Annotated in this window: 56 protein-coding genes and 1 tRNA gene; 29 read left to right on the top strand and 28 right to left on the bottom strand. The window is 64.2% G+C overall.

From position 1 onward, the window contains the following. Positions 1–72 precede the first annotated feature (72 nt). The 3 genes from DYZ14_RS20135 to DYZ14_RS20125 are packed head-to-tail and all read left to right on the top strand — an operon-like array spanning position 73 to position 1,338. Complete coding sequence (locus tag DYZ14_RS20135) at positions 73–852, top strand: potassium channel family protein (protein ID WP_154722351.1); 780 nt, start codon at positions 73–75, stop codon at positions 850–852. A 14-nt stretch (positions 853–866) separates the two neighbouring features. After that, complete coding sequence (locus DYZ14_RS20130; protein ID WP_154722350.1) at positions 867–1,112, top strand: DUF4160 domain-containing protein; 246 nt, start codon at positions 867–869, stop codon at positions 1,110–1,112. After that, positions 1,093–1,338 carry a DUF2442 domain-containing protein gene (locus DYZ14_RS20125; protein WP_154722349.1) on the top strand — a complete coding sequence of 82 codons (246 nt, stop codon included), beginning with the start codon at positions 1,093–1,095 and terminating at the stop codon, positions 1,336–1,338. Before DYZ14_RS20130 ends, DYZ14_RS20125 begins: the two co-directional genes overlap by 20 nt. A 3-nt stretch (positions 1,339–1,341) precedes the next feature. Here the strand turns inward: DYZ14_RS20125 and bglA are convergent, their stop codons facing one another. Next, positions 1,342–3,006: a beta-galactosidase BglA gene (gene bglA / locus DYZ14_RS20120; protein ID WP_154722348.1), complete on the bottom strand. Its 1,665-nt coding sequence runs from the start codon at positions 3,004–3,006 to the stop codon at positions 1,342–1,344. Between the two features lie 301 nt (positions 3,007–3,307). Between bglA and DYZ14_RS20115 the strand changes: the two genes are divergently transcribed. Beyond that, positions 3,308–4,375, top strand: a complete 1,068-nt coding sequence (locus DYZ14_RS20115; protein ID WP_154722347.1) for a glycosyltransferase family 4 protein — start codon at positions 3,308–3,310, stop codon at positions 4,373–4,375. Between the two features lie 18 nt (positions 4,376–4,393). On the opposite strand, the gene der is transcribed toward DYZ14_RS20115, so the two are convergent. The 3 genes from der to DYZ14_RS20100 form a co-directional block, all read right to left on the bottom strand. Further along, positions 4,394–5,821 carry a ribosome biogenesis GTPase Der gene (gene der, locus DYZ14_RS20110; protein ID WP_154722346.1) on the bottom strand — a complete coding sequence of 476 codons (1,428 nt, stop codon included), beginning with the start codon at positions 5,819–5,821 and terminating at the stop codon, positions 4,394–4,396. A 38-nt stretch (positions 5,822–5,859) separates the two neighbouring features. Then, positions 5,860–6,531: a tetratricopeptide repeat protein gene (locus tag DYZ14_RS20105; RefSeq protein ID WP_154722345.1), complete on the bottom strand. Its 672-nt coding sequence runs from the start codon at positions 6,529–6,531 to the stop codon at positions 5,860–5,862. A 119-nt stretch (positions 6,532–6,650) separates the two neighbouring features. Then, positions 6,651–7,229, bottom strand: coding sequence for an NnrU family protein (locus DYZ14_RS20100; protein ID WP_154722344.1), 579 nt, complete (start codon positions 7,227–7,229; stop codon positions 6,651–6,653). 129 nt (positions 7,230–7,358) lie between these two features. Here DYZ14_RS20100 and DYZ14_RS20095 point away from each other — a divergent pair, with 129 nt between their 5' ends. Further along, on the top strand, positions 7,359–8,354 hold the full coding sequence (locus DYZ14_RS20095) for a polysaccharide deacetylase family protein (RefSeq protein WP_154722343.1): 996 nt from the start codon (positions 7,359–7,361) through the stop codon (positions 8,352–8,354). A gap of 382 nt (positions 8,355–8,736) precedes the next feature. Here the strand turns inward: DYZ14_RS20095 and sbmA are convergent, their stop codons facing one another. Together sbmA and DYZ14_RS20085 are read right to left on the bottom strand one after the other, a co-directional pair. Beyond that, entirely contained in the window at positions 8,737–9,999 is a 1,263-nt protein-coding gene (gene sbmA / locus DYZ14_RS20090) for a peptide antibiotic transporter SbmA (RefSeq protein ID WP_154722342.1), read from the bottom strand. Positions 10,000–10,164: 165 nt separating this feature from the next. Then, a complete protein-coding gene (locus tag DYZ14_RS20085; RefSeq protein ID WP_154722341.1) occupies positions 10,165–11,334 on the bottom strand; it encodes a YbfB/YjiJ family MFS transporter in 1,170 nt (389 codons plus the stop codon). A gap of 179 nt (positions 11,335–11,513) precedes the next feature. Between DYZ14_RS20085 and DYZ14_RS20080 the strand changes: the two genes are divergently transcribed. Then, on the top strand, positions 11,514–11,744 hold the full coding sequence (locus tag DYZ14_RS20080; protein WP_154722340.1) for a hypothetical protein: 231 nt from the start codon (positions 11,514–11,516) through the stop codon (positions 11,742–11,744). Between the two features lie 37 nt (positions 11,745–11,781). On the opposite strand, the gene map is transcribed toward DYZ14_RS20080, so the two are convergent. Both map and DYZ14_RS20070 read right to left on the bottom strand, forming a co-directional pair. Beyond that, entirely contained in the window at positions 11,782–12,531 is a 750-nt protein-coding gene (gene map / locus DYZ14_RS20075; RefSeq protein WP_154722339.1) for a type I methionyl aminopeptidase, read from the bottom strand. A 54-nt stretch (positions 12,532–12,585) separates the two neighbouring features. Then, positions 12,586–13,632: an LLM class flavin-dependent oxidoreductase gene (locus DYZ14_RS20070; protein ID WP_154722338.1), complete on the bottom strand. Its 1,047-nt coding sequence runs from the start codon at positions 13,630–13,632 to the stop codon at positions 12,586–12,588. Between the two features lie 214 nt (positions 13,633–13,846). Between DYZ14_RS20070 and DYZ14_RS20065 the strand changes: the two genes are divergently transcribed. The 5 genes from DYZ14_RS20065 to xdhC all read left to right on the top strand — a co-directional run bounded on the left by DYZ14_RS20065 (position 13,847) and on the right by xdhC (position 20,522). Next, positions 13,847–14,620, top strand: a complete 774-nt coding sequence (locus DYZ14_RS20065; protein ID WP_154722337.1) for a 3-hydroxybutyrate dehydrogenase — start codon at positions 13,847–13,849, stop codon at positions 14,618–14,620. Between the two features lie 32 nt (positions 14,621–14,652). Continuing rightward, entirely contained in the window at positions 14,653–16,122 is a 1,470-nt protein-coding gene (gene xdhA, locus DYZ14_RS20060; RefSeq protein ID WP_154722336.1) for a xanthine dehydrogenase small subunit, read from the top strand. Between the two features lie 587 nt (positions 16,123–16,709). After that, a complete protein-coding gene (gene xdhB, locus DYZ14_RS20055) occupies positions 16,710–19,046 on the top strand; it encodes a xanthine dehydrogenase molybdopterin binding subunit (RefSeq protein ID WP_154722335.1) in 2,337 nt (778 codons plus the stop codon). A 16-nt stretch (positions 19,047–19,062) separates the two neighbouring features. After that, the gene (locus tag DYZ14_RS20050; RefSeq protein WP_154722334.1) at positions 19,063–19,677 is read left to right on the top strand and encodes a class I SAM-dependent methyltransferase; all 615 of its coding nucleotides are present in this window, start codon (positions 19,063–19,065) and stop codon (positions 19,675–19,677) included. A gap of 53 nt (positions 19,678–19,730) precedes the next feature. After that, a complete protein-coding gene (gene xdhC, locus DYZ14_RS20045; RefSeq protein ID WP_154722333.1) occupies positions 19,731–20,522 on the top strand; it encodes a xanthine dehydrogenase accessory protein XdhC in 792 nt (263 codons plus the stop codon). Positions 20,523–20,627: 105 nt separating this feature from the next. Here xdhC and DYZ14_RS20040 read toward each other — a convergent pair whose 3' ends face one another. After that, positions 20,628–20,870 (bottom strand): hypothetical protein, encoded by a 243-nt coding sequence (locus tag DYZ14_RS20040; protein ID WP_154722332.1) that lies wholly within the window; start codon positions 20,868–20,870, stop codon positions 20,628–20,630. A gap of 109 nt (positions 20,871–20,979) precedes the next feature. Here DYZ14_RS20040 and DYZ14_RS20035 point away from each other — a divergent pair, with 109 nt between their 5' ends. The 5 genes from DYZ14_RS20035 (at position 20,980) to DYZ14_RS20015 (ending at position 26,219) form a co-directional block, all read left to right on the top strand. Continuing rightward, the gene (locus DYZ14_RS20035; RefSeq protein ID WP_154722331.1) at positions 20,980–21,897 is read left to right on the top strand and encodes a LysR substrate-binding domain-containing protein; all 918 of its coding nucleotides are present in this window, start codon (positions 20,980–20,982) and stop codon (positions 21,895–21,897) included. A gap of 120 nt (positions 21,898–22,017) precedes the next feature. Continuing rightward, a complete protein-coding gene (puuD, locus tag DYZ14_RS20030) occupies positions 22,018–23,253 on the top strand; it encodes a urate hydroxylase PuuD (protein ID WP_154722330.1) in 1,236 nt (411 codons plus the stop codon). Next, positions 23,250–24,557: a guanine deaminase gene (guaD, locus tag DYZ14_RS20025; protein ID WP_154722329.1), complete on the top strand. Its 1,308-nt coding sequence runs from the start codon at positions 23,250–23,252 to the stop codon at positions 24,555–24,557. The genes puuD and guaD overlap by 4 nt, the downstream gene beginning before the upstream one ends. A gap of 29 nt (positions 24,558–24,586) precedes the next feature. Beyond that, the gene (locus DYZ14_RS20020; protein WP_232365617.1) at positions 24,587–25,027 is read left to right on the top strand and encodes a potassium channel family protein; all 441 of its coding nucleotides are present in this window, start codon (positions 24,587–24,589) and stop codon (positions 25,025–25,027) included. A gap of 40 nt (positions 25,028–25,067) precedes the next feature. Continuing rightward, entirely contained in the window at positions 25,068–26,219 is a 1,152-nt protein-coding gene (locus DYZ14_RS20015; protein ID WP_154722328.1) for an alpha-hydroxy acid oxidase, read from the top strand. A gap of 240 nt (positions 26,220–26,459) precedes the next feature. On the opposite strand, the gene DYZ14_RS20010 is transcribed toward DYZ14_RS20015, so the two are convergent. The 6 genes from DYZ14_RS20010 to DYZ14_RS19985 form a co-directional block, all read right to left on the bottom strand. Further along, the gene (locus DYZ14_RS20010) at positions 26,460–27,200 is read right to left on the bottom strand and encodes a metallophosphoesterase family protein (RefSeq protein ID WP_154722327.1); all 741 of its coding nucleotides are present in this window, start codon (positions 27,198–27,200) and stop codon (positions 26,460–26,462) included. After that, positions 27,200–27,556 carry a hydroxyisourate hydrolase gene (uraH, locus tag DYZ14_RS20005; protein WP_115672361.1) on the bottom strand — a complete coding sequence of 119 codons (357 nt, stop codon included), beginning with the start codon at positions 27,554–27,556 and terminating at the stop codon, positions 27,200–27,202. Before uraH ends, DYZ14_RS20010 begins: the two co-directional genes overlap by 1 nt. Further along, complete coding sequence (locus DYZ14_RS20000) at positions 27,553–28,053, bottom strand: ureidoglycolate lyase (protein ID WP_154722326.1); 501 nt, start codon at positions 28,051–28,053, stop codon at positions 27,553–27,555. Before DYZ14_RS20000 ends, uraH begins: the two co-directional genes overlap by 4 nt. Before the next feature lie 6 nt (positions 28,054–28,059). Then, positions 28,060–28,425, bottom strand: a complete 366-nt coding sequence (locus DYZ14_RS19995; RefSeq protein ID WP_154722325.1) for a HepT-like ribonuclease domain-containing protein — start codon at positions 28,423–28,425, stop codon at positions 28,060–28,062. Beyond that, on the bottom strand, positions 28,422–28,712 hold the full coding sequence (locus tag DYZ14_RS19990; protein WP_154722324.1) for a nucleotidyltransferase family protein: 291 nt from the start codon (positions 28,710–28,712) through the stop codon (positions 28,422–28,424). Before DYZ14_RS19990 ends, DYZ14_RS19995 begins: the two co-directional genes overlap by 4 nt. A gap of 140 nt (positions 28,713–28,852) precedes the next feature. After that, entirely contained in the window at positions 28,853–29,893 is a 1,041-nt protein-coding gene (locus tag DYZ14_RS19985) for a glutamine synthetase beta-grasp domain-containing protein (protein ID WP_154722323.1), read from the bottom strand. 428 nt (positions 29,894–30,321) lie between these two features. On the opposite strand from DYZ14_RS19985, the gene DYZ14_RS19980 reads away from it, so the two are divergent. Further along, on the top strand, positions 30,322–30,474 hold the full coding sequence (locus DYZ14_RS19980) for a DUF2735 domain-containing protein (RefSeq protein WP_232365616.1): 153 nt from the start codon (positions 30,322–30,324) through the stop codon (positions 30,472–30,474). A gap of 36 nt (positions 30,475–30,510) precedes the next feature. On the opposite strand, the gene alc is transcribed toward DYZ14_RS19980, so the two are convergent. The 6 genes from alc to DYZ14_RS19950 form a co-directional block, all read right to left on the bottom strand. After that, entirely contained in the window at positions 30,511–31,533 is a 1,023-nt protein-coding gene (gene alc, locus DYZ14_RS19975; RefSeq protein WP_154722321.1) for an allantoicase, read from the bottom strand. 1 nt (position 31,534) lies between these two features. Then, positions 31,535–32,032, bottom strand: a complete 498-nt coding sequence (gene uraD / locus DYZ14_RS19970) for a 2-oxo-4-hydroxy-4-carboxy-5-ureidoimidazoline decarboxylase (protein ID WP_154722320.1) — start codon at positions 32,030–32,032, stop codon at positions 31,535–31,537. 138 nt (positions 32,033–32,170) lie between these two features. Beyond that, complete coding sequence (locus DYZ14_RS19965; protein ID WP_115672352.1) at positions 32,171–32,449, bottom strand: helix-turn-helix domain-containing protein; 279 nt, start codon at positions 32,447–32,449, stop codon at positions 32,171–32,173. A 29-nt stretch (positions 32,450–32,478) separates the two neighbouring features. Continuing rightward, complete coding sequence (gene puuE, locus DYZ14_RS19960; RefSeq protein WP_154722319.1) at positions 32,479–33,396, bottom strand: allantoinase PuuE; 918 nt, start codon at positions 33,394–33,396, stop codon at positions 32,479–32,481. A 109-nt stretch (positions 33,397–33,505) separates the two neighbouring features. Continuing rightward, a complete protein-coding gene (locus DYZ14_RS19955) occupies positions 33,506–34,213 on the bottom strand; it encodes a DUF1045 domain-containing protein (RefSeq protein WP_154722318.1) in 708 nt (235 codons plus the stop codon). A 104-nt stretch (positions 34,214–34,317) separates the two neighbouring features. Continuing rightward, positions 34,318–35,496 carry an NAD(P)/FAD-dependent oxidoreductase gene (locus DYZ14_RS19950; RefSeq protein ID WP_154722317.1) on the bottom strand — a complete coding sequence of 393 codons (1,179 nt, stop codon included), beginning with the start codon at positions 35,494–35,496 and terminating at the stop codon, positions 34,318–34,320. Here DYZ14_RS19950 and mnmD point away from each other — a divergent pair. Continuing rightward, positions 35,495–36,241 carry a tRNA (5-methylaminomethyl-2-thiouridine)(34)-methyltransferase MnmD gene (gene mnmD, locus DYZ14_RS19945; RefSeq protein WP_154722316.1) on the top strand — a complete coding sequence of 249 codons (747 nt, stop codon included), beginning with the start codon at positions 35,495–35,497 and terminating at the stop codon, positions 36,239–36,241. The genes DYZ14_RS19950 and mnmD overlap by 2 nt on opposite strands. On the opposite strand, the gene DYZ14_RS19940 is transcribed toward mnmD, so the two are convergent. From DYZ14_RS19940 to DYZ14_RS19930, 3 genes are all read right to left on the bottom strand, one after another. Beyond that, a complete protein-coding gene (locus DYZ14_RS19940; protein ID WP_154722315.1) occupies positions 36,215–40,360 on the bottom strand; it encodes a PAS-domain containing protein in 4,146 nt (1,381 codons plus the stop codon). The two genes, mnmD and DYZ14_RS19940, sit on opposite strands and share 27 nt — an antisense overlap. Before the next feature lie 267 nt (positions 40,361–40,627). Continuing rightward, the gene (locus DYZ14_RS19935) at positions 40,628–41,179 is read right to left on the bottom strand and encodes a cytochrome b/b6 domain-containing protein (RefSeq protein WP_154722356.1); all 552 of its coding nucleotides are present in this window, start codon (positions 41,177–41,179) and stop codon (positions 40,628–40,630) included. Between the two features lie 20 nt (positions 41,180–41,199). Further along, entirely contained in the window at positions 41,200–41,475 is a 276-nt protein-coding gene (locus DYZ14_RS19930) for a PepSY domain-containing protein (protein ID WP_154722314.1), read from the bottom strand. A gap of 184 nt (positions 41,476–41,659) precedes the next feature. Here DYZ14_RS19930 and DYZ14_RS19925 point away from each other — a divergent pair, with 184 nt between their 5' ends. From DYZ14_RS19925 to DYZ14_RS19905, 5 genes are all read left to right on the top strand, one after another. After that, on the top strand, positions 41,660–41,977 hold the full coding sequence (locus DYZ14_RS19925; RefSeq protein WP_195950052.1) for a PepSY domain-containing protein: 318 nt from the start codon (positions 41,660–41,662) through the stop codon (positions 41,975–41,977). After that, complete coding sequence (locus DYZ14_RS19920; protein WP_154722355.1) at positions 41,977–42,642, top strand: response regulator transcription factor; 666 nt, start codon at positions 41,977–41,979, stop codon at positions 42,640–42,642. Before DYZ14_RS19925 ends, DYZ14_RS19920 begins: the two co-directional genes overlap by 1 nt. Beyond that, positions 42,642–43,985, top strand: coding sequence for a sensor histidine kinase (locus DYZ14_RS19915; RefSeq protein WP_232365615.1), 1,344 nt, complete (start codon positions 42,642–42,644; stop codon positions 43,983–43,985). Before DYZ14_RS19920 ends, DYZ14_RS19915 begins: the two co-directional genes overlap by 1 nt. A 66-nt stretch (positions 43,986–44,051) precedes the next feature. Then, entirely contained in the window at positions 44,052–44,972 is a 921-nt protein-coding gene (locus DYZ14_RS19910) for a purple acid phosphatase family protein (RefSeq protein WP_195950050.1), read from the top strand. Positions 44,973–45,296: 324 nt separating this feature from the next. Next, positions 45,297–46,679: a DEAD/DEAH box helicase gene (locus tag DYZ14_RS19905; RefSeq protein WP_154722310.1), complete on the top strand. Its 1,383-nt coding sequence runs from the start codon at positions 45,297–45,299 to the stop codon at positions 46,677–46,679. Between the two features lie 79 nt (positions 46,680–46,758). Here DYZ14_RS19905 and DYZ14_RS19900 read toward each other — a convergent pair whose 3' ends face one another. After that, entirely contained in the window at positions 46,759–47,643 is an 885-nt protein-coding gene (locus DYZ14_RS19900; protein WP_154722309.1) for a DMT family transporter, read from the bottom strand. Positions 47,644–48,029: 386 nt separating this feature from the next. Between DYZ14_RS19900 and DYZ14_RS19895 the strand changes: the two genes are divergently transcribed. The 4 genes from DYZ14_RS19895 (at position 48,030) to DYZ14_RS19880 (ending at position 51,810) form a co-directional block, all read left to right on the top strand. Next, positions 48,030–49,439 carry a circularly permuted type 2 ATP-grasp protein gene (locus DYZ14_RS19895; RefSeq protein WP_115672412.1) on the top strand — a complete coding sequence of 470 codons (1,410 nt, stop codon included), beginning with the start codon at positions 48,030–48,032 and terminating at the stop codon, positions 49,437–49,439. Between the two features lie 7 nt (positions 49,440–49,446). After that, positions 49,447–50,388 (top strand): alpha-E domain-containing protein, encoded by a 942-nt coding sequence (locus DYZ14_RS19890; protein ID WP_154722354.1) that lies wholly within the window; start codon positions 49,447–49,449, stop codon positions 50,386–50,388. Positions 50,389–50,415: 27 nt separating this feature from the next. After that, positions 50,416–51,240: a transglutaminase family protein gene (locus DYZ14_RS19885; protein ID WP_154722308.1), complete on the top strand. Its 825-nt coding sequence runs from the start codon at positions 50,416–50,418 to the stop codon at positions 51,238–51,240. 126 nt (positions 51,241–51,366) lie between these two features. After that, a complete protein-coding gene (locus DYZ14_RS19880; protein WP_154722307.1) occupies positions 51,367–51,810 on the top strand; it encodes a hypothetical protein in 444 nt (147 codons plus the stop codon). Between the two features lie 20 nt (positions 51,811–51,830). Here the strand turns inward: DYZ14_RS19880 and DYZ14_RS19875 are convergent, their stop codons facing one another. Then, complete coding sequence (locus DYZ14_RS19875) at positions 51,831–52,298, bottom strand: MarR family winged helix-turn-helix transcriptional regulator (RefSeq protein ID WP_154722306.1); 468 nt, start codon at positions 52,296–52,298, stop codon at positions 51,831–51,833. Between the two features lie 356 nt (positions 52,299–52,654). Here DYZ14_RS19875 and DYZ14_RS19870 point away from each other — a divergent pair. Continuing rightward, a tRNA-Arg gene (locus DYZ14_RS19870) sits at positions 52,655–52,731 on the top strand. A gap of 88 nt (positions 52,732–52,819) precedes the next feature. Here the strand turns inward: DYZ14_RS19870 and DYZ14_RS19865 are convergent. Both DYZ14_RS19865 and DYZ14_RS19860 read right to left on the bottom strand, forming a co-directional pair. Then, on the bottom strand, positions 52,820–53,275 hold the full coding sequence (locus DYZ14_RS19865; RefSeq protein ID WP_154722305.1) for a PaaI family thioesterase: 456 nt from the start codon (positions 53,273–53,275) through the stop codon (positions 52,820–52,822). A gap of 273 nt (positions 53,276–53,548) precedes the next feature. Next, positions 53,549–54,616, bottom strand: a complete 1,068-nt coding sequence (locus tag DYZ14_RS19860) for a hypothetical protein (protein ID WP_154722304.1) — start codon at positions 54,614–54,616, stop codon at positions 53,549–53,551. 263 nt (positions 54,617–54,879) lie between these two features. Here DYZ14_RS19860 and DYZ14_RS19855 point away from each other — a divergent pair. Further along, positions 54,880–55,058: phosphoadenosine phosphosulfate reductase domain-containing protein (locus DYZ14_RS19855; RefSeq protein WP_154722303.1), on the top strand; the 179-nt coding region annotated here is incomplete at its 3' end.

Genomic DNA, 55,058 nt, shown 5'->3' with positions numbered 1-55,058 from the left:
CAAATTTGTGTGACACTGCCGACTAGCCCTTTGGCTGTCGTCCTATGCCGCTACCACTATTAGGAAACCTCGATGCCCCCTGCCGAAATCGCTCTGAGCCTCCGACAGCGCCTCGCCCGCCTCTATTTCGGCCAGGACACGGCAGCGATCCGGTTCCAGTTCGCGCTGATGGTGATCGATCTTGCCATCATCGCCTTCTTCCTCGCCGGTCCCTACCTGCGCGACCGGCCGAGCTATCTGGTCATCGACTATCTGATCGCCTTCTGGATCGGCGCCGAGTTGTTCGCGCAGTGGACGATCTCATCCTCGACACGGCGCATGTTTGCAAAGCCGATCGTCTGGGTGGACCTCTTCGTCCTTTGCACCCTGCTTTTCCCGCAATGGCTTTTCAACTTCGGCTTCCTGCGCGTCGCCCGCATCTGGGCGGTCGCTCAGCGGCCGGTCTTCAAGCTGATGCTGCGGCGCCTCGGCCTGCGTGAACAGGTCGATGTCGTCACCGCCTTCATTAACCTGTTCGTCTTCCTCTTCCTGGTGACGGGCTTCGTCTACACCTTCTTCTTCTACCGCGAGGATGCCGGCACCGGCTTCATCGACGCCTTCTATTTCACCGTGGCCACCGTGACGACCACAGGATTCGGCGACATCACCCTGCCCGGCACGTTCGGCAAGCTGACCTCGATCGTCACCATGATCATCGGCATTTCGCTCTTCGTCCGCCTCGCCCAGGCGATCGTGCGGCCCTACAAGGTCACCTTCCCCTGCCCCGAATGCGGCCTGCAGCGGCACGATGCCGACGCCGTCCACTGCAAGGCCTGCGGCCATATCCTCAACATCCCCGACGAAGGGCTCTGAGAGAGGCGGATGCCATGCCTGTCATGCTTCGCCTCGACGGCTACATCTTCTTCTTTTATTCGAACGAGGGAGATCCCCGCGAACCGATCCACATCCATGTTCGCAAAGCCGGTTCCGAGGCGAAAATCTGGCTCGAACCGACGATCGGCGTGGCAGAGAGCAAAGGCTTCAACAGCAAGGACCAATCTGCTATCCTTCGCATTGTCTTCACTCACCGCGTTCTGATTGCAGAGGCTTGGCGTGATTATTTCGGCGACTGAGGTTCGGTTTGACAACGACACCATGTGGGTGTCGCTCGATGACGGTCGTGTGCTGGGCATACCACTTGCGTGGTTTCCCAAACTCTTGATGGCGACGACGGCGCAGCGACTCTCATATGAACTCAGCGCCGGCGGCATACACTGGGACTCCCTGGACGAAGACATATCGATTGCAGGCCTGATTGCGGGGCGGAGCGACCGGACAATCAATCGCCCGGCCGCCTGATCCTCAGATCCGCGCGCAAAAGCCGTCCAGCGCCTCGACCAGCACCACGCCATCGACCAGGCTGCCGGAAAGGCCGGGCATGCCGACCAGTTCCTTGATCGCGATTCGCGGCGGCAGCTTCACCTCCTGCGGACCGCGCCTCAGGTTGAAGACGAAGAGCAGCCGGTCCTCGCCTTTCTTGCGGGTGAAGGCGAGCACATCCTCGTCGAGATCGAGGAATTCCATGTCGCCGTCGGTGAGGGCTGCATGCGCCTTGCGGAAGGCGAGCGTCTGGCGGTAGTGCTCGAGCACCGAGCCTTCCCTGCCGTCCTGCGTGTCGACCGCAAGGACGGCATGGTCGGCCGGCACCCTGAGCCAGGCCTTGGCCGCCGTGGTGAAGCCGGCATGCGGCTTTGCCGAAGCCCAGGGCATCGGGGTGCGGCACCCGTCCCTCCCCTTGAAGGCCGGCCAGAAGCGGATACCGTAGGGGTCGGTCAGGTCCTCGAATTGGAGTTCCGCCTCCGGCAGTCCCAGTTCCTCGCCCTGGTAGAGGCAGATCGAACCGCGCAGCGTCGAAAGCACGCTGATGGCGATCTTGGCCACCGCTTCCCGCTCCTCGCCGTTCTGGGCAAACCGGCTGACATGGCGGTTGACGTCATGGTTGGAAAAGGCCCAGCACACCCAGCCGTCGGCGACGGAATTGTGAAAGGCGTCGACGCAATGGCGAATGTGGTTCGGCGTGAAGTCCGGACCAAGCAGATCGAATGTGTAGCACATGTGCAGCTTGTCGCCGCCGGCGGTATAGGCCGCCACCGTCTTCAGCGAGCGCGCCCCGTCGCCCACTTCGCCGACCGAGGTGCGGCCGTCATACTGGTCGAGAAGCGCGCGGAACCGCTTGAGGAAGCCGATATTCTCCGGCTGGGTCTTATCGTAGAGATGGCTCTGCATGCCGTAGGGATTGACGTCCGGCGCATCGAGCCCCGCCTCCTCGCTGTCGGGCACATGCGCCGGGTTGTCGCGCAGTTCCTTGTCGTGGACATAATAGTTCACAGTATCGAGGCGGAAGCCGTCGACGCCGCGCTCCAGCCAGAACCTGACCGTGTCGAGCAGCGCCTGCTGGACGTCTCGGTTGTGGAAGTTGAGGTCCGGCTGCGAGGCGAGGAAATTGTGCATGTAATATTGCTTGCGCACCCCGTCCCACTCCCAGGCGGGGCCGCCGAACACCGAGAGCCAGTTGTTCGGCGCTGTGCCGTCCGGCTTGGCGGCGGCCCAGACGTACCAGTCGGCCTTGGGATTGTCGCGGCTCGCCCGGCTCTCCTTGAACCATGGATGCTGGTCGGAGGTATGCGACAGCACCTGGTCGATGATGACTTTCAAGCCCAGACGATGGGCCTCGGCCATCATCGCGTCGAAATCGGCAAGCGTGCCGAACATCGGGTCGACGTCGCAATAATCGGAAACGTCATAGCCCATGTCGGCCATCGGCGAGGTGAAGAAGGGCGAAAGCCAGATGGCGTCGACGCCGAGGGAGGCGATGTAGGGCAGCCGTTCCGTCACGCCCTTGAGGTCGCCGATCCCGTCGCCGTCTGTGTCCTGGAAGGAGCGCGGATAGACCTGGTAGATGACGGCGCCGCGCCACCAGTCCGCATTGCTCTTCTGGGGCTTGGCCTTGGCCGGGCTCTTCGTCATGCGCGCTCCTTGGGGGATGGGAAAACGGTGGGTGCGCCTGCGAATATAGGCCAAGCCGCGCCGGAGGCGAGGGCAGAAATCGCGTCGCCGACAAGAGATGCAGCAAGCCCGGCCACCCCTCCTCCTGCGTCACGGGCCTGACATGCGGTTGTAACATTGCCCGCCCATAACGGCCCTGAACGATGAGGGCACCTTTTGAGTCCCGAGGCCCTCCCCGCGCTCGCGGGCTTCCAAGGGGACGCGACGCGGGCAAACGGCGATGCGCCGCCGGCCCGCAACCCGAGAGAACAGCGACCACGCCATGCCCAAGATCATGATCGTCACCGATGCCTGGCACCCGCAGGTTAACGGCGTCGTCCGCTCGATCGAGACCACCAACCGCGAACTGGCGGCCATGGGCTACGAGGTGGCGATGATCACGCCCCAGCCGTTTCGCAGCATCCCCATGCCGACCTATCCGGAAATCCGCCTGTCGCTCGCCACCTACGGCCAGATCGCCCGCCGGATCGAGGCGGAAAAGCCCGACTTCATGCACATCGCCACCGAGGGCCCGCTCGGGCTTATGGCGCGGCGTTGGTGCCTGAAGAAGCACATGCCGTTCTCGACGAGCTACCACACCCGCTTTCCCGAATATGTGCGCACCCGCGTGCCCGTGCCGCTCTCCTGGCTCTATGCCTATGTGCGCTGGTTCCACAATCGCGGCGGCGCCTGCATGGTGGCGACGGAGAGCCTCAGGCGGGAGCTCACGGCCAAGGGCATTGCCAATCTGTGCCTGTGGAGCCGCGGCATCGATCTTTCGCTTTTCCATCCGCGGCCGCAGAGCGAAAAACCGTTCGGCCTCACCCGTCCGATCTTCATGACGGTCGGCCGCGTCGCGGTGGAGAAGAACCTGCCCGCCTTCCTCGATCTCGACCTGCCGGGCTCCAAGGTCGTTGTCGGCGACGGCCCGGCCCGCGCCGATCTTCAGGCCCGCTATCCGGACGTGCATTTCACCGGCGTGAAATTCGGCGAGGAGCTGGCCAGGGCCTATGCCGAGGCGGATGTCTTCGTCTTCCCATCGAAGACCGATACCTTCGGCAACACCATCCTGGAGGCGCTCGCCTCCGGCATCCCGGTCGCCGCCTATCCGGTCACCGGCCCTGCCGACATCATCCCCGCGGCGAGCGGCGCCGGCGCGCTGGACGAGGATCTCGGCAAGGCCTGCCTTTCCGCGCTCAATCGATCGCGCGAAGAGGCACGCCACCTCGCCGAAGGCTATACCTGGCAGGCTGCGACGAAGCAGTTCCTCGACAACGTCATCGAGGCGAAGACGCAGGCCAAGCGGCGGCGCCTGTCGCGGCGACTGCCGGTCCGCCCGGCGGATGCCTGACGACGCGGCCCCTGCCCGTCAGCGCTTCTTCTTGCGGTTCTCGAACGGGTTCTCCGCCGCCTTGAAATGGATGCGGATCGGCACGCCCGGCATCTGGAAATCGGCGCGCAACCCGTTGGTCAGATAGCGCACATAGCTTTCCGGCAGCGCATCGGCGCGGGTGCAGGAAATCATGAAGGCCGGCGGGCGCGCCTTCACCTGGGTCATGTATTTCAGCTTGATGCGCCGGCCCGAAACGGCCGGTGGCGGATGCTGGACCTGCGTATGTTCGAGCCAGCGGTTGAGCTTGGCGGTCGAGATACGCTTGTTCCAGGTGCGGTCGGTATCGATGATCGACTGCATCAGCTTGTCGAGCCCGTAGCCCGTCTGGCCGGAGATCGGCACGGCGCGGATGCCGCGCGCCTGCGGCAGAAGCCGCTCGGTCTTTTCCCGCAGTTCGGCCAGCACCGCCTGCGGGTCCTCGACGAGGTCCCACTTGTTGAAGGCCAGTACCGCGGCGCGGCCTTCGCGCAGCACCAGGTCGACGATCTGCAGGTCCTGCTTCTCAAAGGGGATGGTCGCGTCGAAGACGATGACGACGGTTTCGGCAAAGCGGATGGCGCGCAGCGCATCGGCGACGGAGAGCTTTTCCAGCTTCTCCTGCACGCGAGCCTTGCGGCGCATGCCGGCGGTGTCGAACATTTTGATTGTGCGACCGCGCCAGTCCCATTCGACCGAAATGCTGTCGCGGGTAATGCCGGCCTCGGGCCCGGTCAGAAGACGGTCCTCGCCGAGGAAGCGGTTGATGAGCGTCGACTTGCCGGCATTCGGACGCCCGACGATGGCGACCCGCAGCGGCTTGGTCTCGTCATATTCCGGTTCGATGTCCTCGCCGGCCTCGTCGCCGACTTCGTCGGCCGAAACGCGAACATTGGTTTCCGCTTCGTCGACCTCTTCCGGGAAGGCCGTTTCCTCGCCGATCGCTGCCACGATCGCATCGCGCAGGTCGATCATGCCCTGGCCATGTTCGGCCGAAACCGGCACCGGCTCGCCAAGGCCGAGCGTGAAGGCGTCGTAGAAACCGCCGTCGGAGCCCTTGGCTTCGGACTTGTTGGCGACCAACACCACCGGCTTGCCGCTGCGGCGCAGCAGTTCGCCGAAGGTTTTGTCGAGCGGGGTCAAACCAGCCTTGGCATCGACGACGAACAAGGTCAGATCGGCCTCGTCGATCGCCGCCTCGGTCTGGGCGCGCATGCGGCCCTCGAGCGTGTCCGGCCCGGTCTCTTCGAGACCGGCGGTGTCGATGATGGTGAAGCGAAGGTCGATCAACTTGGCGTCGCCCGGGCGACGGTCGCGCGTGACGCCCGGCGTGTCGTCGACAAGCGCCAGCTTCTTGCCCACCAGACGGTTGAACAAGGTCGACTTGCCGACATTCGGGCGCCCGACGATGGCGACGGTAAAACTCATGACTGGTCGTGTCCTTCCGGCGTTTCCGCCTTGTCGGCTTACGGCGCCTTGCCGGAAGCCTTGATGGTGTCGAGCATCATCTGCGCCCGGCTGGCGACATTGCGCGGCGCTTCGGTGTCCTCGGTGATCTGCGTGAACCACTCGCGCGCCTTGGTCATGTCTCCGGCCTTGTAGGCCGCAAGACCAAGCGCTTCGCGCGCCGAATGACGCAGCGCGTCGCGCGGTGTCGCCATGGCCTCGACTTCCGCCGAGACCTGTTCATAAGTGCCGGCGTCGATCAGCAGCCAGGCCGCGCGCATGCGGGCGACGTCACGGATGACGACCGGAACGGAGCTGTCCTTGCCGATCTCGGAAAAAGCCTTGATGGCACCGGACGCATCGCCCTTTTCCGCCTCGACGGTGGCCGAGCGCATGCGCGCCAGCACCGCATAGGCGCCGTAACCATCGGTTTCCAGCGCCGCAAGTGCTGCCTGCGCCTCGTCTGCCTTGCCTTCATTGGCCAGTGTCAGGGCGGCCAGGAACTTGTCGCCGGCATCCGACGACTGGCTCTCGTGCCAGTATTCATAGCCGCGATAGCCGGCGGTGCCGACGACGATCAGCACGGCAAGGGCGATGACGAACCGGCCGTAATTCTTCCACGCGCTGCGGAACTGGTCGGAGCGCAGTTCCTCGTTCACTTCGCGGATAAAGCTGTCGTTGTTGTCAACCATGAATGCTTCCGGACCGGCCGGCCTTTCGATGCAATGGGATGCGTGAGCGGCCTTCTAACCGATTTTTCCGCTCTTGTAAGCGGAAAACGGCAGGAAGGCCGGTTGTCGGATGCGATGCCCTACATGGGCAAGGGCGCGACGCCGAACAGAAGCGCGTGCAGCTTCCAGACGAACAGGCCGTAAACCGCCAGGCCGACGACGACGGCCGCGAGGTCCCACTTGGCCGAAACGAACGGGCGAAGGGTCACTTCGCCGGCGCGCTGGCGGCGCTTCAGCGAGATGCGGGTAATCACGCCCCAGGCAAGGAAGGAACCGAACAGCAGAACGGAAGCCAGATCGCCGTTGGAGAGAAGATGGGCGAGCGCCCAGATCTTCACCGACAGCACCATCGGATGCTTGGCCTTGGTGGCGATATGGCCGGCCGGAAGCAGGCCCGCGACCAGACAGATCATGGCGAACAGCATCAGCGTCAGGGTCAGGTGGGTCATGCCCTTCGGTGGAAACCACATGTCGACGACCGGCGCCTGCTGCCAGCCGAGAACCAGCACGACGAGCGAAACGAGGCTGGCCAGGCCATGCACGGCCTTCCAGCCGTTTTCACCGAACTTCTGCACCATGGCGTAACGGAAACCGGGCGCCACGATACGGATCATGTGCGTGCCGATAAAGAGAATGATCCCGAGGATCAGGATGGTCATCGATGGAACCCCAAAATTGAACTTTCGTCTCCATGGCATAAAGGTCCCGGACGGGAAATTCCAGCCTGTTCAAAGCTTCGCCGCATTTGGCTGACAGGAACCCCTCTTGATTTTTTCCAGGTTTTTCCGATGTCGCGTTCCCTTGCCGCTCTTTGTCTCGCCCTTCTCCTCGCCCCGCCGGCGCTTGCCGAACCGTCAGCCATGCCGGAACCGGCCCGGCCGAAACAGCTGCTGCTGATCTCCTTCGACGGCGCACATGACAATGCGCTCTGGGCCAAGAGCCGCGACATCGCCCGCCGCACCGGCGCCCATTTCACCTATTTCCTCTCCTGCACCACGCTGATCCCGCGCGAAAAGGCCAAGGGATACAGGGCGCCGGGCATGAAGGCCGGCCGGTCGAATATCGGCTTTGCCCCGACGGTGGAGGATGTCGCCGTCCGCCTCGACCACATCTGGGCCGCACGCCAGGAAGGCCACGAGATCGCCAACCATGCTTGCGGCCATTTCGACGGCAAGGACTGGTCGAAGGCCGACTGGCTATCCGAATTCCAGACCTTCCGCGACATCGTCACCAATGCCTGGAAGGCGAACGGTCTGGCCGACCGCGAGCCTGACGGCTGGGCGACCTTTGCCCGCACCGGCATTCGCGGATTCCGCGCCCCCTATCTGTCGGCGCCGGACAGCCTCGCTGCGGCGGAGAAGGACTTCGGCTTTGCCTATGATGCGAGCCTCGTCACCAAGGGGGCGATGTTGCCGGACGAGGACGGAGCGCTCCTCCGCTTCGGTCTGCCGCTCATTCCCGAAGGCCCGCAGAACCGCAACATCATCGGCATGGACTACAATCTCTTCGTCCGCCATTCCGCCGGCATGGACAATCCCTCGCAATCACAGGAATTCGAGGCGCGCAGCTACGCGGCCTTCAAGGCGGCCTTCGACAAAGAGTACGAGGGCGAGCGCATTCCGCTGCAACTGGGCTTTCATTTCGTCGAGATGAACGCCGGCGCCTACTGGCGGGCGATGGAGCGGCTGGTGACCGACGTCTGCCACCGCGCCGACGTCGCCTGCGTCAGCTACTCCGAGGCGATCGACCTTCTGGCCGAACGACCGGTAAAGACACCCTCCTGATTCTTCCGGCGGGGAAGATTTTCCCACCCCCACCAGAAATTGACGCGTGCGATCAGCCACATGGGCAAAAACCGCCGCTGCGGTTTTCCCCGCGCGCCGCGATCCGCCTTATCCTGCAAGGGTCATCGGACGGGACACCGGGTCGCGAACCGGAATTCCCACCTCCTCGAGGCGCGGTGCCGATGACGGTCGTGGCGGCAGGGTTTTGGCGGAAACAACGATGATCCCCGCAAGACCCGAAGGCAGCCGGCGCGATCGGGGCAGGCGGAAAGCCTGATACCAATCCCCAATATCCACCCCGCCTGCCCTCCTCCCCAAATGCAAAACCGCGCCGGATCGCTCCGGCGCGGTCAAAGGCGCATGCCTTTTCTGGCGTCTCGGCTCAATCCGTACCGAGGACCTCGCCACGCTTGGCGAGATATTCCTGGTCGATCTCCGGCAGCGGCTCATTGTCGATCGCCGCCTCGAAGGCGCGCAGGCGCTTGTAGATCGACAGCAGTTCGACGATGGTCGTCCAGGAATTGACGAGGTACTGGAACGAACTGCGGACCTGGTCGAAGACGTTGTTGATCTGCGTCATCAGGCCGAGCGTCAGCTTGCCCGCCACAATGGAAGGTACCAGCACGATCAGGCTGAACAGGTTGTCGGCCTGGAGATAGAAGATGCGGGCGACATTGAAATACATGTAGTGGAAATAGAGGCGGAAATAATTGCGCCGGACATTGTCGAACAGTTCGGCGACGGTCAGCGGCTTGGCGCGGTTCGGGTCGTCCTCGCCATAGACCAATTCCTTGCGGTAGGACGCCTCGACGCGCTGGTTGCGAAATTCCAGCCCCGGCAGTTTGATGCCGACGGCAGCGAGAAAGACGGTACCGAACACCGACCAGAAGATCGCCGCCCAGACCAGCGCATGCGGAATGCTGCCGATCAGCGGCAGTTCGGTGATGTTCTCCCCGAGCTTGAACAGAACCGGCAGGAAGGCGATCAGCGTCATCACCGAACTGACCAGATTGACGCCGAGCGCCTCGACAGTGGAGGAAAACCGCATCGTGTCTTCCTGAACGCGCTGCGAGGCACCCTCGATGAAGCGCAGCTTCGGCCAGTAGCTCATGTAATATTCGTTCATCGCCCAGCGCCAGCGGAAGATCCAGTGGCTGACGAAGAAGCGGCTCAAGACACCGATGGTGATTGCCACGAAGGCGATCCCGGCAAAGCCCAGCATGCCCATATAGAGCTGAGCCGCTGTGACCGATCCGGGCGTCGACAGCGCCTTCTGGATCATGTCGTAGAACGGCCCGTACCAGGCATTGATGGCGACCGAGACCTGCACCGAGAAATAGGTGGTGAAGATGATGAGCGCGCTGCCCAGCACCGACCACATCTGCCAGCGATGCGGGCTGACGATGAACCAGACGGCACTGAATATGAGCACCACGATCGTATAATAGATGTAGAACCATAGGAAGGGCGCCGACCAGAAGGCCGAGACACCGATCGGCGGCTCCTGGCCCTCCGCCAGCGGCGGCAGGCCGATCAGCGCGCCCCAGCCGCTGGCATCGCCATACCATATGAGGATCGCGGCCAGCGACCAGAGGGCCGCGGAGGTGAAAAACAGGCGCGGTTGCGGAAAGAATGACTTGAACACGGGGACAGCTGCTTTCTCGGCGGGGGACGGAAGGGCCTTTGAAACCCGGTCTTTGGCGCGAAACTAGGGCAGAAAAAAGTGGCCAGCAATGCCATCAACCGAATGTGACGAATTTGGCCGCCGCCAATTCACAGTTTCGCACCGTCCCGCGATACCCATGTCATTTCAAGGCAGCCGCCGAAGCACCGGCAGGATAAGCCCTGCCGAGGCCAGAAGCACCAACGCCGCCACCAGGCTCGGTGCCGAAAAGCTTCCGGTACGCTCGGCCAGCCAGCCGGCGACCAGCGGCCCGAGGATCTGGCCGATGCCGAAGGCCGCCGTCATGAAGGCGAGCGCCCGGCGCTGGCTTTCTGGCGAAAGCGCCCGTCCGAGCCTCAAGCCATAGGCCGTGATGATCATGAAAGTTGCGCCCAAGAGCGCCCCGCCGACCAGAGGCGCGGCCGGCGACGGGAGCGCGACGGAGGCGAGCACCCCGATAGCCTCGATCAGCAGGCCGGCGAGATAGGCGCCGCCGAGCCCGATCCTGAGCATCACCGGCCGCCAGGCAAACAGCGAGGCTGCGGCCGCAAGTCCGGTGACCAACCAGGTGAGGAATTCCACCGTCGGACCCGCATTGCCCATCCGCGCCATGGTGACGATGAAGGTCGCGGTCACCACATAGCCGAAGCCAAACAGCCCGTAGGAGAGCGTCGTCAGCACCACGGCCGGGCTCCAGACGATCGGCGGCTCGCGCGGGACCGTGGCCGCATGGAAGGGCGAGCGCGGCAGGAGCCGCGCGACGACGACGAAGATGCCAAACGCGATCGCCGCGCCCACCAGCCAGTCGGCCCGCCAGCCGAAGCCGGAAAGCCCGACCAGCATCACCATCAATGACGAGGCAGCGATGCCAAGCCCGACGCCGGAAAAATGCGCCGACTGCACCACCTCGCTGCCGGCCCGCGCGGCATGTCCAAGCACGATCGAGGTGATGAAGATCATGGAAAAGGCGCTGGCGACGCCGGCGAGGAATCGCAGCACGACGAAGGCGGCGACCGATTGGGTCACGCCCATGCCGGCGAGAAGGACGGCGGTCGCAAGCAACGCCGAAAGTCCGATCAGCCGCTCGCGCCCGGCCGCCCAGCCATAGGCCCCGGCCACCGCCCCTGAGAGATAACCGGCAAAATTCGCCGCGGCGATCACCCCGGCCTCGGTCGAGGACAGGCCCAGATCGGCGATCATGCCGGGCAGGATCGGGGTGAAGGAAAAGCGCCCGAACCCCATGGCGGCCGCCATGGCAAGAGCCCCTGCAAGGGCGGTGGACACAAGATGGCGGCGGTCGGTCGAAGCTGTCGTCATGCGCGCTTTATTGCATCGCGCAAGACCGCCGACAAACCACAAATTCTGATCGCCGATGCAACGGCGAGCGATGGGTTTCCCTGCCCGGATAGGCATCGCCCGGAGCCGGTTCACAATCCCCCGCTTGAACGGGCCGCAAAAATCGCTAGTGGAAGGTCAACCAATCCAAGGAGTGCCCCATGAGCGACCTGACCCTCAGCCAAGCCATCGACAACATCTACACCTCGATCAACAACGACAACGAGGACATCGACAGCCACATCGCCGCGCTGAAGGCGGCCATGGCCCGCGAAGGCGTCAAGGAAGCGGTGTTCGAGCCGGCCAAGCTTGCCCAGTCTAACCGCCAGGGCCGCAAGATCATGCAGTCCTACTTCAAGAAAAAGGGCGTCGCCGTCGCCTTCTCCGTCTGAGACGGCAAGAGCGGGCGCCCGACGGGCGCCCCTCGCCTCAGTCGACGAGCGTCAGGATGATCGGGCCGTTCTTGGTGACGACGATGGTGTGCTCGAACTGCACGGTCGGCGCCTTCGGGTCGCTGTAGAGCGTCCAGGGATCGTCGCCGTCCTCGGCCCACAGGCCGCCGAGCGACAGGAAGGGTTCGATGGTGAAGACCAGGCCTTCCTCCATGATCCGCGTCTCGTCCGGATCCGGCCAGGTGGAGAGTTCCTTCGGCTCCTCGTGCAGCGAATGGCCGATGCCGTGACTCGCCAGATTCTGGATCAGCGTGTAGCGGTTCTTCCTGGCGAAGGTGCCGATGGCATTGCCGATATTGGCCATGGGTTGGCCGGTGCGCACCTGGTTCAGCCCGACCCACAACGCCCGCTTGCCGTCGCGCAGGAGCTTTTCAAGCTTCGGTTTGGCCGGCGGCACGATGAAGGACGAGCCGGTATCGCCGAACAGGCCGTTCTTGACCCCCGACACGTCGATGTTGACGAGGTCGCCGGCCAAAATCTTGCGGTCGCCGGGAATGCCGTGGGCGATTTCCTCGTTGACGCTGATGCAGGTGGCGCCGGGAAATTCATAGCAGAATTCCGGCGCCGACTGGGCGCCCGCATCCTCCAGCACCTTGCGGCCGATCTGGTCGAGTTCGCGGGTGGTGATGCCGGGCTCCAGCGCCGCCCCCATGATCTTCACCGCGCTTGCGCAGATCCGGCCGATATCCTTCAGGCCGTTGAGGTCGTCTTCGCTGGAAACAATCATCGTGCGTCTTTCGGGCCTGAGACCCGCTCTTTGTCATTCTGGGATGGCGGGTGCTTACGCCCGCGCTTCCGACGGGGTCAACGCCTTTCTGACCAGCGGCGCGACTTTTGTGCCGTAGAGCTCGATGCCGCGCATGATGTCGCGATGTGGCATCGGGCCGATCGCCATCTGCAAAAGAAAGCGGTCATTGCCGAAGATCCTGTGGTTGGCGACGATCTTTTCCGCCACCGTTTCCGGATCGCCGACGAAAAGCGCACCGCGCGGACCGCGCGACGCGTCGAAATGCGCCCGGTTGGTCGGTCCCCAGCCGCGCTCACGGCCGATGCGGTTCATCACGACCGCCTGCGGCTCGTAGAAGATGTCGGCGGCGCTCTCATTGGTATCGTGGATGAAGCCGTGCACATTGATCGAGGTCTTCAGCGCCTTTGGATCGACGCCGGCCTTGGCACCGCTCTCGCGGTAGAGATCAAACAGCGGGGCAAAGCGGTGCGGCTCGCCGCCGATGATGGCAAGCGCCAGCGGCAGGCCCAGATAGCCGGCGCGGGCCGCCGACTGCGGCGTGCCGCCGATGGCGATCCATAAGGGCAGCGGATCCTGCAGCGGGCGCGGATAGACGCCGCGCCCGGCGATCGGCTTGCGGGTCTCGCCTTCCCAGGTCACCACCTCGTTCTCGCGGATCTCCATCAGCAATTGCAGCTTTTCGGCAAACAGCAGGTCGTAGTCCTCGAGATCGTAGCCGAACAGCGGAAAGCTCTCGATGAACGAGCCGCGTCCGGCCATGATCTCGACCCGGCCGTCGGAGAGCAGGTCGACCGTCGCATATTGCTGGAAGACCCGCACCGGATCGTCGGATGAGAGCACGGTCACCGCGCTCGACAGCCGGATGTTCTTCGTCTTCACCGCGGCGGCGGCGAGGATGGTCGCCGGCGACGAGGCCATGTAGTCGGGCCGGTGATGTTCGCCGAGACCGAAGACATCGAGCCCCACTTCGTCGGCGAGCTGGATTTCCTCGAGCAGGTCGTCGAGGCGGCGCTTGGCCTCCGCGCCCTTGTTTGCCGCGTTCGGATCGACATCCGCGAATGTGTAAAGCCCGAGTTCCATCTGAGTGCGTCTCCTTGAATAGACGAAACAGATAGCGCCGGAACCCGTCCGGGCCAATGCCGCCGGCGAAGACGCACTGTTCGACTAGGAGCACGAACACAGGAATGCTTCTTCCGCATTTAAAAACGCAATTGCCAGCCCGCGCGATTCGGGCATAACCTTTCCTGTCTATTGCGGCGCAACAGAACGCCGAGCTGATCGGGAGAGGCTTTACATGAAGAGAACCGTCGTCATCACCGGATCGACCAGCGGTATCGGGCTGGCCATCGCGCGCGCGTTTGCCGCCCAGGGCGACAATATCGTCATCAACGGCTTTGGCGATGCCAGCGAGATCGAGGCGATCCGCCAGAGCCTCGAAGTGACGGGCAGCCGCGCGATCTACCACGGCGCCGACATGTCGAAGCCGGAGGAAATCGAGGACCTGATGGCGACGGCCGCCCGCGAATTCGGCATTGTCGACGTGCTGGTCAACAATGCCGGCATCCAGCATGTCTCCCCGGTCGAGGATTTTCCCACCGAGAAATGGGACCAGATCATCGCCATCAATCTGTCGAGTTCCTTCCATACCATTCGTTTGGTTGTTCCGGCGATGAAGGAAAAGAAGACTGGCCGGATTATCAACGTCGCCTCGGCCCACGGCCTGATCGCCTCGCCCTTCAAGTCGGCCTATGTCGCCGCCAAGCATGGCATCATGGGGCTGACCAAGAGCGTGGCGCTGGAACTGGCCGAATTCGGCGTGACGGTGAACGCCATCTGCCCCGGCTATGTGCTGACCCCGCTCGTCGAAAAACAGATCCCCGACACGGCCAAGGCACGCGGCATATCCGAGGCTGAGGTGAAATCCGACGTGATGCTGAAGTTCCAGCCGACCAAGGAATTCGTCGCCGTGGAAGAAGTGGCGGCCGTGGCAATCTTCCTCGCCAGTGATGCCGCCAGGCAGATCACCGGCACGCATATCTCGATAGACGGCGGTTGGACCGCGCAATAACATCGGCCGATGGGCCCAAGAGAAGACAAAGCATGACTGATTGCATCCGTTTCATCCTGAACGGCGAGGATGTCGCCGTCTCGAGCTTCGAGCCGACGGAGACGCTGCTCGACTTCCTCAGGCTGAAACGCCGGCTGACCGGCACCAAGGAAGGCTGCGCCGAGGGCGACTGCGGCGCCTGCACGGTTCTCGTCGGACGGCTCGACGGCGGGCGGCTCGCTTACGAGACCGTCAACGCCTGCATCCGTTTCCTAGGCTCCCTCAACGCCACTCATGTGGTGACCGTCGAGCATCTCGCCGCCGAGAACGGCATGCTGCATCCCGTCCAGCAGGCCATGGTCGACTGTCACGGCTCGCAATGCGGCTTCTGCACGCCGGGCTTCGTCATGTCGCTCTACGGCCTGTGGCTGTCGAACGACAAGCCGAGCCGAGCCGAGATCGAACGGGCGCTGCAGGGCAATCTCTGTCGCTGCACCGGCTACGAGCCGATCGTCAAGGCCGCCGAACAGGTCGCGCGCACCCGCCCGAGCGCGCTGTTCGACCCGCTGGAGCGCGACCGCACCAACATCATGGCCCGGCTGTGGACCCTGCAGGGCAGCGATACTATCACCGTGGTCAAGGGCGACCGCCGGCTGATCGTGCCGGGTTCGGTCGCAGCGCTCGCCGACCTGCTGGCCGAGGAGCCAAAGGCGACCATCGTTGCCGGCGCGACCGATGTCGGGTTGTGGGTCACCAAGCAGATGCGCGACCTCAACCCGGTGATCTTCATCAACCACCTGACCGACCTGCAGACGATCGCGTCGGACGACCGCGCCATCACCATCGGCGCCGGCGTCAGCTATTCCCGCGCCTTCGACACGCTCAAGGCCGAAATCCCCGCGCTCGGCAGGCTGATCGAGCGCATCGGCGGTCAGCAGGTGCGCAACATGGGCACGATCGGTGGCAACATCGCCAACGGCTCGCCGATCGGCGACATGGCCCCGGCGCTGATCGCGCTCGGTGCCTCTGTACGGCTGCGCTCTGCCTCGGGCAGCCGCGAACTACCGCTCGAAGACTATTTCATCGACTACGGCAAGCAGGACCGCCGGCCCGGCGAATTCGTCGAGAGCATCCGCGTGCCGCGACCCGAGGCCGGCAGCCACTATGCCGTACACAAGATCTCCAAGCGCCGCGACGAGGACATTTCCGCGCTTTGCGGCGCCTTCCACCTGACGCTCGCCGAGGACGGCACGGTATCCCACATCCGCATCGCCTTCGGCGGCATGGCCGCCACCCCGAAGCGCGCCCGCGCGGTGGAAGCCGCCCTGTTCGGCAAGCCGTGGAACGAAGCGACGATCACGGCCGCCCGCGACGCCTTCGACCAAAACTACAGGCCGCTCACTGACTGGCGCGCCACCGCCGAATACCGCCAACTGACGGCGAAGAACCTCCTGACCCGCTTCTTCCTCGAAACGACGGGGACACCGCAGGAGCTGAAGCGGTTTGAGAGGGAGGAGGCGTGATGGCCAATTTCGACCGGACCCTCGGCTTGACGTCGGGTCTGCCCCTCATTGCGGTTTGGAGGTGGAGCCTGCCCCCGACTCTCGGCACAACCTGGGAACTGCCCCTCATCCTAACCCTCTCCCCGCAGGCGGGGAGAGGGGACGTGGCCGCGACGATTGCCGCGGGTCTCCTTCTCCCCGCCTGCGGGGAGAAGGTGGCCGGCAGGCCGGATGAGGGGCTGCCTCCGGAGATGGCAGGGCAAGGTGTGCCTTGTTCAAATATGAAGTCTGATCCTCGGGCAAGGCGTTACCGCGTGTCGATCTCCCCCCTTGAGGGGGGCGAGGAGTGGTCCGCGAAGCGGAGCAATCGATCCAGCGAATCGATTGCAACGACGAACACCGGCAGGGCAGAGGGGGGTGAAACGCGCCAGGATACGTCAGCCAGTACGCGTCCTCTTCTCCCCAGCGGGGAGAAGTGCCGAGTGAAACGAGGCGATGAGGGGGCCGGGTGCGCTGTGGCCCGCGAGCTTCGCTCCCCCTCATCCGGCGCTTCGCGCCACCTTCTCTCCGCCGGGGAGAAGGGACGTCCGGCCGCAGGAGCCTGAGTGATGCATAAACCGACCTTCGAGACCTACAAGCTGATCAACGGGCCGATGCACCAGTCACTCCGCCATGATTCGGCGCACAAGCATGTCGCCGGAAGTGCCGAATATATCGACGATATTCCGGAACCGGCCGGCCTGTTGCATGGGGCGATCGGCATGGCGGACCGGGCGCATGCCGAGATCCTCTCGGTCGACCTTTCGGCGGTGAAGGCCTATCCCGGCGTCGTCTGCGTCCTGACTGCAAGCGACGTGCCGGGCGTCAACGACGTATCGTCCGGCGGGCGCCATGACGAGCCGCTGCTGGCCGAGGACAAGGTCGAATTCCACGGACAGCCGGTCTTCGCCGTCATCGCCGAAACGCGCGACGCCGCCCGCCGCGCGGCGCGCCTCGCCAGGATCGAATACCGCGACCTGCCCTTCTGGACAGACGTCGATGCGGCGCTCGCCAACGAGGCGCCGCTTGTCACCCCGGGCATGGTGCTGAAGCGCGGCGAGCCGGAGGCCGAACTCGACAAGGCCGAGCATCGCCTGAAAGGCTCGATGCGCATCGGCGGCCAGGAGCATTTCTATCTCGAGAGCCACATCGCGCTCGCCATTCCCGGCGAGGACGACGAGGTGGCACTGTGGTCCTCGACCCAGCACCCGTCCGAAATCCAGCACATCGTCGGCCATGTGCTCGACATTCCAAGCCACGCCATCACCGTCAACGTGCGGCGCATGGGCGGCGGCTTCGGCGGCAAGGAGACCCAGGGCAACCAGTTTGCAGCGCTGGCCGCCCTCGCCGCCAAGAAGCTCAACCGCGCCGTCAAGTTCCGCCCCGACCGCGACGAGGATATGGCGCTGACCGGCAAGCGCCACGACTTCCGCATGGACTTCGACGTCGCCTTCAACGGCGACGGCCGCATCCACGCGCTCACCGCCAACTTCGCCGCCCGCTGCGGCTATTCGGCCGATCTCTCCGGCCCGGTCACCGACCGCGCGCTCTTTCATGCGGATTCGAGCTATTTCTACCCGCATGTGAAGCTGACCTCGCAACCCTTGAAAACCCATACGGTTTCCAACACGGCGTTCCGCGGCTTCGGCGGCCCGCAGGGCATGCTCGGCGGCGAGCGCATCATCGAGGAGATCGCCTACGTCCTCGGCCGCGACCCGCTGGAGATCCGCAAGGCGAATTTCTACGGCGATGTCGGCTCCGGCCGCAACGTCACGCCCTATCACCAGACGATCGAGGACAATGTGATTGCCCGCGTGGTCGAGGAGTTGGAGACCTCCTGCGACTACCAGGCGCGGCGCCGCGCGATCATCGAATTCAACCGGACGAGCCCGGTGATCAAGAAGGGCATCGCGCTCACCCCGGTGAAGTTCGGCATTTCCTTCACCATGACCGCCTTCAACCAGGCCGGCGCATTGGTCCATGTCTACCAGGACGGCTCGATCCATCTGAACCACGGCGGCACCGAAATGGGCCAGGGCCTCTACACGAAGGTCGCCCAAGTCATTGCCGAGTGCTTCCAGGTCGATGTCGAGCGCGTCAAGATCACCGCGACCACCACCGGCAAGGTGCCCAACACCTCGGCGACCGCCGCCTCCTCCGGCACCGATCTCAACGGCATGGCCGCCTATGACGCCGCCCGCCAGATCAAGGAACGCCTCGTCGCCTTCGCCGTCGAGAAATTCGAGGTGCCGCCGGACGAGGTCGAGTTCCTGCCGAACCGGGTGCGCGTCGGATCGAAGGAAATCCCCTTCCCGGATTTCGTCAAACAGGCTTATTTCGCCCGCGTGCAGCTCTCCGCCGCCGGTTTCTACAAGACGCCGAAAATCCATTGGGACCGCGCCGCCGGCCGCGGCACGCCCTTCTACTATTTCGCCTATGGCGCCGCCTGCTCGGAAGTATCGATCGACACGCTCACCGGCGAATATCTGATGGACCGCACCGACATCCTGCACGACGTCGGAAAATCGCTCAATCCGGCGATCGACATCGGCCAGATCGAGGGAGGCTTCGTCCAGGGCATGGGCTGGCTGACGACCGAAGAACTGTGGTGGGACGGCAAGGGAAGGCTTCGCACCCACGCGCCGTCGACCTACAAGATCCCGCTCGCCTCCGACCGGCCAAAGATCTTCAACACGCGGCTGGCCGAATGGTCGGAGAATGCCGAACCGACCATCGGCCGCTCCAAGGCCGTCGGCGAGCCACCGCTGATGCTGGCGATCTCGGTGCTGGAAGCGCTTTCCATGGCCGTCGCCTCGGTCGCCGATTACCGCCACTGCCCCCACCTCGACGCCCCCGCCACGCCGGAGCGCGTGCTGATGGCGGTCGAGCGGCTGAAGGGCAAGTGATGGAGAGGCGGACCCGATGACCGAGCGTGAGACCCATTGGGAGGCCGTCTACACATCCAAAGGCGACAGTGAAGTCAGTTGGTTCGAGGCGTCGCCCGACCTTTCGCTTTCCCTTCTGCGGGAGGCCGGCCTTACCCCTGATGCAAGCGTGATCGACATCGGCGGTGGCATGTCCCGACTTGTCGATGCGCTGGCGGCGCGACAGGATCATGTGGCAGTCCTCGATATTTCGGCCGCGGCCCTGGCAAAGGCGCGTGGCCGCTTGCCCGAGGCGGCCAATGTCGAATGGATTGTCTCCGACATTACCGCCTGGCAGCCGTCTCGGCGGTATGACTTCTGGCACGACCGCGCCGCCCTGCATTTCCTGACAGAAGAGGCGGATCAGCGAGCCTATCTCAACGCGCTGAATGCGGCCATCACACCGGGCGGCAAGGTCGTGATCGGGACCTTTGCCCCGGATGGCCCGGAAAAATGCAGCGGACTGCCCGTGGTTCGCCACGATGGACGCTCGCTGGAGAAGCTTCTGGGTCCAGGTTTCAGGCTGATCGCGGAGCGCCGACACGACCATGAGACCCCTTGGCAAGCGGTTCAGCGCTTCCAGTTCAGCACCTTCGAAAAGATCGGCGGCTGAGCCATGTTCTTCAGGCAAGCGGACCAGCGGGAACGAACGTGTCAGGCTCAGCCATGAACGCCCTCCCCGACTTCCTTGCCGCCCATCCCGATGCCATCCTCGTCGAGGTCGCCGAAGCGAAGGGCTCCACCCCGCGCGAGGCGGGCGCCTTCATGGTGGTCGCGATGGATGCCCTTCATGGCACGATCGGCGGCGGACAGCTGGAATTCCTGGCGATCGACCATGCCCGCCGCATGCTTCTGAGCGGCGAGCAGAGCACAGCGCTCGACGTGCCGCTCGGACCGGAAATCGGCCAGTGCTGCGGCGGACGCGCAAGGCTCGCCTTTGCCCGCCTCGACGCTGCGGCAAGAGCCGCGCTCGTCGCCCGGCAGGGCGCGATCGAGAGAACATTCCCCGACGTCTTCGTCTTCGGCGCCGGCCATGTCGGGCTCGCGCTTGCGACGGCGCTTCGCCCCCTGCCCCTCGCCGTCACGCTCATCGAGACCCGCGACGTGCCCGAAGACGGTCTCCCTCCCGGCACGACGCTGCGCCGCGTGGCCCTGCCCGAGGCGGAAGTGGCGACGATCCGTCCGGGCGGTGCCGCCGTCATCCTCACACACGACCATGCCCTCGATTTCCTGATCGCCCGGGATGCGCTCGCCCGCCCGGACCTAGCCTATGTCGGCATGATCGGCTCGGCCACCAAGCGCGCCACCTTCGCCCGCTTCCTGGCGCGCGAGGGCGCCGAGCCGCATCTGATCGACAGGCTTGTCCTGCCGATCGGTGGAACGGCCCTGCGCGACAAGCGCCCCGCCGTGATCGCCGCCCTCGTCGCCGCCGAACTGCTGACCGCGCTGCTCGGCTGAACACGCAGCACATCGACCGCCGGCCGCACTGAATCCGTGTGTGAAGTGCCGGAATCAGATTGTCAGCCGGACCTCGCATCCCTTTGTTTCAAAGCAATAATCCCATCACACCGGACCGGAGCGCATCCAGTCGCCGTGGCGGCGTCGGTCGAGCCAGTAGGCGTCCGTCCGGTCACGCGGGAGTCCATCCAGGGGCAGGCCGAGATCCCTCTTCACACTGTCGGGCAGATTATCGCCAGGCCCGCGGCGTGGCGTGAGCAGCCGCCGGACAAAGCGGAGGAGCGGCGCAAGAGCCTGTTGCGGGGCAATCCCGGTGAGCAGGCGATAGTGGCGGATCGCTTGGAACATAGTCGTCTCCTTTCCATCCCGCGAAGGGTTGTGATGAAGAGAGACATGCGCCCGATTGCCGCCGTCATCCAATTCGAATACGGTAAGGGCTCATAAAGAGAACTTATCCATGAAGCTGTCGAAACAGTTCCCGCTGAATGCCCTTCGCGTGTTCGAGGCGGCCGCCCGGCACATGAGTTTCACGCGCGCCGGCGTAGAACTGGGCATGACCCAGACGGCGGTCAGCTACCAGATCAAGCTGCTCGAGGAGAATATCGGCGAGCCGCTGTTCCTGAGGAAGCCGCGCCAGATCGTGCTGACGGAAACGGCACAGCGCATGCTGCCGAAGGTGACGGACGCCTTCGCCGTCCTGCGCGAAGCGATCGCCACCGCGCGTCAGGATGCCGACGAGATCCTGGAAATCCACTCCCCGCCGACATTCGCCTCCCACTGGCTGGCCCGGCATCTCGGCGCCTTCCAACTCGCCCATCCCAACATTGCCGTCCGGCTTCTCCGCGGCTCCGTGCTGACCGACTTCAACCGGGAAAGCGCCGACCTCGCCATCCGCATCGGCCGGGGTCGGTGGCCCGGCCTCGCGGTCCACCCCCTGCTTCGGCTGAGCTATTCGCCGATACTGAGTCCGAGACTGGCCGAGAGCGTCGGCGGCATGAAGGAGCCGGCCGATTTGCTGAAGCTGCCGTGGATCACCGACGACGACGGACGCTGGACATACTGGTTCACGCTGGCGGGCCTCGATGCCGCGGAGCACACCGCACGGACGTTCGACGCAGGCGGCGTGCTCGATCTTGAAACCGGAGCCGCGATGGCCAGTCATGGCGTCGCCATGCTGAGCCCCTTCTTCCTTCAGGACGAACTGGCGTCCGGGCGCCTCATACAACCGTTCGAACTGAGCTGGCTGGACGACAACAGCTATTGGCTGGTCTATCCGGAAAGCCGGCGCAACCTGCCCAAGATCCGCAAGTTCCGCGAATGGCTGGAGGCCACTTTGGCGCCGGAACGGGTCGCCATGGGCCTCGATGCGCAATAGCGCGCGCGGACCTCGATCAAAGAAATTCTCTGGATTGGTCCGCGATCCGGCATGCGGGGCTTCCCTTGCCGTTGATAATTTCCGAGACTGACAGACCGGGGGGAAGAAAGGGATTTTCTGATGTACGAATACGCCATTGCCTGGGAATGGCTCTCCTTCGCGGTGCGCTGGCTGCACGTCATAACCGCGATCGCCTGGATCGGCTCGTCCTTCTATTTCATCGCGCTGGACCTCGGCCTGGTGAAGCGCCCGCATCTGCCGGTCGGCGCCTATGGCGAGGAATGGCAGGTACATGGCGGCGGCTTCTACCACATCCAGAAATATCTCGTCGCGCCCGCGACCATGCCGGAACACCTGACCTGGTTCAAATGGGAGAGCTATGCGACCTGGCTGTCGGGCTTCGCCATGCTCGCCGTCGTCTATTACGGCGGAGCGGATCTCTTCCTGATCGACCGGCACGTGCTCGACCTCACCCAATGGCAGGCGATCGCCCTTTCCGTCGCCTCACTCGCCGTCGGCTGGCTGATCTATGACCAGCTGTGCAAGTCGCCGCTCGGCAGGAACATCTGGGTACTGATGGGCGTGCTCTATGTCGCGCTGATCGCCATGGCCTGGGGCTATAGCCAAGTCTTCACCGGCCGCGCTGCCTTCCTGCATCTCGGCGCGTTTACCGCCACCATCATGTCGGCCAATGTCTTCCTGATCATCATCCCCAACCAGAAGATCGTCGTCGCCGACCTGATCGCCGGCCGCACGCCCGACCCGAAATACGGCGTCATCGCCAAGCAGCGCTCGCTGCACAACAACTACCTGACGCTGCCCGTCATCTTCTTCATGCTGTCCAACCATTATCCGCTGGCCTTCGGCACCGCCTATAACTGGGTGATCGCAGCACTTGTCTTCCTGATGGGCGTCACCATCCGCCACTGGTTCAACACCACCCATGCCCGCAAGGGCCGGCCGACGTGGACCTGGCTCGCCACAGTGCTGATTTTCATCGCCATCATGTGGCTCTCGACGGTGCAGAAGGCCCCGGTCGAGGAGGAGGTTTCCGTCGCGCCGAGCAACCTGCGCTTCGTCGAGAACGCCCATTACGAGGCGGCCCGCGACGTCGTCATGTCGCGCTGTTCGATGTGCCATGCCGCCGAGCCGGTCTGGGAGGGCATCGTGCGGCCGCCGAAGGACGTGAAGCTGGAGACCGATGCCGAGATCTCCGCCCATGCGCGCGAAATCTACATCCAAGCCGGCCGCAGCCACGCCATGCCGCCCGGCAATATCACCGAAGTCTCGGCCGAGGAACGCGCCCTGCTGGTCGCCTGGTTCGAGAGCGCGGTCTCGGAGGCCAAGCAGCCATGAGCGCCGTCCTCTATCGCGGCCGAACCCTGAGCTTCACCCGCGCGCCGGAGCATATCGACGATACCGGCAGCTATCGCTACGAGAGCGACGGCGCCCTGCTGGTCGAGGACGGCAGGATCGTCGCCGTCGGCGATTTCGCAGCCGTCAGCGCCGGTGCGCCGGACGGCACGGCCGTGATCGACCACCGCCCGCACCTGATCCTGCCCGGCCTGATCGACACCCATGTGCATTTCCCGCAGATGCAGGTGATCGCCTCCTATGCCGCCAACCTGCTCGAATGGTTGAATACCTATACCTTCCCCGAGGAATGCCGCTTCGTCGAACAAGCCCATGCCGAGCGCATCGCCAAGGCCTTCTTCGACGAGTTCTTCCGCAACGGCACGACCACCGCGGTCGCCTATTGCTCGGTGCACAAGGCCTCGGCCGACGCCTACTTCGCCGAGAGCTTGCGTCGCGGCAGCCTGATGGTGGGCGGCAAGGTGATGATGGACCGCAACGCGCCGCAGGGCCTGCTCGACACGCCTGAGACCGGCTATGACGAGACGCGCCAGGTGATCGCCGACTGGCATGCCAAGGGTCGCAACCACGTCGCCATCACCCCGCGCTTCGCCATCACCTCGACGCCGGAGCAGATGGAGCGCGTGCAGGCGCTGGCGCAGGAATTCCCCGACCTGCACATCCAGACGCATCTGTCGGAAAACCACGACGAGATCCGCTATACCTGCGAGCTTTTTCCCGACGCCCGGGACTATACCGACATCTACGCGCAGTACGGTCTTCTCGGAAAGAAGAGCCTGTTCGGCCATGCGATCCACCTGTCGGACCGCGAGGCCGACGCCATGAGCGAGGCGGGCGCGGTCGCCGTGCATTGCCCGACATCCAACCTCTTCCTCGGCTCCGGCCTGTTTCCGCTGCGCAAGTACCAGCGGCGTGACAAGAAACTGCGGATCGCGGTTGCCACCGATATCGGCGGCGGCTCGAGCTATTCCATGCTGAAGACCATGGACGAGGCCTACAAGATCCAGCAATTGCTCGGCGAGCGGCTGAACCCGCTGGAAAGCTTCCACCTGATGACGCTCGGCAATGCCGAGGCGCTGTCGCTCGAAGACCGGATCGGCACGCTGGAGCCCGGCACGGACGCCGATTTCGTCGTCTTGAACGCCGCCGCCACCCCAGCCATGCGGCTCAGGATGGAGACCGTCAAATCCCTTGCGGAGGAACTGTTTCTGCTGCAAACCTTGGGCGACGACCGGTCGGTCGTGGAAACCTATGTCGCCGGGCGGGCCGCACGCCCGGTCTCGTGACACTCCAGCGGTGCGGACGCGAATTCATCTTGCTGCAGCTCTTCGCCAATCTTGTCCTCGGCGTCGCGATGATCTCGCTGACCGTCGTCATTCATACCTTCGGCCTGATCTGGATCACCCATGCCATGAGCTGGATCACCGACCGGATCCGTCTCGCGGGACACCGCAGCCACTTGCTGGCGATGAACACCGTGGTGATCGGCGTGTTTGTCGTGCTGACCGCCGAAGTCTGGCTCTGGGCTCTGTGCTATCGCCTGCTCGGCTATATCACCGACTTTCCGACCGCGCTCTATTTTGCCACGATCACCTTTTCGACGGTCGGCTATGGCGACGTGGTGCCGGGCCACGAATGGCGCATGCTGGCTGCCCTCGAGGGGGTCAACGGTTTCGTGCTGATCGGCTGGTCGACGGCCTATCTGGTGGCCGCCGGAATCCGTGTCGGCCCGTTCCGCTCCGGCGAACATTTCTGATGGCACTCTGTCGTCAACGTCCAATGAGGTAATATCCCCGATGTCTCCCATTCTCGAGATCGCCGACCTGAAGCGGCTGGCGAAACGCCGCGTGCCGAAACTGTTCTTCGACTATGCCGACAGCGGCGCCTATACCGAGAGCACCGACCGCGCCAACGAGAGCGATTTTTCCAGGATCAAGCTGCGCCAGCGCGTGCTGGTCGACATGAGCGGCCGTTCGCTGGAAACCATGATGATCGGCGAGAAGGTCAGGATGCCGGTGGCGCTCGCGCCGACGGGGCTGACCGGCATGCAGCATGCCGACGGCGAAATGCTGGCGGCGAGGGCCGCCGAAGAATTCGGCGTGCCCTTCACGCTGTCGACCATGAGCATATGCTCGATCGAGGACGTCGCCTCAGTCACCACGAAACCCTTCTGGTTCCAGCTCTACGTCATGCGCGACCGCGATTTCGTGCTGAACCTGATCGAGCGCGCCAAGGCGGCGAAATGCTCGGCGCTGGTGCTGACCGCCGACCTGCAGATCCTCGGCCAACGCCACAAGGACCTGCGCAATGGCCTGTCCGCGCCGCCGCGGCTGACGCCGAAGCATCTCTTCCAGATGGCGACGCGCCCGCGCTGGTGCTGGAACATGCTGAAGACGACCCGCCGCACCTTCCGCAACATCCACGGTCACGCCAAGAGCGTCACCGACCTCGCCTCGCTCAATGCCTGGACGGTCGAGCAGTTCGACCCGCAGCTGTCGTGGAAGGATGTGGCGTGGATCAAGGAGCGCTGGGGCGGCAAGCTGATCATCAAGGGCATCCTCGACGTCGAGGATGCGAAGATGGCCGCCGAGACCGGCGCCGACGCGATCATCGTCTCCAACCATGGCGGACGTCAGCTCGACGGCGCCCATTCCTCGATCGCCATGCTGCCGCGCATCGTCGATGCGGTCGGCGACCGGATCGAGGTGCATCTCGACGGCGGCATCCGCTCGGGCCAGGACGTGCTGAAAGCCGTGGCGCTCGGCGCCAAGGGCACCTATATCGGCCGCCCCTTCCTCTACGGCCTCGGCGCCATGGGCAAGCCGGGTGTGACGAAGGCGCTCGAAATCATCGCCAAGGAGATGGACACCACCATGGCGCTCTGCGGCAAGCGCAGGATCGCCGAGATCGATGAAAGCATCATCGCGGAGAATCCGTTCAAGGGGTGAGATCGTGAGTGCCCGGAGGCGCGGACATCCGCGCATCAGAGCACAAATCGAGGCCGTCCTTTTCAAAGAGGGCCGAGCGATGTCGGCCCCTCTTCTCCCCCGCGGGGAGAAGGTGGCGCGTAGCGCCGGATGAGGGGGGCGAAGCCAATTGATGGCGGCGCACTTGGCCCCCTCATCGCCTCGCATTCGCTCGGCACTTCTCCCCGCTGGGGAGAAGAGGGAAATCCGCCGCCGCCCTCCTCAAGCTACCCAGCCAGTCGAAAGCGCGCTGATCCAGTCGGCCATGCCGTGCGCCTTCGCCAGTTCGGCGGCAGCCGCATTGTCGTAGCGCACCTGCCGGAAGGTCGGCTGCCAGCCGAGCGCGGTCTTCTCCAGCACGGCATAGGCGGCGAACGGCGTTCCGGCCTGGGCCTTGTGGTAGAAGGGCTTGTCATAGTCGAAGCCGGGGCAGCCGACGCTGCCGGGATTGACGATCAGCCGCCTGTCGGAAAGCTGCACCGAGCGGGCGATATGGCTGTGGCCGCACAGGATCAGCGGCTGCTCGATGCCGTCGGCCAGCGTTTCGATCTCATCGAGCGGCTTCAGGTGGAAGATGCCCTGAGCGCTCAGCGTCTCCATCCAATAGGTGTTGTCGTCCTTGGGCGTCGCATGACAGAGATAGACCTCGTCGCGATAGACGGCACTGAACGGCAGCGTGCGGATCCAGTCCAGATGCTCCGGTGACAATTGCCGGTAGGACGGCCGCTCCCAGTCGCCCATCTCTTCGAACGGCCGGTCGATCAGCGCCCGGTCGTGATTGCCGCGCACCGTCACGGCATCGAGCGGTATCAGCAGGTCGGCGGTCAGCCCCGCTTCGAGCGGTCCGGAAAAGCAGTCGCCGAGATTGACGATTTCGCTGATCCCCTGCCGGCGGATGTCCTCTAGCACGGCTTGAAGCGCCAGGTGGTTGCCGTGCACGTCGGCGATGGCGGCAAAGATCATCAGCTGCCCCGGTAGGTCGAGTAGCCGTAGGGCGAAAGCAGCAGCGGCACGTGATAATGCGCGCTCGTGTCGGAAATGCCGAAGCGGATCGGGATGACGTCGAGGAAGGGCGGCTCGGTCAGCGAAACGCCGCTCGCCTTCAGATAGTCACCGGCGTGAAACAGCAGCTCGTACTGGCCGGCCTGGAACTCGGCGTCCTGGAGCAGCGGCCCGCCGTCGATCCGGCCATCGGCATTGGTGAAGACCGTGGTGATCAGCTCGGCCTCCTCCCCGTTCATCCGCATCAGCTGGATCTTCAGCCCTTCGGCGGGTTTGCCGAGGGCGGTATCGAGGACGTGGGTGGTGAGGCCGGTCATAGATGGGGCTCCAGAATGCGGTATGGCGTTGCGAAGAAATGCTCTTCGAGATTGTTGCCCGGACCGTCGCGATCGACAACCAGAAAATCGGAGACCGCGCCGATCGCCATCAGCGGGTGATGCCAGACGTTGCGGCGGTAGTTCACCCCCTGGTCTGGACGCGCCAGGAAGACCTCAGGCCGGCCGGGCCGACCGCCCTCGTCCGGCGACACGGCCACCAGGAAGGACCGCCCAGACAGTGGCGAAAAACTCTGGCTGCCGAAGGGATGGCGCTCCATCATGCCGATCTCGTAAGGGAAGCTGCGCGGCTGGCCGCGGAAGATGTTGACGATCACTTGGCTCCCCTCGCCCGCAGCCTCCGGCGCAAACAGCGCGTGAAACCGCTCGGTGGTGCCGCCGTTGATCAGCCGCATGGTGGACGGATCGGCCTCGATCACCTCGCCGAAGGGCGAAAAGGCTTCGACGGTGAGCGGCTGGATGGAGAGGAGATGGGTCAAGCGGGGCTATTCTCCCTGGATATGCGGATGGCGCAGCTGGTCGATCTGGGCGATCAGTACCGGCAGGTCGTTCTGAACGGTATCCCAGACCAGCCGCCAATCGAGCGTTTCGTATTCGTGGACGACCACGTTCCGCAACCCCTTGATCTTCGACCAGGCGATGCCCGGCTGTTCGGACGCCACGTCCGGAACACGGTCGAGGATCCTCGATGCGGCGGCTGCGATCAGCACGAAGGTCATGGCGACCGCCCGCTGAGTGAGGATATCCCGCTCGAATGTCTCCAGTGTCGACCCGCTGACGAAGCTGATCGCCTCTAAGGCTGCCTCCTGCATGTCGAGAAGATTGTCGAGAAGCCGCTGCTCCGGGGTCATATGGCCGCCGCCTCGGCCAAGATCCGCTCTCGCATCCGGGGCTTTAGGCCGCCCGAGGTCACCACATCCACCTTACATGGCAGCAGTTGCTCCATCTCGGACTGCAAACCGCCCAAGTCGAACAATGTCATTCCCGGCAAGGCATCGACCAGGATGTCGAGATCGCTGTCGATCCGGTCCTCGCCACGCGCCACAGAGCCGAAGACGCGCGGGTTCGCCGCGTTGAAGCGTTTCGTCGCCTCACGGATCGCCTGACGGTTCTTTTCCAGCACTTCGGACGGCTTCATCGGCGCTCTCCTGCCCGGACATTATAGGCGAGCCGCTTCACCGAGGAAAGCACCCCGACTAGCAGACCACAGCCCCCCAGACACAGACGACGCCGGCTTTCGCCGGCGTCGCTGGGATCGTCTTGGGGATGGAAATGCGATCAGGCAGCGCTGCGGCCGTAGTCGGCGGTCGCCACTTCCGAGATCGTCTTCAGCACCTGCGAAGCGATCTGGTAGGGGCAGCCCTGGGAGTTCGGACGACGGTCTTCAAGATAGCCCTTGTAGCCGTTGTTGACGAAGGAATGCGGAACGCGGATCGAGGCGCCGCGGTCGGCCACGCCGTAGGAGAACTTGTCCCACGGGGCGGTCTCGTGCTTGCCGGTCAGTCGCATGTGGTTGTCCGGACCGTAGACGTCGATGTGCTCTTTCCAGTTCTTGGCGAAAGCGGCCATCAGGGCTTCGAAATATTCCTTGCCGCCGACTTCGCGCATGTACTTGGTCGAGAAGTTGCAGTGCATGCCCGAACCATTCCAGTCGGTGTCGCCGAGCGGCTTGCAATGGAACTCGATGTCGATGCCGTAGCCTTCACACAGACGCAGCAGCAGGTAGCGGGCGATCCAGATCTGGTCGGCGGCCTTCTTGGAGCCCTTGCCGAACACCTGGAATTCCCACTGGCCCTTGGCCACTTCGGCATTGATGCCTTCGTGGTTGATGCCGGCTTCGAGGCAGAGGTCGAGATGTTCCTCGACGATCTGGCGGGCGACGTCACCGACGTTCTTGTAGCCGACGCCGGTGTAGTACGGGCCCTGCGGCGCCGGGAAACCGTGTTCGGGGAAGCCGAGCGGGCGGCCGTCCTTGTAGAAGAAATATTCCTGCTCGAAGCCGAACCAGGCATCCTCGTCGTCGAGGATGGTGGCGCGGGCATTCGACGGATGCGGGGTGACGCCATCCGGCATCATGACTTCGCACATGACCAGCGCACCGTTGACGCGGGCCGGATCGGGATAGATCGCCACCGGCTTCAACACGCAATCGGAGCTGCGACCTTCGGCCTGCATGGTCGAGGAACCGTCGAAACCCCAGAGCGGAAGCTGCTCCAGCGTCGGGAAGGACTCGAACTCCTTGATCTGCGTCTTGCCGCGAAGGTTCGGAACCGGCGTGTAGCCGTCGAGCCAGATGTACTCGAGCTTAAACTTGGTCATTCTTCGTCTCTCTTCAGTCAGGCGCTCGCCCAAGAGCGCAACAGAGGGCTGATTCTCCGGCACGCCGGCGAGTCCCGATTAAGAAAGCATGAAGCGTGCCAACTTCGCTGAAAGCTGCGCCAATTGCCCGATTTTTTGACGCCCACCCCAGAACAGGGGCGGCCGGGCGGCCGGCAACCGTGAGCATTCTGCCTATTTTGTGGGAACCTCCACGGCCCTGGCGTGTTTTTCGCCGACATGGTCGCGCAATCCGAAGTGATGCAATTGCGACCACCGATAAAATTGCGGCCAATTTGCCTAGTGATTAGGCATTTTGCACTTTCCGTGTGCATTCACTCAGCAGCTCTGATAGACTTATTTCAACGAACTGTTCGCGACGAACGTAAAGAGGCAGTGGCATGACAACGAACATGGTTCGGGACTCTGCAATGATCTTGCAGTTCCCGGTTCGCAACATTCAGAAGCTGAGGGAGATGCAGGAGCGCGAGAGCCGCTCGCGTCCGCCCATCATGGAAAGCGGCTGCGGCGGCTGGTATCACCAGGAGGCCATCCGCGAAGCCGAAGAGGCGCGCAAGCAATAGGCGCGCCCCAGTCTTCAGATCTGGCGTCTGTCCACGTCAGGCCTTGATGCCGAAGAGACGCAGGCGCATGACGCCGCCGTCCGGATGCATGGCGAAACGAACGTGGGTGACGGGCCCGATATCGGCGATGGCCGGGCCGGCAAATTCGTGCTTGCGGTCCATTTCCAGCTTTTGCCTGCCCAGAATCGGCTTCCAGCCTTCCGAGGCGGCGATTTCCGCCTCGCTCCAGCTGTCGCCGGCTTCCGGCAGATAGGCACCAAGCAATTCGCAGGTGTCGGGATAATTGCCCTTGAAGAAATGCGTGTCGACAATGACGCGCCGGATCAGGCCGGCATGGCCAAGCCGGATGATCGCCCAGTCGTGCCCGGGCCCGCGCCGGCGCTTGGTCTCCCATCCGTCGCCCATGTTGAGGCCTCGGCCGGGGCCGAGCATCTTGTCGGGATGACCATAATGGGCGTCCGACCAGGCGAGCGCCTTGGCGCCGTGGAAGACGTAAGCCAGGTCGAGCTCCTGCTCCTCGCCGACCGCCGACCAGTCGAAATGCGCCGCCCCATACACCCGCAGCCGCGCCACGCCGCCATCCGGATAGATGTGCAGCCTGAGATGCGTCCAAACCCTGTCGCGGTCGGCATTCTCGAAGAAGTGCTGGGCGCTGGGCCCGAGCGGTGACTTCGGCAGGAGTTCGCTCCACTCGGTCGCCTCGGTCGGATCGCCCTCGGCGACGTAGGCCGCCTCGATCGAGCAATGCGGCGGGTAGTTGCCCGTGAAGAAGCGGGTATCCACGTCGAAGCCGAAGATACGGCCCGGCATGGCCAGCCGAATCACCGACCAGTCGTGGCCGGGCACCCGCTTTCGCCGGCTTTCCCAGCCGTCCATGTACTTGCCGTTGTCGTCGTAGAGCTCGGGATCGAATTCGGCCGGCGCGTCGTTCAGCATGCGCGACAGCGGCGCAAAGAACTCGTCGGTCGAGAATATCCCTTTCGCGCCGAGGCGGGCCGAAGCGAGGTTCACGGCGCCTGCGGCAAAGTCGGGCAGGACCACGGTCGAGATTTCGGGCATGTCAGCTGTTCTCCGGAATGAGGCTTTCGAGGCGAAGCCGGGCAATCTTCTCGACCTGCGCGCAGGCCGTGGCGAACTCGGTCTCGCGGCTGTTGTCGATCCGCGTCTCGAAGGCGGCAAGAATATCGTCCTTCGTCAGCCCTTTCACCGCGATGATGAAGGGGAAGCCGAATTTGGCCGTGTAGGCGGTGTTGAGCGCGGTGAAGCGGGCATGTTCCTCGGGCGAAAGCCGGTCGAGCCCGGCGCCGGCCTGCTCCTTGGCGCTGTCCTCGGTCAGCCCGCCGGCAATCGCCAGCTTGCCGGCGAGATCCGGATGGGCGCGCAGCACGCCGAGCCGATCGTCATGGGAGGCAGCCCGGAATTTTTCGACGAGCGCCGCATGCACCCCGGACGCCGTCAGCGGTTCGATGACCGCACCGGCGTCAAAGGCCCGCTCGGCGATGAAGGGCGAGTGCTCGAACACGCCGCCGAAGCGGGAAATGAAGTCCGCCTTGTCCATGAAGTCTCCCGGCACGCGAAGCAGTTGATCGGAACCGAGGCCAAGGAGTAGCGAAGCCCGGAGGGCTTGTCGAGGCGCCGCCCCGGTCCAATGGGGCTCAAGGTAAGAACGGCCTTCGGCGCTCCGCCACGGAAGGCATCAAGTCTCGACGAGATTGATTTCCAGCCTTGCACCCGTCGCCTCGGCATAGCGCCTCAGCGTCGCAAGCGACGGGGATACGCCACCACCTTCCAGTCGGGCAATCGCCGATTGGGTCGTCCCGATCCGGCGTGCGAGTTCCGCCTGCGACAGCTTGGCCCGGGTGCGCGCGAGCACCAGCGACTCGATCAACCGGAACTCCTCGTCCGCTTTTTGATATTCGGCCCGGAACTCCGGGTTCTCCATCAGCTTCTTCTTGAGATCGGCGATCCTGGTCATGCTTTCACCTCTTTCAGGCGCGAGCGGCCTCACACCGGCTTGTGGTGCTTGTGCCAGTGCTCGGCGATCTCGATGCGCTTCGGGATCCACACCTTTTCGTGGCTCGTCACATAGTCGATGAAGCGGGCAAGGGCTGCGGCGCGGCCGGGACGGCCGGCGAGGCGGCAGTGGAGGCCGACCGACATCATCTTCGCGCTGCCGGCCTTGCCTTCCGCGTAGAGCACGTCGAACGTGTCCTTGAGATAGGTGAAGAACTGGTCGCCGGAATTGAAGCCCTGCGGCGTGGCGAAACGCATGTCGTTGGTTTCGAGCGTATAGGGGATGATGAGGAAGGGCTTGCCGTCCAGGCCATTCACCCAATAGGGCAGATCGTCGGCATAGCTGTCGGAGGAATAGAGGAAACCGCCCTCCTCCATCACCAGCCGAAGCGTATTGTCCGACGGCTTGCCCTGGTACATGCCGAGCGGATGGCAACCGGTCAGTTCCTTGTGCAGGCGCACCGCCTCGTGGATATGCCGGCGCTCGAGCTCTTCCGGGAAATCCTTGTATTCGAGCCAGCGATAGCCGTGGCTGGCGATCTCCCAGCCCGCCTCCTTCATCGCCGCGACCGCTTCCCTGTTGCGCGCCATGGCGAGCGTCACGCCGTAGACGGTGACGGGCACCCGGCGTTCGGTGAACATCCGCCACAGCCGCCAGAACCCGGCGCGCGAACCGTATTCATAGATCGATTCCATGTTGAGATTGCGCTGGCCGGGCCAGGGTTGCGCGCCGACGATCTCGGAAAGCAGGTTTTCCGAGGCCGGGTCGCCGTCGAGGATCGAGCTTTCGCCGCCCTCTTCATAGTTGACGACGAACTGCACGGCGATTCGAGCATCGCCCGGCCAGCGCGGATCGGGAGGATTGCGACCATAGCCGGCAAGGTCGCGGGGATAGTTGGCTTCGTGCATCAAATCACCCTGAAATCGGACGCCAGACGGTAAGCAGGCCGGCGTCCGATGTCGAGATGGAAACGGCGCCCGTCACCCCAGCGTCCGGACCCCGGCCGCCCGCTCCGCCTCAGGCGATCTTGCGGGCCGCGACCCGGCCCATCGGGTGCAGGGAATGCACCACGAAGGGCGCGCCCGGTTCCTTCTCGACGAACAGGGCGAGGTTGGAAATCTCCACCGGATCGCCGAGCAAAGGCTCGAAATAGCCGGCCAGAGCGCTTTCCATCCGGCCGAAATCGCGGTTGAGCAACGGCCCGGTCAGCGTCATGTGGAAACGGAACTCGTCCATGACGTAAGGATGGCCCCAGCGATGCAGGTTGGAAAACTGCGAAGCCGACAACCCGTCCGGATTGCGCCGCTCGATCTCCGCCTCGCTGAGCGGAGCGCGATAGGCGTCGAACTGCTGCACCACGGCAGCGGCCAGATAGTCGAGCGCGGCACAGGGAGCCTCCGGCACGAGACCATAGTAGTCCCCGAGGCGACCCACCACCAGCCGGGGAATCTCGAACGGCTCGAGCGTCCCGGCAAAACGCATCAACTCGCGCAGCAGGGCGGCCTCCGTGCAGTCGCCACGCAGGTGGAACGGCGCCTTGAGCGTCGCATGGAAACCATAGCGGCGCGGCAGCGCGGTGTGAAAGGCGATCTCGTGCAGGCCGAGCCCGCGTACGGCGGGATGCTCGACGGCCTCGCCCGAATAGACGCTGCGCCCGAGCCAGCTTGCCGCCGCAAGCGTCAGCGCGTCGCTCGAAGGCGGGGTAAAGTAAATGGCATACCTCATGCGACACCTCGCTTCCGGGGGACGTCCATTTTAGCAATCGACGTTATAACGGAGGAGTTAGGTGATTTGCGTGACAGTATGACGACGGGAAACGCGCAAGCGCCTCACGCGACGCGTGCAGCGACCGCGATATGGTTGCTGAGATGGAAACCCTCGGGCATGACCGGAGGTTGGCCGACAATGGTGGAAAGAGCGGCATCGGCGAGCCGGTGGGCCATGCCGAAGCTGACCTTGAAGCCACCGGTCAGGGCCACCACACGCGGCGCGTCCGGATGCGGCCCCACCATCGGATCGCGATCGATCGCCTTTGGCCGCAGGCCCGCCCAGCGCTCGACCACCTCGGCGGCGCGCAGGATCGGCGCCAGGTCATGCGCGCGCGCGATGAGTGCCTCCAGTTGCTCGTTCGTCGTAAAGGGCGAAGCGAAATGGTCCTCGCTGGTACTGCCGATCGCGGCCATGCCGCCCTCGTGCGGTACGATGTAGAGCCCGTCGAGATAGAGCAAGGGCAGATCGGGGTCGATGTCGCCCTTGAGCAGGGCCGCCTGTCCCTTGACCGCCTGACCAAGCGGACGGGACAGAGGCGGGCCGAGCGTTTCGAGCAGGGGAAAGGCCTTGTATCCCGCCGCGAGGATGCAATGGCCGAAGGCAACGGTGGTGCCGTCCGTGAGACGTGCCGACGCGGCGCCGATCGCCGCTACGCCGCATCCCTCGATGATCCGCACATGCCGCGACGCGCGCAGTCGCTCGACCAGCATGCCGGTCAGCCCGCGCGGCGAAACCCGCGCTGAAAACGTGTCGTGGACATACCCGGCATGGCTGGCATCGGGCGTGGGCCAACCGGGACCGAACGGCGAGGCATCGACGGCATGCCAGTGGAAGGCGCGCTCCCCGGCCCGCCAGTTTTCCTTGGCTTGGCCCTCATGGCGCTCGGCGATCGTCCTCAAGTGTGGCTTCGGCAGAGGGATCAGCCGGCCGGAACGGCGATAACCGGCGAAGAGGCCCGTTTCACCCTCGAGGTTCCGCACCTCCTCTTCCAGCGACAGCAGCGCGTCGAACTGGAACTGCTTCTTGTCGTTCCACTTGTCCGGCATATGCGGCATCAGCGCGCCCAGCAGGCCGCCGCTCGCGCCCTGCGCCAGCGGCCCTTCGTCGACGATGAGCGTATCGATGCCGAGCCGGTCGGCCTTCAGCGCCGCCCACAGGCCCATGATGCCGCCGCCGACGATCAGCAGGTCGACAGGCGATTGACCGGCAAGCCCGCTGGCATTATCCGCTATCCTCATGGCCCATTCCACCTCGACATCACCGACCGCCCCGGCCGGCCAGGAACTCACCTGGCGCGACGGCGATATGCCCTATTCGACCGCCTTTGACGATCATTTTTATTGCCAGACCGATGGCAGGCTCGAATGCGGTCACGTCTTCCTCGCCGGAAACGGCCTGCCCGCGCGCTGGGTCCGGCCCGGCACGTTCCGTATCGGCGAACTGGGTTTCGGCACCGGCCTCAATGCCTGCGAGACCTGGCGGCAATGGAAAGCCACGCGACCGGACGGGGCCCACCTGCATTTCGTCTCGTTCGAGCTCTATCCGATGCGCGCTGAGGAACTGTCACGGGCGCTGACGCGCTGGCCGGAAATCGATGCCGAGCGGGAGGCGCTCGTGGCGCACTGGCCGGAGCATCCCGCAGGGGAAGTGGATATTGCGCTCGATGAACGGACGCGGCTGACCGTGCTGTGCGGCGACGCGCTGGAAAGCCTCGGCACCTGCCGGCTCGCCTTCGACGCCTGGTATCTCGACGGCTTCGCGCCCTCTCGCAACGCCGCCATGTGGTCGCCGGAACTGATGCGCGCGGTCTTCGACCACACGGTGCCGGGGGGCAGCTTCGCCACCTATGCGGCCGCCGGTTTCGTCCGCCGCAACCTGATCGCCGCGGGCTATGCCCTGGAGCGTCGCAAGGGATTTGCCGGAAAGCGGGAAATGCTGTGCGGCGTCAGGCCCCAATCAACTGCCCAGATCGAGGAGGCCTGAGCCGTCGCGCAGCGAATGGCCGAGCCAGCGCTCGATCTTCGCCTCGAGCTGCTCCGGACTGACCGGCTTCGACAGATAATCGTCCATGCCGGCGGCGAGGCACGCCTCCCGGTCGCTGTCGAGCGCATGGGCGGTCACGCCGATGATCGGCACATGACGCCCCTCACCCTCCGCCTTTTCCGCCTCGCGAATGGTGCGCGCCGCCTGGTGCCCGTTCAGCACCGGCATCGAAACGTCCATGATGATCAGCCGCGGATGAAGGGCGCGCCAGGCATCGATGGCCTCGCGCCCGTTGGTGACGACGCTGTGGGAAAGGCCGACCGCCTGGAGGATCTGGCGAAAGACGATCTGGTTGACCTCGTTGTCCTCGGCGACCAGCACGTCGCATTCCGTCCGGGCAGTGCTCACCGTGCGGCCGGGCCCGGCGGCCCCTGCCGACATCTCCCGATCGGTCTGAAGCGCAGGCGGTGCAGGCTGCCTTGAGGAACCGACATCCGCCGCGGGCGGGCTTCGCCAGCTGTTTGAATGCGGAGCGACCAGACGCGCCACATGCTCCGCGCGCTGACGCCCGCCGACCGCGCTTCCGAGCCTTGCGGCGCGCACCACCTCGACGATCGCATTGCGCAGCAGATTGGCGCGGGCCGGCTTCATCAGGTGCGCCTGGACATTCAGCTGCTGGAAGATCCGCTCGTCGCCGACCATGTCCATCGAGGTCAGGAAGACCATGGCAATCGCTTCGAAGCGCTTGTCCGCGCGGATCATCCGGGCCACGTCGATCCCGTTCATCACCGGCATCTGGTAGTCGATGACCAGCGCGTCGATCGTCACGCCGAGGCGATGGGCCTCCTCCAGAACGGCCATCGCCGCGGACCCGCTCTCGACGGCGACGCCATCGAAACCCCAGAGCGCCAGCTGCTCGGTGAGGATGCGGCGATTGATGTCGTTGTCGTCGATCACCAGGACGCGGGCGCCGTCGACATTGACAGGCAGCGGCTGCAGCTTGTGGCGTTCGTGGGCCATCGTGAACGGTATGCGGACGGTGAAGACGGAGCCTTCGCCGACAGTGCTCTCAACGTCGATGGAACCGCCGAACAGGTCGACCAGGCCGGCGGTGATCGCAAGACCCAGCCCGGTGCCTTCATGACGCCGCGTCGACGACGTGTCGACCTGCGAGAACTTTTCGAAGATCGAGGCCCGCTTGTCTTCGGGAATGCCGATGCCGGTATCTTCGATCCGCATCGTCAGCATCGACTGCGACGCGTCGCAGGGTGCGCTGGACAGTTCGATCAGCACATGCCCCTTTTCGGTGAACTTGATGGCGTTGCCGACCAGATTGGTGACGATCTGGCGGAAACGGCCGGGATCGCCGGACACCATGTGGCGCACGGTGGCGTCGCCGCGGACGATCAGTTCGATGTCCTTGTCCGCAGCCGATGCCGAAAGAAGCGTCGCCACGTCCTCGATCGCCTCGACGGGATCGAACGGCACCTTGCGCAACTTCAACTGCCCCGCGTCGATCTTGGAAAAATCGAGGATGTCGTTGATGATGGTCAGGAGCGCATTGCCGGACTTGACGATGATGTCGACGAAGGTCTTCTGGCGGGTGTCGAGAACCGACCGCGCCAAAAGTTCGGCCATGCCGAGGACACCGTTCATCGGCGTGCGGATCTCGTGGCTCATATTGGCGAGGAATTCGGACTTGGCCTTGTCGGCCGCCTCGCTGCGGGCAAGCAGCACGGTCAGTTCCGCCTCGCGGGTCTTGAGTTCGGTGATGTCGGTGCACACGACCATCCAGTGGCCGCGCCCGCTCGCCGTCGCCTCCATCTGGATCCAGGTCTTGCCGTTGCTGAGGAAGGTCGCCGAAAAACCGTTCTCCGAGTGAACCTTTTCCTGCCAGTCCTTGAGCACCGCCATCGGCTCCGGGCCGAAATCGCCGCGCCGGGCACAATAGGCAAAGCCGGCATGCCAGCTCTGGCCGGGATCGAGCAGCGTCTGCGGCACCGCGAGCATACGCACCAGCGACTCATTGCTCTGGATGATGACCCCATCCTCGATGACGGCCAGGCCCTGCGCCATGACGCGGGTCGCGTCCGTCATGAACTGCCCGAGCCGTTCGAGCTGTTCGCGCGCCTCGCTGAACTCCCGCTCCCGGCGGCGAAGCTCGGTGAAGTCGGAATAGGTGACGAGAAACTTGCGGTCGGCGAGCGGCGTGGTGGTGATGAGGACCTGCTTGCCGTCGGGATAGACGAGTTCGCGCTGGATCGTCCCTTCGATCGACCGCATTTCGGCGATTCGGTCTTCCAGACCGGGCTCGAAGTCACGCCCGCCTTCCCAGGTCCAGCCACGGTCGTGATTGGTTCGGGCATAGTCGCGGAACGTCGTTCCCTCCAGCACGCGGTCGGCGGGCCATTCCCAGATCTCGCGGCTCTTGGAATTGGCGAACTCGATGACCAGGTCCTCGTTGAGGATGATGACCCCGACCGGCATGATCCTGAGAATGTTCTCGATGTCCCCGTAGAGTTTTTCAGCCCGTGCCTGAGCCTGCATGAGCTCTCGCTCGCGGGCCTTCAGATCCGAAACATCCGTGATCGAGCCGACGAGGTAGCGCCGCTGGTCGGGCGTGGTGATGCGATTGAGGCGCGTGATGACGGAGTGGATGCGCCCCTCGGCCAGCGGCAGGTCCTGCGCGCGCTCGATCGGCTCGCCGTTTTCCAGAAGGTGCAGGTTCTCCTCGCGCAATTGCTGTCCCAGTCGCGGGAACATCTCCTCTTCGTTGAGGCCGTAGAACTTGTCCTGCTTCTCGCCCTGCAGGGCCGCATAGGCGGAATTGGCGAAGATCAGCCGGCGTTCGCCATCGCGGATGAAGACGGGAACGGGCAATTGCTCGATCGCGGTGCGGTAGAGAACACTCTCCTGCTCGCGTTGATGCAGCGCGGTGATATCGGAATAGGTAATGAGGATCTTGCCACTGGCGAGCCGCTTGCTGCGGATGGCCAGGATCCGGCCGCTCAGCGTTTCGGCACGCGACGTCGCGGTGTTGTCCGGATCGTTGAACTGCGCCACGCGCTTGTTGAATATCCGTTCGACATCGTCATCGACATTCGTCGATCCGACGCGCCGGACGGTGTAGGCGACGAAATCCCGATAGTGCCATCCCGCCATGTCGACCGGGGCATCCGTCTCCAGCATGTCGTAGAAGGCGTCATTGGCATAGTCGATGGCATGGTCGGCCGAAAGGATCAGCACCCCCACCGGCATGGACCGGAGAAGGCTTTCGACGTGGCGATGCAACCCTTCGGCCTCGTCCTGCGCCTCGACCAACTGGGTTTCGCGGCTCTTCAAGGCCGATATGTCGGTGACCGAGCCGACCATGTAGCGCGCCCCGTTCGGCATGGTGATCCGGCTCGCGCGCGAGATGACCGGAACGGCAATGCCGTCCTTGCGCACGAAGCAGTCTTCCACCTCCATCGTCTCCCCGTCTTCGAGGATGCGGCAGTTCTCGGCATGGTAGCGGTCGCCGCGCTCGGGAAAGGCCTCCTGTTCGGTCTTGCCGATCAACTGCTGCAGGGGCTGGCCGACAATCTCGAGGAAGGCACGATTGGCAAACACCATGCGATGCAGTTCATCGCGGACATAGGTCGCAACGGGAAGATCCTCGAGCGTGGCGCGGAACAGGGTATCGGCGCACCCACCGCACGCCTCGGCGCGGGCTGCAGCGCCGGCGGCCTGCCGCGTTTTCGATGGACCGGCACACTTTGCCTTCGACACGCTCGGCGGCGCCTCCTCGAACATGCCGAATACGTAGATGGAATCGTCGTCGCCGAAAAACCGTTCGACGCGCAGCGGATAGCGGTCATGGCCGAACGGATCGAAGACCAGCGTCGTCTGCTCGTCGCCGAACACCACGACCTGGCGCTCGCGATCGTCGCGCACGCCGTCCTCGAGCCGGCCGAACAGCTCGCGGTCGGTCTTGCCGGCGAATACTTCCGGCGCCTCGCGGAAGAAGCGCGCATAGGCCTCGTTGACGACCACATAGCGCAGTTCGCTGTCCTTGATGAAGGCGGGCACCTCCAGTTCGGCGATCTTCTCGCAGGCCAAGTTGAGCAAATCGCCACCCATGTTCAAGAACCGTACTCCTGCCCCAGAAAATGCTCTCGAATGGTAAATGCGAGGTAACCAGGGAGCAATGATAGGCCTTTGCGCCGATCGCGCGGGACTTCATATGGGGGATAACAATGACGTCTTAGCCTTGCCCGAGCCTTTCAGCCGGGCTGCCCTTGCGCCACCGCGGAATTTGCACGGAAAAGACCCCGGACGGGCTGATCCCGTCCGGAGCCGTTCTTCCCGGCCGCGTTCACTCGGAGGCTTTTCTCCCGGCCTTGAAGATCAGGAGCGGCGCTTCCAGCCATTGAGCATGGCACGCACGAGGTTTTCGCGGTGTTCGACACTGGCGAGGGCGACGCCGGCGAGATGCAGGGCGACAAGACCGAGCGTCACATTGACCAGCGCTTCATGCGTTTCCTCGACCCATTCGATGCCCCAGAAGGCATTGGTGGTCATCATGTAGCCGGTGGACGCCGTGCCGGCGATCGCCAGGAGAAGGGCGATCACCATGGCGCCGCCCGCCGGATTGTGGCCGAGATAGCGCTTCGCCCGCATCCGGGCCGTATCGGCGAGGAAGGCCAGGATCGCCTTCGGACTGCGGACGAAGCTCCCGAACCGCGCATGTTCCGTGCCGATCAGCCCCCAGACGACGCGGAAGCCCAGAAGTCCGGCGATCAGGTAGCCGGAGACGATATGGGCGGACTTCCACTCGTCGCCGGTCAGGTAGGAAAAGGCAAAGAGCCCGACCAGCGACCAGTGGAAGATCCGCACGAACGGATCCCAGACCTTGATCCATTCCGTCCGCGTGGCGCGGACGGAATGGGCGCCTCGCATGTCCTGCGCGGCGTCGGACATCAATCGTCTCCCTCGACGCCGACCTGGACGCCGGTTTCCGGGTTGAACAGGGCCTCGACCTTCTTGCCGTCCTTGATGCCGTAGACCTCGTAGCAACCGTCCTCCATCTTGATCTGGCGGACTTCGAAGCCCATGCCGACGACCTTGGCCTTCAGCGCGTCCTCGGTCATCCACTTTTCCTTCGGCACATTGCCGCACGAATACTCGCCTTCCGCCAAGGCGGCCGAACCGAAAGCGGCCGTGGCGAAAAGGGCGGCGAAAATAATCTTCTTCATGAGTTCGTCCTTCGTCCTTGGGCCGAGCACCATTGTCCTCGACCAACGACGCAGACCCTAATCCGTCCGGGCTGAGCGATAGCTGACACGCCATGTCAGCGAAAAATCAGTTTCGGCATGCTAAGGAACGATGATGAACGGTCGAGCCAGGCACATCTATCGGCAAATGATGACAGCGGCATGCATGCTGATGCTGCTGCCCGCACTCTCCGTGCCGGTGATCGCCGACGGCACCGAGGATCGGCCCGGCTTCCCGAGCGTCGAAGCCGACGATGATCACGACGCGGCCCGCCGGGCCGTCGACAGCGGCGAGGCCTTGACGTTGGTGGAGGTCAAGCGGATCGTCAGCCAACGGGTCCCGGGCGAGATCGTCTCCGTCAAGCTCGATCGTGAGGACCATAAACTCGTCTATGAATTCCGCATCCTCACCGCCAAGGGCCGTGTCGTCGAAGCCGAAGTGGATGCGGCGACCGGCACGATCCTCGAAGTCGAGAATGAATGATGCGGCTCTTGCTGATCGAGGATGATCCGCTGATCGCCCGCGATGTCACGCTTCACCTGGAGCGGGCGGGCTTCGTGGTGGTGCATGAAAGCGACGGCGAGGCCGGATGGTTCACCGGCGATGCCGAGGATTTCGCCGCCGTCATCCTCGATCTCGGCCTGCCTGGCATGGACGGGCTGGCGGTCCTCAAGCGTTGGCGCGCCGCGGGACGGCGGATGCCAGTCCTCATTCTCACCGCCCGCGGCAACTGGCAGGAGCGGGTTGAAGGCATCGATGCCGGCGCCGACGACTACCTGACCAAGCCGTTCCAGATGGCCGAGCTCCTGGCCCGTCTGCGAGCCATCATCCGGCGCAGCGCCGGACAGGCCAATCCCGTCCTGCAAATCGGCGACATCGCCATCGACACCCGCACCAACACCGTCAGCCGCGCCGGCCTGCCCGTCGACCTGACACCGCTCGAATACCGCTGCCTCGCCCACCTCGCCCACAATCGCGGCCGCAACGTCTCGCAAATGGAACTGACCGAACAGCTCTATGCCCAGGACTTCGAGCGCGACAGCAATTCGGTCGAGGTGCTGATCGGCCGGCTGCGCAAGAAGCTCGGCAAGGACGCCATCTCGACGCGACGCGGCTATGGCTACCGTATCGGCAAAGAGGACGGCTGATGCAATCGATCCGCGGCCGCTTCCTGATCGTTTCCGCCGCCAGCGTATTTCTCGCCATGGTGCTCGCCACCATCGTCTTCGTTTCGATCTTCACCCGCAACCTGGAGCGGCGCATCGACGAGGAGCTGACAGGCCACATCAACCTGTTCGCCGGAACGCTGCGCTTTGCCCCGGACGGCAATCTCGAACTGCCCGACCGGCCGGCCGACCGCCGCTTCACCGAGCCCTATGGTGGGCTCTACTGGCAGGTGGAGGACGATCGGAGCAAGCGCCAGCTGCGCTCGCCGTCACTTTGGGACTATGTCCTGCCGCTGCCCGCCGACATACATGAGCCGGGCGCGGTGCACCGCTACACGTTGCCGGGGCCGGATGGCGGCGAGCTGATCGTGCAGGAGCGGCAGATCATCGTTGCCGCTCCGGAGGGCCCGCGCCCCGTCCGGGTTGCGGCGGCGATCGACGAAAGCGTACTCGCCGAGGCGCGCCGCGCCTTCACCCTCGACATCATTCCCTTCATGGCCGTGCTGGCCGCCTTCCTCATCGCCGCCTCGCTGGCGCAGCTGACCTTCGGCCTTCGTCCGGTCTCCTCGGTCAGCGAGGGGCTCAATCGCATCCGCGAACGCAAGGCCGAACGGCTGACGGGCCGTTTTCCCAAGGAGTTGCAGGAGGTGGTCGCCGCGATGAACCGGCTGCTCGATGCGCAGTCCGTGATCATCCAGAAGGCACGCACCCGCTCCGCCGACCTCGCCCATGGTCTCAAGACGCCGCTGACTGTCGTTGCCAACGACGCGGCAACGCTGAAGGAGCGCGGCCAGACGGAGATCGGCGACGAGCTCGCCCACCTGGCCGGCGTCATGCAGGCCCATGTCGAACGTGAACTGGCCCGCAGCCGCATTGCCGCCACCGCCGAGCTTCGCGCCTCGGACGCAGACCTCGCCACCGCCCTCGATCGCATCGTGCGGACCCTCAAGCGCACACCGAAGGGCGCAGACCTCGCCTGGCAGGTGGACGTGCCGCCGGCCGTCACGGTGGAGGTCGATCCCCATGACCTCGAGGAACTGCTCGGCAACATCCTCGACAATGCCGTCAAATGGGCCCGCTCGACGATCACCGTCAGTCTGCACCGCGACGAGGGCCGTCCGCGACTGGTGATCGAGGATGACGGGCCGGGCGCCGATCCGGCCGGATTGAAGCAGATGTTAGAACGCGGCGTCCGCCTCGACAGCCAGAAACCGGGAACCGGCATCGGTCTTTCCATCGTCAAGGACATCGCGTCCGTCTACGATCTGACCATCGAGATCGCGAATCGCGACGCCGGCGGACTGCGGGTATCCGTTTCATTCTGACCCGAACCGGGAGCCGGCGGCCGGCACCAGTGCATACCCAAGTGCAGACCAATGAAGGACATGTCGATGATTTACACCCGCCGCAGCCTCATCCAGGGAGGCCTCGCCTCGCTGGCGCTCGGCAGCCTCGCCCATGCGGCGGGCAAGCAGGAAGGCCCAGCCGCCACGGACCTCTCCTTTCTCGTGGTCGGCGACTGGGGAGACGGCCAGTCGCGCGCGACGGCCAGCGCGGTTGCCAGGGCCATGGGAGAAATCGGCGCGCAAAAGGCGATATCCTTCGTCATTTCCACCGGCGACAATTTCTATGAAAGCGGCGTCGACAGCACCGTCGACACCAAATGGCAAACGAGCTTTGAGGAGATCTACAGCGCGCCGTCGCTGCAGGTGCCGTGGTATGCGGTGCTCGGCAACCACGACTATGGCGGCAGTGCTCAGGCGCAGATCGACTATTCCAAGAAGAACCGCCGCTGGAGAATGCCCGGCCACTATTTCGCCGAGAGCAAGGCCTTTGGCGGGTCGAAAGCCGATTTCTTCTTCCTTGATACGCAGCGGATGAAGGGCAACACCCTCATGGAGATCGTGCTCCATCCGGACGCCGAATTGCAGCTCGACTGGCTCGACAGGAAGCTTTCCGCAAGCACCGCGCCGTGGAAGATCGTCGTCGGTCATCACCCGATCTTTTCCGGCGGCCGTCATGGCGACAGCACCTTCCTCGGCCAGCGCCTGAAGCCCATCCTCGACCGCCACGGCGTCTCGATGTACCTGTGCGGCCACGACCATCACCTGGAGGCCCTGCGCTCGGAGCGGGTGGCCTATTTCGTCTCCGGCAGCGGCAGCCGGAGCCGGCCGCCGCGGCCGCATCCAAAGAGCTTGTTCGCCTCGCCGGTGCCGGGCTTCCTTCTCATCGAACTCTCGTCGACGGGGGGTACCGCATCCTTCTTCGACAAGGATGCAGCCCTCGTCTACAGCCAGCCGCTGGCCCTCTGACGCCCACGGGTTTCAACCTTGCCACCGGACCCGAACTTTGCCGCAATGCAAAAGATTCCTTGACTTTCCAAGCCGGAAGGCCCATCTGCAACTCAGCTTTCACCTTCCGGCCGCCGCGTGAGCGGCCCGCGATCGACTTAAAGACGCGAAGAAGGATACAAAGCGCACGATAAAATGGCTGCATGTCGCGGCCCAACGCGCTGGAAAGCTTTTTTCCAACTTACAAGTTCCCAATTCACGCGGGGTTCTTGACGCTACGAGACAGGCAAATCGCAAGGTGCGATTTCGCCCGATGTCGCGTGGCGCCCCGAAAAGGTATTAGAATTGACCAACTTTCTTGAGCTTGGCCTGTCGCAGAACATTGCCGCCACGGTGGCCGGCCTCGGCTACGAAACCCCGACCCCGATCCAGCTGAAGGCGATCCCGATCGTTCTGGAAGGCCGCGACCTGATCGGTCTGGCCCAGACCGGCACCGGCAAGACGGCCGCCTTCGGCCTGCCGCTGATCGAAATGCTGCTGAAAAACCCCACGCGTCCGGACAACCGGACCACCCGCACCCTCATTCTCGCACCGACCCGCGAACTGGTGAACCAGATCGGCGACAACCTGCGCTCGTTCATCAAGAAGACCCCGCTGAGGATCAACCAGGTCGTCGGCGGTGCCTCGATCGGCAAGCAGCAGCTGCAGCTGGAAAAGGGCACCGACATCCTCGTCGCCACCCCCGGCCGCCTGCTCGACCTGATCTCGCGTAACGCCATCTCGCTGCGCGCCGTCACCTATCTGGTGCTCGACGAAGCCGACCAGATGCTCGACCTCGGCTTCATCCACGACCTGCGCAAGATCTCCAAGATGGTGCCAGTCAAGCGCCAGACCCTCTTGTTCTCGGCCACCATGCCGAAGACCATTGCCGATCTGGCCGCGACCTTCCTCAGCAACCCGGCCAAGGTCGAAGTCTCGCCTCCGGGCAAGGCCGCCGACAAGGTCGAGCAGCACGTACACTTCGTCGCCGGCCAGAACGCCAAGACGGAAATGCTGAAGAAGATCCTCACCGACAATCCGGACGGCCGCTCCATCGTCTTCCTGCGCACCAAGCATGGCGCGGAAAAGCTGATGAAGCACCTGGAGATCGTCGGCTTCTCGGTTGCCTCGATCCACGGCAACAAGAGCCAGGGCCAGCGCGAACGGGCGCTCAAGGGCTTCCGCGACGGCGAGATCCGCACGCTGATCGCCACCGACGTCGCCGCCCGCGGCATCGACATCCCGGCCGTCAGCCACGTCTTCAACTACGACCTGCCGGAAGTGCCGGACGCCTATATCCACCGCATCGGCCGTACCGCCCGTGCCGGCCGTGACGGCATCGCGATCGCTTTCTGCGGTCCGGACGAGGGCCGCCTGCTGCGCGATGTCGAGCGCCTGATGGGCATCGACATTCCGGTCGCCAGCGGCGAAGCACCGACCAACCTCAGCCGTCCGGCCCGCCCGCAGCGTCGTGGCGGTGGCGGCGGCGCCCCCGGCGGCAACAACCGCAACCATCAGGGCCAGGGTCGCCCCAAGCATGACGGTGAAGGCCGTCCGGCCGGCAAGCCCGGCCAGCGCAAGGGCGGCAATGGCGGCGCAGGCCGTCCGGCCGCAGCCCATGGCAAGCCGGCCTCCGGTCGCCCGAGCGGCCCCGGCGGCCAGCAGCGCAACCGTCGCCGCGAGGCGTAAGCCTTATTGGCTTGAGACGGATAATTGATTGAAAATCGAACTGGCGCGGCCCCGGCCGCGCCTTTTTCGTATCGGCCCGTCAGTCGCCCTTCACGACGGGCTTGCGATTGGTCAGGTAGACGCCGATCACCACCACGATCGTTCCGACGATCATCGGCACGGTCAGCCGCTCGCCGAACATCAGCGCCGCCTCCAGCGCCGCAAGCGGCGGCACCAGATAGATCAGCGACGCCGCCTTCGACACATCACCGCGCCGGATCAGGTAGAGCAGCAGCGCCACCGCGCCCATCGAAATGCCGAGCACCGACCAGGCAAGTGCTGCGAACAGTTCCACGCCCCAATCCACACGCAGATCCTCGAGCACAAGTGCCGCCGGTACGGTGACGATCAGCGCGCCGACATATTGCAGCGTCGCGACCGCCCTCAGGTCCCCTTCCCGCAGGAAGCGTTTCTGGTAGATCGTGCCGACCGTCACGCAAGCCATGGCCAGCACGTTGATCGCCACCGCATGAAGCGGGATCGAACCGGAATCGAGCGCCAGCACATTGGGCAGGACGGCGATGGCGATCCCGGCAAAGCCGAGAACGAGGCCCAGGCGCTGGCCGCCGGTCAGCGCCTCGCCGACAAGCAAGGCTGCGGCTATGCCGGTCATCAGCGGTTGCAGCCCGGCGATGATGCCGGACAAGGCGGCGGGTACACCCTGGCCGATCGCCCACCAGACCATGCCGAGATAGAGACCGTGCAGGAACATGCCGGAGATGATCGCATGCAGGATTGCTGCCCGGCTTTTCGGCCAGGCCACCCCGGCAATCCGGCAGACCAGGTAAAACAGGACGACGGCGGCACTGTAGCGCAGCACCAGGAAGGTCAGCGGATCGGCAAACAGGCCGGCATATTTCGCCACGACCCATCCCGTCGACCACAGGAGAACGAAGAGCGCTGGGGCAAGGCGACCGAGGGTCATGGGACGTCTCCGAGCAAATCCGGGCTGCCGGAATGCCTCGCGCTTCCCGATCGTTTGGTGACTAGCGGGCCCATGAAGGCGCGTCAAAGGAGTTTTCCTTCCGCAAGCCATCAATTCCGCTGAACCGAGCAGCCTTCAGATTTTTTTTCCGGGCAAATGACGGCTATATTTTAGGCAAGATGCGGAAAGGCAACAGGTCTCCAAACAGGCATTCGTCAACGCCAACGGCGCAAGCGGGCGATACAACCGGGAGACAACAAGAAAACTGATGGAAAATTGGGCGCCTGCCGATTTTTCGCGCCGGCGAAATTCTTCATGTCCGGCCCGCCCGCTCCTTGCATTGGCAAATGGCTTGTATTCAAATGAAAAAAAAGGGGATGGCGCCGTTGGCATTTGACGAAATGATGAATGCGGACAGAAGTCCGCGACCGCCTTACCAGAACTACCATGACTGGTACTCCCAGCAGGACCCGGCCCGACTGATCGCCAAGTCGAGGGATGCCGAAAACATCTTCCGCAAGACCGGCATCACGTTTGCGGTCTACGGCCACGAGGACTCCTCGGAAAAGCTCATCCCCTTCGACATCATCCCGCGCATCATATCCGGCCGCGAATGGCGCAAGCTGGCTCAGGGCATCGAGCAGCGCGTTCTGGCGCTGAACGCCTTCCTCGACGACATCTACCACAAGCAGGAGATCATCAAGGCGGGCCGCATTCCCCGTGAACTGATCGAGAAGAACGTCGCCTTCCTGCCGGAAATGATCGGTTTCCGACCGCCGGGCGGCGTATACACCCATATCGTCGGCACCGACATCGTCCGCACCGGCGAGGACCAGTTCTATGTGCTGGAGGACAATGCCCGCACGCCGTCCGGCGTTTCCTACATGCTGGAAAACCGCGAAACCATGATGCAAATGTTCCCGGAACTGTTCCAGGTGAACAAGGTGCAGCGCGTCGAGGACTATCCGCACCTGTTGCGCCAGTCGCTCGCCTCGCTGGCACCTCCCGGCTGCAAGGGAAAGCCGCGCGTCGCGGTCCTGACCCCCGGCATCTTCAATTCGGCCTATTACGAACACTCCTTCCTCGCCGACATGATGGGCGTGGAACTGGTGGAGGGCTCCGACCTGCGCGTCATCGACGGCAAGGTGAAGATGCGCACCACCCGCGGCTACGAGGCGATCGACGTGCTCTACCGCCGCGTCGACGACGATTACCTCGATCCGATGACCTTCCGCCCCGACAGCTGTCTTGGCGTTCCGGGCATCATGGACGTCTATCGCGCCGGCAATATCACCATCGCCAATGCGCCCGGCACCGGCATTTCCGACGACAAGGCGATCTATTCCTACATGCCGGAGATCGTCGAGTTCTACACCGGCCAGAAGGCCCTTCTGGAAAACGTGCCGACCTGGCGCTGCTCCGAAGCCGACAGCCTGAAATATGTGCTGGAACATCTCGAGGAACTGGTGGTTAAGGAGGTCCACGGCTCGGGTGGCTATGGCATGCTGGTCGGCCCGACCGCGTCGAAGAAGGAGCGCGCCGATTTCGCCGAGAAACTGAAGGCCCGTCCGGCCAACTACATCGCCCAGCCGACGCTGTCGCTGTCGACCGTGCCGGTGCTGGTCAACAAGGGGATCGCCCCCCGCCATGTCGACCTGCGTCCTTACGTACTGGTGTCCGACAAGGTGCGGATCATCCCCGGCGGCCTGACCCGCGTAGCCCTGAAAGCCGGCTCGCTCGTGGTCAATTCCAGCCAGGGCGGCGGCACCAAGGACACCTGGGTACTGGAGGACTGACATGGTCATGCTCGGAAGAACGGCCAACGGCCTCTACTGGATGTTCCGCTACATCGAGCGGGCGGAAAACATCGCCCGCCTGGTCGACGCCGGCCTCAGAATGTCGCTCACCCGCAGCGGCGCCTCCGACGACGACTGGGCCGCCGTGCTCTTGAGCGCCGACGTGCGCGAGGGTTTCGACGCCAGCCATTCCAAGGTGACCGCCGCCGATGCGATCGACTTCCTCCTGCGCGACACGGCCAACCCGTCGAGCGTCATGTCCTGCATCGATTCGGGGCGCAACAATGCCCGCATGGTGCGTACCGCGCTGACCCGCGAGACCTGGGAAGCGACCAACGAGTGCTGGATCGAACTGAAGCAGATGCTCGCCCGCAAGCTGAAATCCGCTGACCTGCCGGAGGTAATCGACACGGTCAAGCGCCGCGCGGGCCTGATCCGCGGCGCCTTCCATGGTTCGATGCTCAGAAACGAGATCTACAATTTCGCCCGCATCGGCACCTTCATCGAGCGCGCCGACAATACCAGCCGCATCCTCGACGTGAAATACTACGTGCTTTTGCCGGCGATCACCCATGTCGGCTCGTCGCTCGACAACATGCAGTGGGAATCGATCCTGCGCTCGGTCTCGGCCCATCGCTCCTATCGCTGGGTCTATGACGGCGAGTACCGTCCGGCCAACATCGCCGACTTCCTCATCCTCAACGGCCAGATGCCGCGGTCGCTCGCCTATTCCTACGAGAAGATCGTCAGCAATCTCGGTTACATCGCCAGGGACTACGGCGAGCGGCTGGCGGCCCACGACACCGCGGAGAAGGTGCGTGAAACGCTGCAATCGACCACCATCGGCGAGATCATGGACCAGGGCCTGCACGAGTTCCTCGACCGCTTCATCGCCCGCAACAACCGGCTCGGCCAGGAAATCACCGAGGGTTACCGCTTCTACAGCTGAACCCAAGCCGGGAATGGACAAGAGATCATGCGCTTGAAGATCACCCATACTACGCTCTATCGCTACGAGGCGCCGGTTCTCTATTCTCTGCAGCGGCTGCGGCTGACGCCGCCGACCTGCCCCGGCCAGCACGTGGAAAGCTGGCACATCACCGTCGACGGCGCCAAGGTCGAGGCGGGCTATAACGACCAGTTCGGCAATCACGTGCATCTGGTCTCGACCGACGGCGAGGCTCATGAGGTCCGCATCGAGGCCTGCGGCGAGGTGGTGACCGAGGACCATGCCGGCGTGTTCGGTCCGCATGTCGGCTATTGCCCGCTCTGGCTGTTCCAGCGCGACACGCCGCGCACCAGGGCCGGAAAGCTGACCCGAGACCTCGTGAGGAACCTGTCCGCCAAGGAGCCGCTGGCGATGATGCACGACCTGATGGGGGCGATCCATCAAGCCGTCGCCTATCGTCCCGGGCAAACCGACAGCGAGACGACGGCCGAACAGGCGCTGGAGGCCGGCCAGGGCGTGTGCCAGGACCATGCGCATGTGATGATCGCCGCGGCGCGCAGCATGGGCATGCCGGCGCGCTATGTCTCGGGCTATCTGAAGATGGACGAGACCATCGCCCAGACCGCCACCCATGCCTGGGCCGAAGTCCATCTGTCCGGCCTCGGCTGGGTCGGCTTCGATGCAGCCAACGATCACTGCCCGGATGCCCGCTATGTGCGGCTGGCGACCGGCCTCTGCTATGCCGACGCCGCACCGGTCTCCGGCATGCGCATCGGCCCCGCCGGCGAGGATCTCGACGTCACCGTTCTGGTCGAATCGAAAGGCCAGCACCAAAGCCAGAGCCAGAGCTGAGCTCCGACCCCAGCACCCGCCCCGACCGGCGCGTCGGGCGTCGACGGCCGTGATCAATGGCGCTCACAAGCCCGGCGCCACCTTGGCGTGCTTCCCTCGGCGCAATCCATGGGGAGAAGGCGGCCGATGCTGTTTGGAAAATCGCTGTTTCAGTCGGTCGTCGAGCGGCTTGCCGAAGAGGCCGAGGAAGCCGATGGTCCGCTGGCAGACCCGGCCTACCGGATTTCCGGCCTGTCGAGCGGATTTGTCGCCGAAAGCGTCGAAGCAGCACCCACGCAGGCCTTTCGCCTCGACGCCTATCTCGCCCTCATGCCGGACCCCGAGCCAGAGAACACCGAGCCGCCGGCCGTTCCCGCGCATCTGGCGCGGCTCACCATAGCGGAAATCACCGAGGATCTTGGCTTGCGCGCCGACGACGACCGGGATGCGCTGGCCGACAAGCGCCGCGCCTTCGCCCGCCTCAACCATCCGGACCGACAGCCCGCTGCGTTCCGCGACAAGGCCACGACGCGGATGAAGATCGCCAACCTTCTGGTCGACGAGGCGATCCGCAGGCTCGGGCCCGCCTGACTTTTCGATATAAGGTTCGATCAGTCGTAGAGACGCTTCAACAGCCCGATCAGCTGGTCGCGCGCCGCCTTGCCGCCGAGCTTGGCCAAGAGCCGCTCCTCGTGCTCCTGCCAGATCGGCATCAGGCCGTCGAGATAGGCGAGCCCCTGTTCGGTGATGTGAAGCGACTGGACGCGACGATCGACCTCGGACTTGCGCCGCGCGACGAAGCCCTTGTTCTCCAGCCCGTCGACGATGGCGACGAAATTGGCCCGCTGGATACCCAGCGCCTCGGCCACCTCGCTCTGCTTGGCGCCCTGGTTGCGTGTCAAAAGCATGAGCACGGCGAAATCGGTCGGCCGCAGCCCCTTGGCGGAGAAGGCCTCGTTGAAATCCTGGAAGACCGAAAGCTGCGCGCGGCGCAGGCGGTAGCCGACGGCATCCTCGATCATCGAAAAATCTATCACGGAGGCGTTGCGCGCCACCTTGCCGGCCTGATCGTCCCTCATGCGGTCGCCATTCTTGTTCTTGTCCCCCCTTTCCAGACAGAAGGCCTCAGCCGAGCACCCAAGCATCTGGAAAACCAAGAATGATTCTATAGCATTGCATCGTCCGCACAAGGCTTCGCCTTAGCCGCCGGGCAGATGTCGACAGATTTCACCGCCGCCCGCCTCGACGCTGCGTGCGGCCCGCGCGGCGCGCGGGCACATGGCCCCGCGACCGCCCGGCAGCGCAAGACTTGCCGCGTCGCGGTGTCGAAACGAAGGACGGCGAATTGCGCATTTTCCGCATTGATGCCGGCGGAAGTCTGGGGTATGACCGCCGAACCGGTTTGACGGCGAGTCACTTGGACCCGCCGACGGATGCACCCGTAGCTCAGCTGGATAGAGTGTTGGATTCCGATTCCAAAGGTCACAGGTTCGAATCCTGTCGGGTGCGCCATTTCAACAAATGATCGAGCGACTTGCCTATCCCAGGCCGGGAGCCTCTGGCTTAGGTTGAGGCGTCAGCGCCCATCACCTCTCATAAACTAGTTCGCCACGCCGTCCCGCCCCTCTATCGTCATCAAAGTGGCCGTAAGAAGCGCTACCAGCTTCTCGCCACCGGCCGATTCGGAAAAGACCTCCGTCTGCGCCAACGTCAGCGTCCGTCCGGACTTAACGACCCGCCCCCTGGCGATGATCCGCTCACCTGCGGCAGGCGCAACCAAGTTTATTTTGAATTCGGTAGTCAACACCCCGGCGCCCGGCGGCATGAGACTGAGCGCGGCATATCCTGCCGCGCTGTCCGCAATGGCTGACACCGCTCCCGCGTGCACGAAACCATGCTGCTGCGAGACAGAGGGGCTTGGTGACAAGGCGATATCAACGGCACCTGGTGCGATGCGCAGTATTGCAGCGCCAAGAGTGCCCATCAACCCCTGCTTGTCAAAGCTGGCTTGAATGCGGGTCTGAAAATCGGGATCTTGCGGGGTAAAGGCGCACATAGATTTGCTCTCCAATCTGAGATGGCACGGTTCTGCACGATGCTCGTCATCACGAGGGTGAAGGTGAGGCGCAAACGCCGGGCAGGCGGCCAGGATTTGCTCTGGCGTCCGCGCCGGCCCTGCAAGCCCTGACCCTTCCGGGGGTTTGCCGGAAGCCAATTCGTTTATGTTACGCGGCCATGGCCGTCGCCTCCGGCATGGCGGGCAGCATCCTTCTGTTGCCGCTGCCCCCGAAAATCTGCCGGGGGTTGCCCCGCAAGCCGGTCGTCGCCGTCAGGCGACAAATTCCTTGCCCAGCAGAGGACGAAGATCGCCCTCGCCGGCATAGCATCGGCAGATCGCAACGATCCGCTCGCGGGTCTTCGCGGGAATCTTATCGCCGCGCCCGGCCACGCCCTTGTTGAGCCTCAGGGCCGCTCCGTTGCGGGTGTCCGCGAAACATGCGGCGATCTGGCCGGCATCGGCATTCTCCGATCCGATGAAATCGGCGATCCTTGTGCCCAACCGCTCCTTGTCGGCAATGAAATCGTCTTCATAGGAAACCCACAAGGGGGAGACCAGGCCGGCCGCCTCGCATTTTTGCCAGGACAGCAGAAATTTCACGTACCAGACGCATGTCGCGTCGGTCAGCATGTCGAAGCGGGCCTCGTCATCGAGCCTCGTATACGTCGCGGGCATGCCGTCGTCGAAGAAGGCCGGGTTTCCGGGCAGGTCGACCGCCCGCCACTGGAGCAGCATGTCGTCGAGGCTGACGAGCGTGTCGAAAATGTTGCGCACCGTGACGATCGGCTTGATCCCGTAGAGCGCGATCTGTCGGGCGAGGAAAGGCGTGCAGCGGATATGATGCTGCGCGACATAGCCTCTCTCATTCAGCCCATTGCGCAGCAAGGCCAAGTCGTCGGTCTCCTGCTCGCGCAAATTGGCGCCCAGCACGGAGCCGGAGTAAGCGCTGTAGGTCGGCGTCGCCAGCGATACCTGCGGAATATCGAGCGCCTTGCAGAGCGCGCCGGCGATGAAGGTCGAGGCGGATTTGGGCGCGCAGGCGACAAGGATATTCGGCTGGCGGGCCCGCGAGGCGGTCAGCCTGGCGCGCATGACGAGTTCGCTAAATTGGTCAAGATTGACGCCGAGCCGACCTGCGCTGAGATCGTCCATGGTCGGCAGATAGAAGGGATGGGCAAAGTTCAGTGCCGCCGCCGCAGCGAGCGCCTGCTGCGGCGGCACACTGCGAATATGATTGTCGGCGTGCAGACGAACCTTGGCCATATCCGGCTCGAGCGCGATCGTCCGCATCACGTCGTAGAGCCCCGGGGCGTGCGGCGTTTCCATCCTGCCGTCCATGTCCATCCTCGTCTTCGTCACCACCAGCCCGTCGATTACTTGATCGTTCGACGAACGCCGACCATGGTTGGCCCATGGACCTTGTACGGGACTTGACGCAACGCCCGAGCCAAGGTCCCGATGGCGTCTCGGCCGGCTCAGCGGGCGGATTCCGCGACCATTGTCACGCAAGGACAAACACGGTTACGTGGCAGCAGACGCGGTGGAAGCGATTCGGTTGGCGCCGACGAGGCTGGCAAGCGGAGAACCCTCCACGCAAAAGAATGCCGACCGACACAACAAGGTGCCATCCATTGCCGCTGAGCCACCTCGAGCTCCTCGAAGCCGAATCGATCCACATCCTGCGCGAGGTCGCCGCAACCTTTTCCCGGCCGGTCATGCTCTATTCGGTCGGCAAGGATTCCTCCGTCATGCTGCACCTGGCGATGAAGGCCTTCTACCC

Origin of the sequence: Ciceribacter sp. T2.26MG-112.2 (genome assembly GCF_900492205.1) — a bacterium.
Lineage (GTDB): Bacteria > Pseudomonadota > Alphaproteobacteria > Rhizobiales > Rhizobiaceae > Allorhizobium > Allorhizobium naphthalenivorans_A.
The sequence above is the reverse complement of the archived record's forward strand: the minus strand, read 5'-3'. Positions and strand labels throughout refer to the sequence as shown.

Bases quoted from the DNA above. Each gene is read 5' to 3' on its own strand.
- DYZ14_RS19880 (WP_154722307.1), top strand. From the start codon at position 51,367: ATGCTGTTTGGAAAATCGCTGTTTCAGTCGGTCGTCGAGCGGCTTGCC.
- DYZ14_RS19915 (WP_232365615.1), top strand. From the start codon at position 42,642: ATGCAATCGATCCGCGGCCGCTTCCTGATCGTTTCCGCCGCCAGCGTA.
- DYZ14_RS19875 (WP_154722306.1), bottom strand. From the start codon at position 52,298: ATGAGGGACGATCAGGCCGGCAAGGTGGCGCGCAACGCCTCCGTGATA.
- uraH (WP_115672361.1), bottom strand. From the start codon at position 27,556: ATGACCGGCCTCACCACCCACGTCCTCGATACCGCCCTCGGCAAACCC.
- DYZ14_RS20015 (WP_154722328.1), top strand. From the start codon at position 25,068: ATGTCTCCCATTCTCGAGATCGCCGACCTGAAGCGGCTGGCGAAACGC.
- DYZ14_RS19985 (WP_154722323.1), bottom strand. From the start codon at position 29,893: ATGACCAAGTTTAAGCTCGAGTACATCTGGCTCGACGGCTACACGCCG.
- mnmD (WP_154722316.1), top strand. From the start codon at position 35,495: ATGGCCCATTCCACCTCGACATCACCGACCGCCCCGGCCGGCCAGGAA.
- xdhA (WP_154722336.1), top strand. From the start codon at position 14,653: ATGACTGATTGCATCCGTTTCATCCTGAACGGCGAGGATGTCGCCGTC.
- der (WP_154722346.1), bottom strand. From the start codon at position 5,821: ATGAGTTTTACCGTCGCCATCGTCGGGCGCCCGAATGTCGGCAAGTCG.
- DYZ14_RS19955 (WP_154722318.1), bottom strand. From the start codon at position 34,213: ATGAGGTATGCCATTTACTTTACCCCGCCTTCGAGCGACGCGCTGACG.
- DYZ14_RS19965 (WP_115672352.1), bottom strand. From the start codon at position 32,449: ATGACCAGGATCGCCGATCTCAAGAAGAAGCTGATGGAGAACCCGGAG.
- DYZ14_RS19900 (WP_154722309.1), bottom strand. From the start codon at position 47,643: ATGACCCTCGGTCGCCTTGCCCCAGCGCTCTTCGTTCTCCTGTGGTCG.
- DYZ14_RS20010 (WP_154722327.1), bottom strand. From the start codon at position 27,200: ATGATCTTTGCCGCCATCGCCGACGTGCACGGCAACCACCTGGCGCTT.
- DYZ14_RS20070 (WP_154722338.1), bottom strand. From the start codon at position 13,632: ATGGAACTCGGGCTTTACACATTCGCGGATGTCGATCCGAACGCGGCA.
- DYZ14_RS19920 (WP_154722355.1), top strand. From the start codon at position 41,977: ATGCGGCTCTTGCTGATCGAGGATGATCCGCTGATCGCCCGCGATGTC.
- DYZ14_RS19980 (WP_232365616.1), top strand. From the start codon at position 30,322: ATGATCTTGCAGTTCCCGGTTCGCAACATTCAGAAGCTGAGGGAGATG.
- DYZ14_RS20095 (WP_154722343.1), top strand. From the start codon at position 7,359: ATGTCGCGTTCCCTTGCCGCTCTTTGTCTCGCCCTTCTCCTCGCCCCG.
- DYZ14_RS20065 (WP_154722337.1), top strand. From the start codon at position 13,847: ATGAAGAGAACCGTCGTCATCACCGGATCGACCAGCGGTATCGGGCTG.
- DYZ14_RS19935 (WP_154722356.1), bottom strand. From the start codon at position 41,179: ATGCGAGGCGCCCATTCCGTCCGCGCCACGCGGACGGAATGGATCAAG.
- DYZ14_RS19860 (WP_154722304.1), bottom strand. From the start codon at position 54,616: ATGGACGGCAGGATGGAAACGCCGCACGCCCCGGGGCTCTACGACGTG.
- DYZ14_RS20115 (WP_154722347.1), top strand. From the start codon at position 3,308: ATGCCCAAGATCATGATCGTCACCGATGCCTGGCACCCGCAGGTTAAC.
- puuD (WP_154722330.1), top strand. From the start codon at position 22,018: ATGTACGAATACGCCATTGCCTGGGAATGGCTCTCCTTCGCGGTGCGC.
- DYZ14_RS20035 (WP_154722331.1), top strand. From the start codon at position 20,980: ATGAAGCTGTCGAAACAGTTCCCGCTGAATGCCCTTCGCGTGTTCGAG.
- DYZ14_RS19995 (WP_154722325.1), bottom strand. From the start codon at position 28,425: ATGACCCCGGAGCAGCGGCTTCTCGACAATCTTCTCGACATGCAGGAG.
- guaD (WP_154722329.1), top strand. From the start codon at position 23,250: ATGAGCGCCGTCCTCTATCGCGGCCGAACCCTGAGCTTCACCCGCGCG.
- puuE (WP_154722319.1), bottom strand. From the start codon at position 33,396: ATGCACGAAGCCAACTATCCCCGCGACCTTGCCGGCTATGGTCGCAAT.
- DYZ14_RS19890 (WP_154722354.1), top strand. From the start codon at position 49,447: ATGCTCGGAAGAACGGCCAACGGCCTCTACTGGATGTTCCGCTACATC.
- map (WP_154722339.1), bottom strand. From the start codon at position 12,531: ATGATTGTTTCCAGCGAAGACGACCTCAACGGCCTGAAGGATATCGGC.
- DYZ14_RS19990 (WP_154722324.1), bottom strand. From the start codon at position 28,712: ATGAAGCCGTCCGAAGTGCTGGAAAAGAACCGTCAGGCGATCCGTGAG.
- xdhC (WP_154722333.1), top strand. From the start codon at position 19,731: ATGAACGCCCTCCCCGACTTCCTTGCCGCCCATCCCGATGCCATCCTC.
- DYZ14_RS19930 (WP_154722314.1), bottom strand. From the start codon at position 41,475: ATGAAGAAGATTATTTTCGCCGCCCTTTTCGCCACGGCCGCTTTCGGT.
- DYZ14_RS19925 (WP_195950052.1), top strand. From the start codon at position 41,660: ATGCTGATGCTGCTGCCCGCACTCTCCGTGCCGGTGATCGCCGACGGC.
- uraD (WP_154722320.1), bottom strand. From the start codon at position 32,032: ATGGACAAGGCGGACTTCATTTCCCGCTTCGGCGGCGTGTTCGAGCAC.
- DYZ14_RS19940 (WP_154722315.1), bottom strand. From the start codon at position 40,360: ATGGGTGGCGATTTGCTCAACTTGGCCTGCGAGAAGATCGCCGAACTG.
- DYZ14_RS20040 (WP_154722332.1), bottom strand. From the start codon at position 20,870: ATGTTCCAAGCGATCCGCCACTATCGCCTGCTCACCGGGATTGCCCCG.
- DYZ14_RS19885 (WP_154722308.1), top strand. From the start codon at position 50,416: ATGCGCTTGAAGATCACCCATACTACGCTCTATCGCTACGAGGCGCCG.
- DYZ14_RS20100 (WP_154722344.1), bottom strand. From the start codon at position 7,229: ATGACCATCCTGATCCTCGGGATCATTCTCTTTATCGGCACGCACATG.
- DYZ14_RS20130 (WP_154722350.1), top strand. From the start codon at position 867: ATGCCTGTCATGCTTCGCCTCGACGGCTACATCTTCTTCTTTTATTCG.
- xdhB (WP_154722335.1), top strand. From the start codon at position 16,710: ATGCATAAACCGACCTTCGAGACCTACAAGCTGATCAACGGGCCGATG.
- DYZ14_RS20080 (WP_154722340.1), top strand. From the start codon at position 11,514: ATGAGCGACCTGACCCTCAGCCAAGCCATCGACAACATCTACACCTCG.
- DYZ14_RS19910 (WP_195950050.1), top strand. From the start codon at position 44,052: ATGATTTACACCCGCCGCAGCCTCATCCAGGGAGGCCTCGCCTCGCTG.
- DYZ14_RS20105 (WP_154722345.1), bottom strand. From the start codon at position 6,531: ATGGTTGACAACAACGACAGCTTTATCCGCGAAGTGAACGAGGAACTG.
- DYZ14_RS19950 (WP_154722317.1), bottom strand. From the start codon at position 35,496: ATGAGGATAGCGGATAATGCCAGCGGGCTTGCCGGTCAATCGCCTGTC.
- DYZ14_RS19865 (WP_154722305.1), bottom strand. From the start codon at position 53,275: ATGTGCGCCTTTACCCCGCAAGATCCCGATTTTCAGACCCGCATTCAA.
- bglA (WP_154722348.1), bottom strand. From the start codon at position 3,006: ATGACGAAGAGCCCGGCCAAGGCCAAGCCCCAGAAGAGCAATGCGGAC.
- DYZ14_RS20085 (WP_154722341.1), bottom strand. From the start codon at position 11,334: ATGACGACAGCTTCGACCGACCGCCGCCATCTTGTGTCCACCGCCCTT.
- DYZ14_RS20050 (WP_154722334.1), top strand. From the start codon at position 19,063: ATGACCGAGCGTGAGACCCATTGGGAGGCCGTCTACACATCCAAAGGC.
- alc (WP_154722321.1), bottom strand. From the start codon at position 31,533: ATGCCCGAAATCTCGACCGTGGTCCTGCCCGACTTTGCCGCAGGCGCC.
- DYZ14_RS20135 (WP_154722351.1), top strand. From the start codon at position 73: ATGCCCCCTGCCGAAATCGCTCTGAGCCTCCGACAGCGCCTCGCCCGC.